Consider the following 57,539-nt stretch of genomic DNA (forward strand, 5'->3'; position numbering starts at 1 on the left):
CACCGGCCAGGAGCTGGAAGATCTCCGCCATCGGCATCTGCCCGTACATCCGCATCACGACGACCAGGACGAGCACCACGCAGACGACCGCCGCCTGCGGCAGCGTCATCCCGCCCGCTTGCCCCGACCGGGCACCCGCCTCACTCCGACGGTCCTGGCCCTGCGTACGGCTCAGCTGTTCCTGCATACGAAACCCCTAGTCCGGGAGCAGGGCGCAGCCCGGCTCCCATCGATACTGCGAGGGGGCGCGGGCACACCGCGCCCCCTCGTGCTGGTGACTTCGCGCCAAGTGGCGCCTCCCGGGGGGCGATTGCCGTCGCCGTCCCCAGAACTCACATCATGTCAGGACTACCCCTTCCGGCCTAAGAACTACCATCCGCCACAGGCCCGAAATGCCCCATATGTCAGTTCGTTGGTTCACTGGCGTCCACGAGATATTTTTTGTTATCTGGGGCTCAGGCCAGGTGCTGAACAGCACATATGCCTGCTGAGGGCGAGCACTTCCCTCCGGCAGGCCCCAGGAGACCTCGGCAACTGCACCGTGCCAAGGGCCAACTGACCCACCAGCGGGACCGTTGGTCCGCTCCTGTCCCAACGCCGCTTGCCTCCTGCGACGACCTAGGCCACGGTGGGGGACACCACCCGCTGGGAGACCGGCGGAACCCCTCGAATGCTGGTGACTTCGCAGACAGGGACAAGAGCAGCACCGCGTTGCCGCGCGAGTGCCGCACGCGACAGGGCCGACCCGCACACGCCGGGCCGGCCCTGTCCGCGTTCCCGGCCGTGCACCCTGCGCGGCTCCGTAAAACGATTTACGGACCCCTACCCCCGCTTCCGGGGCGCTCCGCGTTCCCGGGCGCGGGTAACCGCGGCCCGGCGGCGGGTACTCACGGCCTCGAGCCCGGCGACACCGCGGAGGACGCTCCGCTCGAACTCCAGCCACTCCCCCGGCAGGCCGAACCCGTCGTCGACGGCGGCTGCGAGGCACCAGGGCCACGGGCCCGGTTCCCGGCGCTCAGAGGGCGGCCGGAAGCCGGGGGCCTCGCCCCGTCGGCACACGGGCCGCTGCCGGCGCGTACGGGGTGGGCCCGCGGGCTGAGGGGGTCAGTCGTCTTCGTCGAGGAGCCACCCCCTGCGTCCGGGATTCCGGGGAGCGTGGGCCGTTGTGCTGCCGGGGAACGGGTTCCCGAGCGGGGTGCCCGGCTGGGCGGGAGTCGGGGTGGGGTTGGGGGCTTGGGCCAGGAGGGCCAGGGCGAGGGCCGTGACGTCGTCGGCGGAGCGGGTGCCGGCGGCCTCCTGCACGATGCGGGCGGCGAGCCCGGGCTCCCCGCCGGCCTTCAGGCCCGTGACCAGAGCGGCTATCTCGGCCGGGGGCCGGGTCGCGGCGGCCTGCACCAGGATGTCCATCAGCGAGGCCTGCGCCAGCCACGCCCCGGTTCCGGGCCCGCGCGCCGGAGGAACCCGGGTGGAGGACGGGGCGGCGGAAGGAGGCGGGGCCGGGCCGGGATCCGGCATGGCGCCGGGCGGCGGGGTGGTGGGCGCCGGCTCCTGCCGTGCGGCTGCCGTACTCGCCGCGGAGGCCTCTTCGGCCCGGGCGCGGTCCTGGTCGGCCCGGCGCAGCGCCTGCAGCAGCGGCTCCGGACTCACCTCGCAGAGCCGGGCGATGCCCTGCACCATGGCCAGGCTCGGCGGCCGGGTGGGGTGGTTGAGGGCCTCGGAGAGCGCGCTCCTGGACCAGGACAGGTGATGGGAGATCTCCCTCAGGGTCAGTCCGTGAGAGCGGATCAGCTCCCACAGCTCGTGCTGCAGATCCTCCAGACTGCTGCCCGGCTGCCCGGCCTCCCTGGGCCGGGGCACCCTGCGGTGCGACCGCGCGCGCTGCGCGCGCCTGGCCTTCCCGTACAGCTCCGCGACGTGCTTCGTGGCCCGGGCCCTTTCCGGGGGCGGGACGCGGCCGATCCGCAGCAGGGCGTCGGCCGCTGCTGTCGCGGTCTCCTCGTGGGGCAGTATCCGGCCGGAGAAGAGGCGCGAGAGGGTGGCCGCGGAGATCCGGCCCTGCGCGAACTCGCTGATCATCCTCAGGCTCGGGTTCCCGTTGGCAGCCCGGAGGCGGCGGAGCTCGTTGACGAGTTCCGCCGCCTCGGACGTGACGGTCTGCGTGGCCTGCATCCCCGCCACCGCACCTACCGTGCGGTGGCGGCTGCGGGGGCCGGGCCCCTGGCGGTCAGCCGGCGTACGGCCTCGACCGTGGCGAGGACCGCCGCGACCGCCTGGACCGCGGTGGTCGCCGGCACACCGCACACCACCAGCACCAGCTCGGCGAGCATCGCCAGGACGATCACGATCACGAACGCCTTCGACGGCCGAAAACGCCGGACCCGGCTGTCCGGGGGCGTCACGCACCACGCGGATCCCCGGCCGGAAAGACCCAGCAACCAGCGGCTCATAGCCCGCTCCTTCACCCATTCGCTTTTCTTTTGACGGTCCAGAACTTGCACACAGAACAGCCGCGGAGAGTTGGCAGACCCTCACCGGCTTCTTCGATTACTGCATACGAATAGGCACTCTGACAAGTTTCCCCGGAAACACAAAATTCCTCTCGCACACATATGCGAGAGGTTCGAAAGTGGAGCTATTGATTCCGCCCCTACTTCGTCTGCCAACGAAGGGGCGGTGCGCTCACCCGACTGTCTGGACCGTCAGACATTCATGCGGCTGGCGGAGGCGATTCCTGTCCGATCATCCGCGCGGGAAGGTGTTTTCCACCGTGGCCCCCGCCGTGCATGTCCGTCAAGCCCCCCTCCCGGCGTTACGAACCCGTCCTACACACTCTGACCTGCACAGATGCCTAGCTGTTTCATCTTTGTCCGGAAGTGAGTACCAGCCGCCCGGCGCAACAATTAGGATCTCCCCCTCGTTGCCGAAGACGTTGCCGAAGGCCGGGTTCAGCGTTACCGCACACGCCCACCGGCTCGCGGCCGAAGACCGTACCGGTGTTGCCGCACACGCCCCCCGGCCCCGCCCCTGCGTTTCCACCGGACCGCCGGTACCCGCCACCGCGCCGGGGAAAACAGGACCAGAAAAACCACGCCCGCACACCAACACACCCGACCGGCCACAAATACCACACCTCAAAACACCTCCACGAAATAGAAGCAGATTCCCACCCCGATATCGCACCCATTCGACAAGCAGCACCAATTCCAGGCGAAAGAAAGACCGAACGCAGCCGGAGAACAGACCCGCGCTCCGCGGGGCGGGCAAGGACACCGCGGGCAGGCCGGCAGCCGGACGCGACCCCAGAAACACCATGCGGAGGTAGTCCCGGTGGCGGGTACTGCCGACGGGGGGTTCGGCGACGCCGAAGAGGACGATCCGCTCGAACTCCGACAACTCCCCCGGCAAGCCGGACCCGTCGTCGGCGGCCTCGTCGATCGCCTTCAGCAGGCGCATCGAGCGCTCCTGGTCCGCCTTCGCCCGCGCCGAGGACGGCCGCACCGGCGCGGGCGGCGCGGGCGGCGCGGGCGGCGCGGGCGGATGAGGATCGGCGGGCTGCGGGAGGTACAGGACACCCGAGCGCCACGCACCGCCCAGGACCACGATCCCGGCCAGCACGCTGCCACCGGCCCGCCGCTACCTGCCCGTCATCACCATCCGCCTCCCCTCTTCCCCACGGTTCTCCCCGGGCAGGCGCCGGGGGCCCGCCCCCGGTCGGTCCGCGCCCGCAGGCCCCGCCGTCCGGGAGTCTTCGCCGTCACCGCGTACGCCCCGCGCCCCTGGCCGGTGCGGCCTGCTGCCGGTGGGCGGGGACCGCGGCCTCCGCCGGGGCCGGCCGGCCGGGGGCCGCGGCGGCCGGGGTGGTGGTGGAGCGGGAGCGGGCGGCGGCCGCGGAGACCCTGGGCCGGGAGGCGGCCGGCGTCCCGGGCGGGGTGGTCAGGGAGGTGAGGGTGGCGTCGACGAGGCGGCCGACCAGGGCGCTGCCGGTGGCTTCCTGCCAGGAGGTGGCGGTGGTGAGGCGGTTCAGGTGCTGGGCGACGGTGTCGGTGCCGTGGTGTTCGCCGAGCTGCTGCATGCGGGCGGCGAGCAGCGGCCACGGGCGTGAGCCGATCAGGAGGCCCGCTTCCCGCTCCGGCAGGACCTCCTTGACCATCGCGACCATCTGGGAGTGCGCGGCCGGCTGCACCTTGAGCTGTTTCAGGGCGCGGGGCCGGTTGCCGAGGTCGAGGTCGCGGGGAACGGTCAGGCCCTCGGTCAGCGGGCCCCATACCCGCTTCGCATCCGAACTCGCAGGCACGGACACGGGAACGGGCGCAGGGGTGGGTGCCGGAGCGGGGACCGGGCGGGCGGGCGCAGCCCACGGGTCACCGGCCGCGCCCATGCGCTCGGCCAGCACATCCCTCGCGGCGCCGACCGCCGCCCCGCGAGCAGGAACGGGCGCTGCGGGAGCGGGGGCGGGGGCGGGGATCGGTCGGGTGGGCGGTGCCCACGGGTCATCGGCCGGTACGCGGGCGCCGGCCGCGGGTGCGGGAGCCGGAGCGGCGGCCGCCGGGGCCCCGGTAGGGGCGGCCGGAGTCGAGGCCGGGACCGTCGTGGGGGTGGGGGTGGGGGTGTTGGCGGCGGCCGCGGTGACCGCGGCGACGGCCTGGTCGACGCCTGCTCCGGCGCGGTGGGCGTCGGTGAGGATCCGGGCGACGTCGATGCCTGCGGCGTCGAGGCGGCCCATGTCGGCGGCGATGTCGGGCCAGGCCGGGGAGGAGAGGATCGCGTCGCGGACCAGACCTGAAGGCATCGTCGTCTGGAGGAGGTCGGCCCAGCGGTCGGTGCCTTCGGCCTTGATACGGGCGGCGTTCGCGGTGACGGCCTGGTGGACCCCGACGGTCATCCGGCCCATCTGCGGCAGGAACACCCCGAGGTCGACGCCGGCCTGCTGCAGGCCGACGAGCTGGCGGGCCATCTGCGGCCAGTCGGTGTCCTGCATCAGCACGGCCAGGATGTCGTCGCCGAGGTGGCCGCGCAGCTGGTCGGCCGCCCAGCCCGGCGCCATCTTCTCGGCGTCCTCGCCGAGTTCCTCCTCCCGTCCGGTCAGGCGTTTCTGGGCGGCGCGGCGGACCGCGTCGGAGATGGCCAGCACCAGGCGGTAGGCCATCGCCGCAGTGTGCGCGGCCTCCCCGAGGGCTTCGGCAAACGGCTCGGGCAGCGGCGGGTATCCGGACGTCATCGGCAGCTTCCTCGGATCGGGTTCAGCGCGTACGGGACGGGCCCGGCCGGTCCGGCGGACCCTGCCCCGGGCGCGGGCGGACCGGTACACCGGTAACGGGCGTAGCGGCGGGCAGGCCACGGCCCGGCGTGCGCACCACCCGACCGGTGCGCAGCCTCATCGTCGGGGGCGGGGTGCCGGTCAGGGCGGCGGCGTCGCGCAGCAGGACGGCGGCCTCCGCGGCGGCTTTCGCCTGCGCCCGGTGCTCCTGCGCGCGGTGCCAGTCGGCCGCGGCCTCCACCGCCTCCACGAGCGCGATCAGCAGGGTGAGGACGACCGCGGCGCCTCCCCCGCGGCCGGCACGCGGGGCGTGCTCCAACGCCCGCGCGGCCGAGCGCCATCCGGCGCGGGCGCGGCCCTCCAGCGAGCGGGCGCCGGGGGCGCGGGCGGCCTGCTCGAACGCGTCGGCCGCCGCGCGGACACGGTCACGGACCAGGGCCGGAGAGTACTCGGCAGCGACGGCCAGGAGGTCACCGAGCGCGGCGACATCACCCGCGCCTTCGGCTTGTCCGGCGCGGCCCAGAACGGCGGAGGCCTCCCGGATCCGTGCCTCGGCGAGCGCCCAGTCCGCGGGCGCGGCGTGCGGGGTGAAGCGTTCGCGGACGCGGGGCAGGGACAGGTCGTAGGCGAGCGTCGAACCGGCAAACCACACCGGCCGGCTGCCGCGGTCGGCACGGTCGCCGGGGAGCGCGACCGCGTAGCCGACCAGGGTGCCGTCGTCACCGTGGCGCTCGCGCACGCGCAGGCCGGCGTCGCGGAGCCGGTCGAGGAAGTCGGCATCGTCGTGCGCGAGCCCGGCCGCGATGCGGACGGTGCGCTGCAGGGATTCGCGGGCGGTCTCGGCCAGGCCCCGGCGGGCGGCCTTCTCGGCCTCGCCGGTGGCGGGGCGGCGGCGCGCGGTCCGGTCCAGGGGTGACATCGGCGTGAGGCCCCGGCGGGCTTCGAAGACGCGGACGGCAGTGTGCATCGCGGGGATGTCCCCGCGCAGCCGGGGGTGGCGGCCGTCCTGGCGGGCGAGGGTCGCCGCGATGTGGATGTGGTCGCCTGCGTGCCGTACCGCGACCCACCGGCAGGCGTGCTCATCACCGCGGGCGGCGATACCCGCGGCGTGCACCATCGCGGTAGCGACGGGTGCGGTCGCCGGCGTGGTTGCGGACCGAGACATGCCACACGTGCTCGGCCGGGCGCGGGCCCCGCAAAGCTTCGACGGGGGCGTCCAGGAGCAGGACCAGGCCGGCGAGCGACATCCGGCCGGGGTCGCGGGCCGGGCAGGGCAGGTCCAGGTCCAGGTCCCAGGCGGCGATCAGGTGGGGGCCGGTGTGCTCGTCGCGCTCCCCGGAACCGAAGAGGTACTCCAGGAGCTCCACCGTCTCCGACCCGCCCGGCGCCTTCTTCGGCATCACGACCGCGGACGCCTCTCCCGCATCACCGCCACCGTCGCCTCATCCACCCGCGCCACCGCCTCCAGGGCGCGTGCCACCACATCGGCGGCCGCGGCCGAACCGCCGGCGGCGGGCGGGCAGGCGGCGGGCGGGCCGGCGACGGCGGGGAGTTCGGCGGCGGCCAGGGCGCGGAGCGCGGTGACGGTCTCCCGCAGATGCACCCGGGCCGCGACCAGCTCCCGCAACACATCACCGGCATCCCGGGAAACCGGCACCAGCACGTGCTGCGCAACCGCCATCACCTGACGACCCGCCCACGACGCGGGCGAGGAAGACCACGACACGGGAACGGTCCTCCCCGGCCGCGACGTCCTTGGCCGCGGGGACAGACGCACCGCTTTGATGGTCCACAGCGGTGTGGGGCGGAAACGGTCAGACGTCTTCCGCCCGTGCACGCAGCTCCGCCAGGCCCACGGGCCCCTCGGTGTCGCCCAGCGCTCGTCCCGTCAGCTCCGTGAGGGCCTGGCACTGTGACAGCCCCCGATCGGAGGCGGAGCGCAGGCGGTCCAGCCACGTGAGCGCGGTCCGGTAACTCTCGTCGTCGTCGAGATCGAGGGGCTCGAAGCTCGCCGCGGGCTCGGTCTCAGAGGCCCAGAGGTATCCGAGCACCCCGCGGTCGTCGGTCACCGGCACGTACCGGACCTCGCCCGGCACCGAGCGTCGGTATCCAATGTGCCCGAAGCCGGGGGCGTGGGTGAAGACGCCGTACCGCCGGGCAACTTCGTACCGGGACCAGGAGTCGGACGGAGTTCCGTCCTGGTCGACATGGGGAACGACGCCCGTCTCCGTCGGCGTGCCGAAGTAGGTGGGGTCCTCGGGGTCCAGGTCGGATCCCAGCACATCTGTGAGCTCTGCGAGCACGGACGCCAGACGGGGCGCGTTCGCCTCGTAGACGGCGGACTGGGCACGGCCTCGGAGGTCGTACTGCATCCAGGCATCGGAATATGTGACCAGATCCACTGTGGCGAAGCTGGGGTCCACGAAGACGGTCAGATCGAAGATGCCTTCCGTCCGGATCTCCTCCGCACCGGTGGACAGCGAGCCGGCCACGGTGCACCGGGCATCCACCGATCCGATGCGACCGGGGCGCATGGCAGACCTGATCGCGCCGGCCAGTTCCTCAGCGGATCCGGCAGCGGTGAGTTCGCTCTGGAACAGCATGCCGGCCGGTGTGCCGGCCTCGGAGACGGAGAGACGGAAGGCCGGCTCGCCGAGCGCGAGCCGGTACGAGGCCAGCACGGACCGAGCCGCCATCAGGTCTCCGAGGCACCGGACCAGCGGGTCCACATCCACGATGAAGTCGCCCCACGTCCATCGGGCGACCGACGTACTGGCGATCACGGTGCCACCTCCGGCAAAGGCATGCTCGCTACCCGCCTTCTCCGAAATTCAGCCTCGGGGACGGATCAGCGTGGAGAAGGCCCGGCCCAGGACAGGCACTTGCGCAGAACCACGGACCCACAGTCCGGAAATCCGGGCGCCCATCACTGCGCACACGTGAATCAGGCCCTGGAATCACGCCTTGTCCCGATCCCAGGTTCGCGTAGGAGCACCGTTTTCGTCCCATTCGAACGCCTGGAGGGAAAACCGGCCGTCCTCGCTCTGAACCAGTCTTTGCGCAAGGACCCCGTTCTCATGCCATCGCCGGGCCTCCCCGGCCAAACGCCCCGTGCGCATCACGCCCTCGGCCTGCAGGACCCCGCTCGCGTACCACTGCCGATAGGGGCCGTCCTTGATGCCTTCCCTGTACGTCGTGAGGCTCACGCGGCGCCCGGCGACGAACTCTTCGGCCTCGCCCGTGAACAGCTCTCCGCGGTAGAGCAGCCGGTGAGCGTAGTCGCCGTCCACTTCCGGGTCGTCAATGTCAATGCGATGCATGCCCTCACCAAGCCTGGAAGTTCGTGTTCATATCCGGCGGGAATCCTGTGAACCTACCGAAGCCCCCCTCGACGTCCTGAAGCATATGGGCACAGTTGGCACAGAAGGGAGCCCGCCTCGGCGGCACCTTGGCTCCGGCGTCGTTCGCCTCCTTCATGAAGGGGAAGTAGACAGAGGCGTGCATTTCACGCAACGCCGCCAGGTCGTCGATTTCTCCCGCCTTCGTGCGTTCCCACAGAAGCCTGTTCGTCGCCTTGACCTCGGCGTGTTCAAGGATCTGAGCAGGATGCGGAGGGTTGCCTTCGATTTCGTCGAAGCGCGGACGGAGCGTGGGGTGCAGGTCCTCCAGGGGGATCAGGGCATCGCCAGGACCGTTGATTCCCTCGTACACCTTCCCCGTACGCATGTCCATCACGACGCCCACGCACTGCCCGGTCTGTGTCTTCGGGAAGGCGCCCGTGGTCTTCGCATCGATGTAGGCGAGCGTCCTCTCCCGCGAGAGGGCCTGCGTGAAGGTGGCTACGGAATGGCCGTCCACATGGGTGATCAGCCCGCCTTCCCTGCGAATACGGCTGGGGTCTATCGTGCCCAGGAACTTGTCCCCGTACCCGGGGCTGGGCAGTGGCCCCTCCCGGTTCAACAGGCTCGAAGCCTGGAAGTCGTCCGGGACCCCGGCCAGGTAGTCCGGCACCTCGGGGGTCCCTCCGCCCGCATCCTGGCCTCCCGCCCCGCTGCCGGGGCCTTCGCCCGTCACGTCGTCGCCCGAGCGGGCGATGTCGTCCCCGGCGAAGCCGGCGTCTCCCCCGCCTCCATGGCCCGGGACGCTGTCGGCTGCGGAACCGCCGGGCAGATCGTGGTCCCCGTGGCCACGGCCGCCGCCGCCCGGGCCGTCCGTGTGGCCCGCCGTGGACGGGGGCTCCGGGTGACCTCCCGTACCCGGGGAGTGGTTGTCCGCACTGTTGCGCGGCATGCCGCCCGGGGTGTGGTCGCCCGCGCGGCCCGTGGGGGTGTTGTCGAGGCTGTGCGCGCCGTTGTCCACCGCGCGGACCGGGTCGGAGATGTCGCTGCCGACGCGGACCATGTCGTCACCGCGGCCGCCGACTCCCGTCAGGACCGGGGTCTCCCGGTGGACCGGGACCTCCGTCCTGGGGGTGTTCGCGCCGGTGTCGATCTTCGGGGACGGCTCCGGCGTGGCGTCGCTGGCCTTCTGGTAGAGGCTGCCGTCCTGCTTGTACAGGTTGCCTGCCTCGTCGGCGTACTTCGCGGGGCCGTCGAAGGGCCACTTGACCGTGCCCGGGGGCAGGGAGGCAGTGCCTTCGGGGAGCTTGATGATGTCGTCGGAGACCTTCATGGCCCCCTCGGGTGTCGGGGTGCCCTTGGGAAGCTGAATCGTTCCGTCAGGCAGTTCCACGGCGCCGTGGGGCAGGCTGAACGCCCCTTCGTCGATCTTGGGGACTTCGACCTTCCCCATGTCTTTCAGACCGGCCATCACGTCACCGATCTTCGAGACACCGGCTCCGGCGCCCTTGAACACGTACGTCATCGGATCGATCGCTCGACCTGCCTTGCCCGCCAGCGAAAGTGTCTTCGCCGCAAGGCCCGCCTTGCCCGCACCCGCTGCTGCGCCACCGGTGCCGCCGGTGAACACCGTCGTCACCACGTTGAACGTGACCGCTCCGGCCGCGCGGGAAGGGTTGGAACCCCACTGGTCCCACGCCAGGAGCGCCTTGCCGGTTTCCTTCATCGCCGTCCGTGAATCACGGATCCACGGCGGCAGGTCCTTGTCGTCTGCGAGCCAGAACACGGCCGCCGCCGGCGTCGCGGTGATGACCACCCCCGTCGCGAGCTTCCCCAGCCCCGTCCACGCCTGGCCCGCCGCGTCCCAGCCGTCGAACCCGACCAGCGTCCCCAGGCCCTTGATCGTGCCCCACACGCCGTCTACGAAGACGCCCTTGCCGAAGTCGTACAGGTGCTCCCACACCTGCCACGCCGGAACGGACTCCTCCACCGCGTCACCCCACGGCAAGGACTTCGACTGTTTGAGAGCATCGGCGTCGTAGCCGTACATGCCCTCACCGTTGGAGCCGTCGTTCACCTTCAGCGGCGCACCGCACACCAATGCCACGATCTTGTCGTGCGCATGCCGCTCCGCCGTCTGGAACTGCGCCCACACCTCTGCGATCTCGTTCCGGCGGGCGAGGTTCTCGTCGATGAGATCCTCGTCCTCGATCCAGTCCTCGTCGCGGGAGACCTTCGACTGGAACGACGCCGCCTCCGCCTTCAGTTCCTCCAGCTTCTTCACCAGAGGCCGGATCTCCTGCGCGTAGGTGCCCAGGGCCCCCGCAATGGTGCACATGTCGCTGCTGAACGACAGCGTGATGTCCACGACCGGCTTTGTCACCGCGAACAGCTGCTCGGCCTCGGGAGCCTGGTAGTACGCCGACATCCCGCCGAACGTCGTATGGACCGACGAGCCGGCGTCCGCCAATGCGCCCCCGTCCGCCGACAACGCCTTCACCTTCTCGTCCAACACCGAAAGCTGACCCGTGAATACGGGCACATTGGCGGCGTCGACCGGTGCGTTGCTCACTTCGCGCCTCCCGCAAGGTCCTTGAGCTGATCCAGGCGCACGCTCTTCGCAGCGTCCTGGGCCTGCTTGGCGGCCTCCAAATCACCTTGGATGTACTCGTTCGTCGCCTTGCCCGCGCCCAGGATCGCGGCCTGGATGCGCTCCGCCACGGACTTGAGGTCCGTCTGCCGCTTCTCCAGGTACTGACTGAGCGCGGCGCCCACCGGTCCAGTGCTGCCTCGGTGCGACAAGGGAACCTGCCCGGTCGCCACCGGCCCCTGCATGGCGGCTGACGGCACCTTGGCCGCCGAACCCGGAATCGCCGTACCCGCCGCGTACGCGGCCTCCGCCATGTCCGACATCAGCTTGTTCAGTGCATGCTCCACATCACCTGCCCGCTCACCGGTGAGCTTGAGCTGACTCTGCACACCTTGCGGCTTGATGTCCCACGACGTCATGGCTCCCCCGAAGCTCCGACATGCCCGCCTCGCGCGAGGCGCACTCCCAACCCAGTTCCCCGGCGTGGCGGCCGCCCACCGTAGGGCCGGCACCGGGCCCGCCGGACACTGCGCCCCTACGACGACGTCGCTCTCCCCCGGCACTCGAACGATCGCAAGTATGATCGTTTCTATCAATCTACATAACTAATGCAACCAGCAACCGACGAGCTGTGACACAAGCCTGACAAACCCGCAGGCCCGTCACTCACCCTTCAGATGGCGCACCAACCGCTCGAAATCGCTCCACCCCGAAAGGTCCGAAGGATCCCCCGGGAAGGGGTAGTAGAGCGCCGGGCGCGCCTTCGGCCCCAGCATGACCGGCTGCACTGACAGCGGCGTCCGCCGTGCGCGGTCGTCCGGCATCGCCCGAACCTCCTCGGATCCCAGAACGAACGCCAACGGCACACCGGGTCCCTCGAAACGGGCCGGTACCGCCAGATCACGGCGCGCTTTGCGGAGCTGTACGAGCATGGAGCACAAGTGGTGGCGGGTGGCGAGCGTCTCCGCCAGCTGCGGCAGCACATCCAACGGCGCTTCCTCTTCGGCCCCGTAGCCGAACGCCAGCGTGACGTCCTCCTCCACACCCGCCTTCGTACGGGTCACCCGAACCCCGGCGAGTCCCGGCCGCGACGGAGCTCCCACGACTGCGAACCAGCTCGGCTCGGGCGACCGCGCGTGGGCGACCTCGGTCAGCCTCTCGGGGGACCAGGGCAGATTGGCCGGTTCGGCGGTGGACCAGCCGGCCGGCCCCCCGCCGGTGAGCTCGCGCCAGACCGCCTCCAGGGCGCCTCCGAGCACCAGCCGATCGTCGGCGGGGTGAATCGTCCGGAACGAGATGGTGAGTTGGCGCTCGCCCCTGTCATCGAACTCCTGGAACGAGGCCGCCACCGGAGTGCGCAGATCGCCCTCGGCCCCGTCCGGCTGCACGACCGGCGCGAACATGCCTTCTTGCCAGCGCAGCACCGCGCCCGTACGACCGTCGTAGTACCCGTCCCGCGCGTCCCGGACGACCCAGCGCGATGGCACGCCGGGCAGGGCGTCACGTACGGCCGGAGTGAGAGTGCTGCCCGCCGGGCTGACGATCTGGAGTCCGCGCTCCGAGGCTGCGGCAGCCCGGAAGGCATCCGAGAGCCAGGCCGTCATCGCGACGACCGACCGGTCCGTGATCACCACGGCAACCTTGTCAGTCAGGACGTCCACGGCAGGTTGTGCGGCGGCAGGCACCGGAGCCACGCCCACGCCTTCGGACGGGACCACCGCCACGGAGAGCGCGGATTCCGGCGGCCAGGCCGTGCCGCCGGTCAGCGCGGCAACCCGGGCCGCGAAGGTACCTGCCAGCCGCTCCGCCTCCGCGACGCCGGTGGTGGCGCGGGCCTCGGTCCACCAGAACGGCACCGGCGGCTCCACGGCCCCGAACAACCGGGCTGCCTCGCCCGGGACTTGTATGAGCATCGGCGCCTCGACTGCCACCAGCGGCCTGCCCTGGGCATCACAGAGCTGCACGATGGCGCCCTCACCGGTGGTGTCCACGAGCTTGTCGGGGCCGCCGGAAAGGAGCCCGGCCAGCACGCTCCAGGCGTCCGGCATCCGCGGGGAGAGGGCTATGACGTCCGTGGTCATGTGGTCGTACGGTCCTTAGGTCTGGCGGTTTCGGCACTCGGTCTCATACACCGTGTGGTTCAGGCGGTAAGTCTGCCCCTCGGGCGCGTGCACATCTAACCGAGCCAGACGATGCCCAGCACGGAGAGCCGTCGGGAGAGGCGGCTCGCCACGGACGCGGCGCGGACGTCCTCACCCTCGGAATAGCCGACATTCCACTGCGGCCAGCCCCACGCGGACATCTTTCAAGATCGGAAAGACAACAGCCTCTGAGAGGTCGAAGTAGTCGATGTCGGTGAACTCGACCCGGAGCTCGTCGGCGCGGGTTCCACCGTCCTTGAAGTAGGTCTCCTGCAGCCCCTCGGCGACGATCGCACGCAGTTCGCGGTCGTCGGCGCCCTGGGCACGGGCGTCGAAGAGACGCTGCGCGTACGCGGGCGGGAGGTGGACGGTCAGTCGGCGCATTCGGCCGTCGTCGGTCGTGCCGACGGGTGCGGTGTAGCCGAACCGGGCCCGGGTCTCCACCGTGATGCCGGTGCTGGCGGCGGCCTGTCTGCGGCGGCGGCCGCGGACCACGGGCTGCCAGCGGGCGCGTACGGCCGTATCGATGCGGTGCGCGACCCGCTGGGGCGGGGTCTTCCGGTCGCCCTTGCGGTAACGCTCCACCGACCGCTGACTGACCCCCAGCTCCGCCGCGACGGCCCTGGTCGACTTCAGCTGCCTGACCAGAAAGTTGATCCGGCCCTTCAACGTCTTGGGCGGATCCTTGGTGAACGCCTCCTGGTCGGCGCGGTCCAGGGCGTCATCGATGTCCCCCACCAGCTACGTGTCCTTCCTCTCGTCCCCGCTGCCCGGGCGCAGCGCCGGGGCGAGGCTGCCCGGCGAGGTCCCGGTCGCTGGGGCGGCCGCCGCGTGTGCGGGGCGGTTTCTCGTCGTCGGTCGTGGTGGCAGTCTGCCCGACCGCAGAGCGCCCGGTGGCCGCACGGCGGGGACAAGCAGGACGCCTCGGATCTCTCATCTCAAGACAATGGCACCCCACGCCGAAGCAGCCGCTGACCAGCCACGAGCCGCTGGCACGCGCTGTCTCTCACCGCTGTCGCGAAACCGAGAGCCGCTGCGGTACAGCTATCGCGGGCCCCAGGCCTGCGTCCCGTTCCGGGCGTTGTACTGCGCGACCCACCCGGCGACGTCCGGGCAGTCCGCAGGCGGGTAGGCGACGTCGGACACGAGCCGGAGCGCCTTGGGGACGTTCGCGCCTGGGTGCATCTCGAAGACGTGGTCCCTGGCCCGGGCCAGCGCCAGGTACGCCGGCCCCGGCTCGCTGCCGTCCTCCAGCAGCACTCCCACCGAGCCGGCGTGCGCTGCACCCAGGTCCCTCAGCGTCTGGTCCACCATGCCCCGCCCCTTTCCCGCGCCACGACGGCCTGTGCCCGCCGGATCGGTGTCGGCGCCTGGCCGGGTCCAGCGTGCCGCACCCACCCGGCCGCGCGCCCCGCATCCGCTAAGGCTGAACACGAGTGGGGCCGCTGGCCCCGGGGGCGCAGCGCGCGCCCGCCACGGGGCATGCGGCCGGCGGTCCGTTTTGCCCAGGCCGGCTGTGTCCTGCCGCGGTGACACGATCCGGCAGGCTGTCCCCTACGCGCGGGGTGCGTAGGGGCGCTCGGTGCCGTGAGCCTTCAACGCGCTCTCGTAGCGGCCCCCGAGGGGGCGATCGCGGCCCTTCCGGACCGAGGGGGCAACGGCTCAGACGCTCTCGACCGCAGTGGTCACCCGCGTCGTCCTACGCACGAGGCGGTAGGACACCGCGGGGGGGCATGCACCCGGCACCACCGAAGTCGGTCCAGTGCCGTGTCCCGCTCGTCGCAGAGCTCGGAGACCGAGCGCCACTGCCCATCGGCACCGGCCTCGACCCACCAGACGACCTGGCAGTCCGCCTCGGTCTCTCCCCCGCCATCGTCATACACGCCGCAAGACGACGACCGCTCGGCCACGCCCAGTTCGGCACGCACGTCCTCTCCGCCCACTCGCCGGGCGGCCTCGCATACAGCTCACTCGGGCGGTCGCGCCACCGCGGGGAACAAGCGGCCTGCGGTCCTGCCGGATACGGCCGTTGCCCTGCGCCGGACGACTGCGAACGACAGGCTCGAAAACCGCTACGGGGGTCCTGGAGAGAGCGCATAGGGTGCGCGTACCGCGGCGGGGGAGTCGTAGCGCAGAGGTCGACGCGCCCTCTTGCTCAGAGGGAGGACGCCGGTTCGATTCCGGCCTGCTCCCCCACCGCGCACACCGGCGGCGGGTTGAGGCCGCCAGGCCGGGCGCAGCACCCGCTCCGGCACGGTCGTGCGGCGGCCGGTGCGGGCGCGCGCCGGAAGTCCGGCCCCGGTCGCGGGGCGCCGTCCGGTCGCCTCGTACGCTCCTTCCCACCATCCGCCCCTCCTCGCTGAAGAGAGTCTCCGTGCACACCGCTCACCGCCTGCTCGCCGTCGCCCTAACCGGTGCCGGGGCCCTCGGGCTCACCGGCTGCCTGTCGGCCGAAGCCTTCCCCGGCCAGCAAGGCTCCCGCGTGCTGAACGACTCCGCGACCGCGCTGCGCGGCGCGTCCACGTTCACCATGAGCGGGACAACGTCCAGCCAGGGGCAGGTGAACCTGTCGGTCAGCGAGACCGGCGAGTGCAAGGGCACCATCGAAGCCCGGGGCGGCGGCACCATCGACGTGGTCCGCACCCGGAATCACACCTTCCTCCGGGGCGACGAGGCCCACATCCTCGCCCTGACCAAGGACATGCCCGAGGAGCAGGCGAGCCGGGCCCGCAAGGAGATGTCGGGTCGCTGGACGCGGACGGAGAACTCGGACCTTTCCATGAAGGGACTGACCCTTCTGTGCGACCGCGACGGCCTCCTCAAGGAGATCTACGGCATCCAGGGCGCGGAAAAGGGCGCACTGACCAAGACCGACGGCCAGGAGGCGGTCACGATCAACACGACCGAGGGGGTCTTCCTCGTGGCCACCAAGGGCGAACCGTTTCTCCTCAAGATGACCACCGGCGGCCCGAACCCGATCGATCTCGCCTTCACCGGCATCAACCAGCCCGTCCAGGTGGACGCCCCGGCCGACAAGGACGTCTACGACGCGGACGCCAACGGCTGACCTCCACCCCGGCGCGCCCGTGATCGAACGGACGATCCTTGCGGGCGCGGGCGCCGGGGCGACAGCACGGTCACCCCGGGGACCAGCCCGGAGATCAGCCCGGTGTGCGGACGAACGCCGACAGGGGCAGTTGCAGTCGGCGGGACGCCAGGCGGACACCCGGGTGGTCAGCTCGCGGGGCGGTCGGCGATGTGGCGCTCGCACACCGCCCGGTGCTCCGGGAAGCGCAGAGCGATCTCAGAGAGCCTGGCGACCATCTCGGCGCGCGTGGGCAGGGGGTAGCACTCGTGGTGCAGCGCGATGCCCAGGCGAACGGCATCGTCCGCCTTGCGCACCCACCCGTCCAAGGTGGTTTTCATGGAGGCACCGTTGTCCGTCGCCGACCACGCTGCCACGTTCAGGAAAACGATCGCCTGCTCCACCGACGCCTGGCCAGCGTCCACCGCCCCGGCAACGATTTCGGCGATGTCATCGGCACCGTGGGCGTCGAGCAGATCGTCCACACGGTCGTACAGCTCGTCGGGGAAGTCACCCTCGTCCTGTTCCGACACCTGCACGGAACACAGCCGGGCCAGCGCAACGCCCACTGCTGACACCGTCATCGGGGCCGCCTGCTGGTAGCCACACGGACGGCTGGCAGCCGGGCCGGTCGCAGGTCCGCGACGGCCGCATCACTCACCACGGCCCGCCCATACCCGGTGAGGTGCGAGGAGGTTGAAGGGCGCAGGGGGCCACTCCAGGCGGGGGCCGGCGTCCTCCCCGCGGTACTGGCCGCCGCAGGAACAGAAGCTGCCCTCGTAGGTGTAGCAGGAATCGTCTCCACGGGCCACTTCCCTTCCAGTAGTTCGTCATCACGACGTCGAACACGGGGGTGAGCCGTCACCCTCGCGCCGGCCCGGCTCAGCGCCTGTCCCGGGAGCCTGCGGCCGCCGACGGGGACGGCAGCTGTCGGGAGGCGGGGGCGGCCCCGGCCGTACTGCGTCCCATGGATGGGGACCGGGGCCTGTCCCGCACACTCCATACCGGCACGGGCCGGGATGGAGCCTAGTCCGTGACGTCATTGCAGTTCAGCAGGTTTTCGGACTGCCGAACATCAGGCACTGGCCAGGGTCTGCGAGCACTCGCTTCAGGGGTGGCGGTAGCTGTTCACGTAGCGGCGGGCGGCGGCCTCGCTCGTGCCGAGCGCGGTTGCAACCATCTCGACCGGGATCCGGCCGACCTGCACCGCCAGCGCAGCCTCCGCGCCCACCTCGGCGATGAGGTGCCTGAGGTCCGCGAGGGCTTTCAGCGCCACGAGCGGATCCTTCACCCCCGCGGTCTCCAGGTTCTCCGTCAAGGCGGTCAGCAGGGCGGTGAGCGGTTCGGGGAGGGGCACGGCGGCGTCGCGGACCACGGTGAGGTGGGCCTGGTAGTCCGCGATCGGCCCAGCCAGATCAACGTCCGCCTCGTACAGGGGCGTCCGGTCGTCGAGGACGGTCCAGTCGAGCGGGTACTCGGCCGCGCCGCGCCACCCGCACGCGTAGGCGCCGCGCAGGAGCGCGGCCTTCGGGCGGCCGAACCGGCCGTCGTAGGCGTGCCACTCCGTCGACGACGGCACGTTGGCGCCGCTGCCGACGTCGAAGTACACCGGACCCGGCTCGCTCCCGTCCTCCAGCAGCACCCCACCGAGCCGGCGTGCGCCGCACCCAGGTCCCTCAGCGTCCGGTCCACCGCTCCCTGCCCCTCTCGCCATCTGTCGCCTGCGCGGGAAGTTCCAGCCCCCCGCTCCGTACAGCGCCCTTGCCCGCCACGGTGCGTACCGTCGTGCGGGAGACTCCAGCGGCGCGGGCGGTCTCGGTCTCCGACAGCCCGAGCCTGCCCGCGCGGCGCAGCAGTTCATCGCGTCCGCCCACTGTCCGGGCGAACTCCTGCAGGTCCGCGCGGACCTGGTCCTGCGCCTGAGCGTGGAGGTCGTCGACACTGCCGCGCTCGAGGAGTGTGCGCACCAGGGCGAGCGGGTGACCGGCCGCTTCGAGGAGGGCAGCGAGACGCTCGGATGCCGGGAGAGCCTGGTCCTGGCCGGAGGGCAGGAGCGCGTCGAGCCGGGCAAGCACCTCACCCAGGTCGGCGACCGCGTGGCGGGCCTCTGGCCACCTGCCCTCCTGCAGCGCGGCCGCGAGAGCGGCCACCTCGCGCAGGACCTCACCCGCCGCCGCGGCCAGCTGCCACTCCAACCCCGTCGCAGTGGTCATGGCGGTCGCACGGCTGTCCAACATGCTGCTCCCCTCCCCGTCGGCGTGTTCAACGAACCCGCCGCCCAAAGAACCCTGTCCAGTTCTGTACACACCGCGTGGGACAGGGCGGGACAGTCCCGCAAGGGCGGGCGTCGGCTCGCGGTGCCGGCACAGGCCGGGACGTGGCCGACATCGGCGCGTTGATCGGGTAGAGGCCGCAGCCACGGCGTGGTGGATGCTGTCGACCGGGGCGGTACCGGCGACGTGTGACGGCAGCCGGGCCTGCCCGCGGTCGACAGCGCCACGGGGGCCGGGAGCAGTCCGTCCGAAGGGCGGCTCCACAGCAGTCGCCATTGCACCCCTCGCCGGCGTGTGGCCGGGTGTTGCCACGCTGGGGCGAGGGGTGAGCGCCACCCGGGCAGAGTGCTCTCCCCCGGCCGATCGGGGCGACGGTCCGCCGATGACCGGAGGTCCTCGAGCACGTGCGCGTTCCCCGCCTGCAGGGCGGCCGCTCTCGTGCACAGGCCCGGCGGGCGCCGGCACGGTCAGCCTGCCGGTGTGTCGATGTCCTCGCACTCGCTGCCGGCGGCCGTCTCGGGCGGAGTGGCGATCGCCTTCTGCCAGTGCTCCCGCTCCCCCACCAGGCCCCGCTCGGCCGGCTCGGCGTACCAGGCCCACGCTTCACTGCCCACGGCGCCCGTGGTCGATCCGGACTGAACCGCGATCACGTACTAACGGCCGGGCTCCAGGACCGCGTAGCGGTCCGGGTCCTCCGTGACGTACCGGCCCGGGGCCCCGCCGTTCTTCACCCCTTGCGTGACGTCGAGAACAGCGCCGAACTCGCCCTTGAGGGCTTCCAGGGTCTTCACTCGGGTCGTCAGGTAGGCGCTTCCGCCGTCCTCCCGGTAGCGGGTGTTCTCGACCGCCTCCACGACAGCCACGGCCTGGGACCGCGCGGCGACGACGTCGTCCCGGCCCAGGTCGGGTCCGCAGACCGCGTGCGTAGCAGTAGCGGGCTCCTGGGCGGCGATGGTGAACCAGGCCGCGCCCGCCGCGGCGACAGCGGCCGCGAGGCAGCCGCCGACCCACACCTTCACGTGCATGTTCATCCCATAGCTTCTTGAGGTTGGCCTTGTCGACGTCGGTGGGGGCGTCGGGGTACCGGGCGACGTCCGGCCACATCACCGACGACACCGCGTTCGGGCCGCTGCCCGACTTGTGGCACAGACCGAGCGCATGCCCGAGCTCGTGCGCGGCGACCATCCGGCGGGTCGCCGGGTCGTAGGTGTCCATGCGCGCCTGTTGAAGCGGATCAGGTCCGTCGCCGCCGGCCCGGGACGGCGGGACCACACCCCGGCCGCAGAGCTGCGGGGGTCGGAGAAGTCCCCGTAGTTCAGGTCGTTGACGGTCGTCGCCGAATCCGGTGCGATCCTGATCCTCGCGCCCGGGTACGACCAGGCCCGGTTGGCGTGGGCGTACTCCGCCTTGTACTTCGTGCTCGCCGTCACCTGGTGTTTAAGGTGCGGGCATGGCTGTCCCCGAGATCATCCCTGTCGCCCATGAGCCGGATTACCGAACGAGTACCATCGGCCGGTTCAGCGGCGGCCAGTTTCTGGCTTCGATCACCTACGCATCCCCCCGACGGGTTTGCGATGGGCGACGGCTGGGAGGAGCAGCAGCGGCTCTTCGTCGTGCTGCACAGGTTCGACCACGACGGGCGCCACCAGGAGTCCGACATCTGGTGCGCCGGTACGTGGGCGGAGCAGATGAAACGTCCGTATGACGAGCGCTCCGTGGTTGCCCGCGCGGAAGCCCGGCTGGCCGACCTCCTCTCCGGCCTCGCAGAGCGTGAGTACTGCGACATCGCGATCCGGCCGTTCCGGCTCACCGTTGACGGTGTGGTCTTCGGCCTCATCACGGAGTGCCATACCGAGGACGAGAACGGCGAGCACGACTGGGCCGAGCTCTATCCGGACCAGTTGGGCTTCTCGGCTCCGTGGAACGGCGAGTACGACACCTGACAGACCGAGCGGTCAGCCGAGTCGCGAGGTCAGATGCACGCGGCCGCCCTCGCAGCATGCGCCGGGGCAGGCACGAAGAGCAGCACCGCGGTGAAAACAGCCGGACCTGCCCAGGGGTTGCGCATCCGATCAACGGTGGGGCAGCCCCCGCCGAAGGTTGATCGTTTCGGCCGGCGGCCGCTGCGGCGCCTTCGGGTTGTGGGCCGGCACTTGGCGCAGGCGGCACACCGGGCCGGCGGCCCCGCAGCGTCGGCTCTGTCGTATGCTCCGCGAAGGTTTGGCCTCGTACGGACGGTGAACCACGACCGGGAAGGGCACAGCCTCAAAGGCCCGGAGATGAACGAGAACCGGGATCAGGGGTGTGGGTGCATGGGAGACGCGCGCGGCAAATGGGGAGTTGTAGGCGCGGTCGTTCTCGTCCTGTGGGGGGCCACAGGCTGTGGCCCTGCCATGACAGCAGGGCGGGGCAGCCCGGCGTCCGTTGAAACGCGCATCGTGGTGCACGACGACGCCACCGCTGAGAGCCAACGCTTCGCCGCTGAGGAACGTTGGGTGGGAGGCGGCATAGCAGCCGTGGCCCGCAACGACGCCAAGGATGACCTGGTCCAGCCCGCCTGGACCGCCGGCGGGTCGATCGCCCGTACGGTCGGCCGGTTGTACGCCGCGGGCTCGAACGGCAACTCCGGTGCCTGCACCGCGACCGTCGTCGGCAGCCGCACCGTGATCACTGCGGCGCACTGCGTCAGGACGTCGGTCGAATGGCGTTAACGGTTTGGTATGGCCCCCCACTTTTCCGGTCTGAACTGGGCCCAGGTTGCCGCGACGAGCGCTTGTGCTCCGGCCCGGAGTGGCCCCGCTTCCGGTCTGTAGTGGCCCCGCTTTGATGGGCGGCGGTGTCAGCCGTTGCTGCGCGTCAAGTCGTATTCGCCGACATCCAGATCTGCGCCGGTTGCGGTGAGGAAGTCCAACACCACGCGGTCCAGGCGCCAGCCGAGGAGATTCGTGTCGTCCGGCGAGCCGGAGGGCTGCTCGTCATGCAGGTTGAACCAGCGGTTGACCTGAAGAATCGCGCTCCCGGGACCCAGACGGGTTGTCAGATCGGTGAGCGCCTCCATACGGGGCCGGAGCCTGCCGATGACCTGATCTATCTGCTCATCGACTGGCAGACCGGGCTCGCGGCAGACAACCTTCCAGACGTGACAGAACGGGATGATGTGAGGCGAGGTGGCTATGCTCCCCCGCACCGTGACCTCGTCCGGTTCCACGCCGAGCAACTGGGTGATCTCATCGGCGGTGGTCCCGACGCTGGAGATCGCAAAGTAGACGCACTGGGTCAACGACACCCGCGGAGACTACCGACGCAGCCGCACGGCCGCTCGACTATTTCCTCGCCTGCTGCCTGGCATTGGTCTGTGCGAGGCGGTACGACTCGGTGCCGGTCTCGATGATGGTGCCGTTGAAGGTGAGCCGGTCGACGATCGCCGCGCAGAGCCGGGGATCGGTGAAGGTCCTGGTCCAGCCTCCGAACGATTCGTTCGAGGCGATCGCAACACTGTTCTTCTCCTCCCTTTCCGTCAGAACCTGGAACAGCATCTCGGCGCCGCGGCGGTCCAGTTCGAGGTAACCCAGCTCGTCGATGCAGAGTAGATCGACGCGGCCGTAGCGGGCGATGGTCTTGGTCAGCTGCTTCTCGTCGGCTGCTTCGACGAGCTCGTTGACCAGGCGGGCGGCGAGCGCGTAGCGGACCCGGAAGCCGGCCATCGCGGCGGCGGATCCGAGGGCGATCAGCAGGTGGGTCTTGCCGGTGCCGGAGTCGCCGATCAGGCAGAGCGGCTCGCCCTTCTTGACCCACTCGCAGGTGGCGAGGTTGTTGACCAGGGCGGGTGTGACGTTCGGGTTGGCGGAGTAGTCGAAGTCAGACAGCCACTTCGAGCGCGGGAAGCCGGCCGCGCGGATGCGCCGCTCGGAGCGGCGTCGGTCGCGGTCCTCGCACTCGGCCATCAGCAGTTCGGCGAGGAAGCCGCGGTAGGAAAGGTGCTCTCGTTCGGCGCGGTTGACGGTGTCGGCGAACTGGGCCCGCATAGTCGGCAGCCGCAGGACGCGGCAGGCGGTGTCGATGGCGGCGTCGGAGGCGGGCTCGGTCAGGGTGTGGTGTGGGCCGGTCATCGCGGGTCCCTTCCGGGTCGGTGGTGCAGGAGCTGGTCCCAGCGCTCAAGCGCTGGCAGGGCACGCTGGTCGGGTGGCAGGCGGGCGGTGCGGCGTTCGGTCAGGCTCGGCAGCGGCAACTCGGGCGGGGCGACCGGTTCGGGCAGCGGGACGGTGACCGTGACCGTCGGGGACCGCCCCTCGCTCTCGGCGGCCTTGCGCGCCTCCAGCGCGACGACGTCAGCGGTGCAGGCCCCGGCTGCCAGGGCGGCCTGGATGCCGGCGACGACGTCGCGGTGCTGCAGGTGCCGGTGCAGCAGCAGGACGTGGACCAGGGCCTTCGTGCCGTCGCTCTCGCCGAGGGTGCGCTTGGCCGCGGACCAGAACGCCTCGTGAGCTGGGGTGAAGGTGCCCGCGCGACGGGCCTGGTCGAGTGCCTCGGAGCCGGCCAAGGCTCCCGGCTTGGCCAGCAGGACCTCCAGGAAGTGGTCCAGCACCAGCCGCTCGGCGCCCTTCGTAGTCAGTCGCGCGTGGCGGGCGATCTCGGTGCGGCCGTGGAAGACGACGACCTCGTTCGAGCGGAGCAGGACGTGGACGGTGCGGCCGATGTAGCGGACCGGGACCGAGTAGCGGCAGACCCGGACGGCGACCATGCCGTAGCGGTCGACGCGCGGGTTGAACGCCAGCCCGGTTTCGAACGGCTCGCCGGGCAGGGGCAGCAGGAGCGGGGCTTCGTGAGTGAAGTCCTGGCCGATGGTGCGGATCCGCATGCCGATCCGCCGGTTCTTCTCGGCTTGTTCGAACGCGATGAACGCGTCGTTGAGCTCGTCGAGGGAGTCGACGCGAGGGACGGGGGTGAGGTAGTTCCGGCGCCAGTAGCCGACCTGGCCCTCGACTCCGCCCTTCTCGTGGGCGCCGCGAAGTCCCGGCTCGCAGTAGAAGGGGGTGATCGAGTAGTGCAGGCGGAAGTCGTGCCAGCGCGGGTGCTCGTCCCGTGAGCGGCTCTTGCGGATCACCCTGGTCACGGCGGGTGAGAGGTTGTCATACCGTATCTGGCCTGCGGGTATGCCGCCCAGGGTGCGGAAGGCGTGGACGTGGCCGTCGAGGAAGGCCTCCTGTGCGCACGAGGTTGTGATCCGGTGGACGGCCTTGCCGGAGTAGGCGAGCCGGAACGCGAACAGGTAGCACTTGGTGCGCTCGCCAGCCAGGTCGACCCAGGCCTCCCCGAAGTCGACCTCCGCGTCCATGCCGGGCTGGTTGTGCCGGATCACGAACCCCGCCGCGGGTGCCGCCCCGGCGGCCTCCGAGATCTCCTGCCGTCGCCGGTGGACGTAGTCCCACACGGTCGAGTAGGCGATCTCCGCCCCGAGCTCCTGCCTTAGCCGGGCCAGGATCCGCTGCACGGTGTGCCGCTGCTTCGGCGGAGCCTCCAGGTCGTCCAGCAGCCATTGGTCGATCGTCTTCTTGAACGGCTCCAGCCGCGGCGAGTGCCTCCGCGGTGTCCGACGGGGCGGTGGCACCGCCGAGCACAGGGCCTCGCGGACCAGCCGCCGGTGAACGCCGTACTTCCGCGCGAGCGCGCGGACCGACAACCCATCCCGCCACGAGTCCCGGCGGATCAACAGGAACAGCTCTTCCTTCGAGGACACCACCCGGCATCGCCCCCTCCACGGAGACCTACGCCGAGCGTCCCAGCCCCACGTCGAGGGTGGGGCCAACGCAAGCCGGAACAACCCCCGAACGCTCCCGCACGCCCCGCCGGTGGGGCCAACTCGGGCCGGAAAGGCGGGGCCGAATCAGACCGTTAACGCCAGTCGAAGGAGCTCCGGCGCGTGCGGCCACCTGGGACAACGGCCTCTACTTCGTTCCGGGCTATCAGAACGGAACGGCACCTTACGGTGGCTTCACCGTGCGCCGGGTGAGGATGGCCGAGAACTGGCAGAAGGACGGCCTGGATGTCGCGATGCTGGAGATGAACCCCGGCCGCGACGGGCGGAACATATCGGAGGTGACCGGTGCCCAGCCCATCTCGTTCCTTGCGGAACCGAGCGGGCCGGCGCACTTCTTCGGATACCCGTACACGGACCGGGTGCTGCACTGCTCGGGTGTCACCACATGGGCGTCCGGCAAGACACTCTTGCGCGTCCCCTGCCTGATGGGGATGGGCTCGAGCGGCGGCCCCTACCTCTCGGGCGATGCCGCGGCGGAGGGAACCGTCGTCGCGGTGAACATCAGCGGCGACGGAAAAGCGAGCTACGGAACAGCGCTCGGCGCCTTCGCCCAGCGCCTCTACCAGCAATCCGAGTCCGGCTGACGAAGCCATGGGGACGGTCTGCACCCCCACGTCGGGCGGGGTTGACGCTGCCGTCCCATTCCATGACGCCGCCACCGGCCGTCCGTCCGTGCCAAGGCGTTCGGCCCGGCGGCGCGAGGCCCGGCCCATCACTCCCCCGTAGGGAAGCAGAAACCGGTGCCGGGCATGTCGGTGGCGGCCGTCGGGAGAGCCGTTCCTCGCCGTCGACGACCTCGCACGGCCCGGCCGCTGACCTGGCGGGCCGCCGGATGCCCGGGTGCGCCCCACCGGCCGTGCCGGACCGGAGGACCTGCGCCGAGCTGCGCGGCCCGCGGCTCACAATTCGATTGCCCGGCCCGGGTGATCGCCCCTAGGACTTGTCCGGTCGATCATGTGCGGAGCCAGATGGCGAGGGCTGCGGCGGTCGCGGTTCCGAGGAAGACGTAGCCGCGCTTGTCGTAGCGGGTGGCCACGGCTCTGGCGTGTTTGAGCCGGTTGATCGCCCGTTCGACGGTGTTGCGTTTCTTGTAGCGCTCTTCGTCGAAGCCGGGTGGCCGTCCGCCGCGTGAGCCTTTGCGTAGGCGGGCGGCCTGGCTGTCGGTCTTCTCCGGGATCGTGTGCCGGATGCCCCGGCGCCGCAGATATTCGCGGCACGGGCCGTTGCTGTAGGCCTTGTCCGCCGCGAGGCTGTCCGGCTTCTTCCGGGGCCTGCCCGGACCGGTCCGCGGGACGCGGATCTTCTCCAGCACGGGCGTGAACTGTGTGCAGTCCGCCCGCTGTCCGGGTGTGACGATCAGGGACAGCGGGCGGCAGCGGCCGTCCGCGCTCAGGTGGAGCTTGGTGGTGAACCCGCCGCGCGAGCGGCCCAGGCCCTCACCTCCTGCACCACCTCCACCAGGCGGGCGACCAGGCTCTGCCACGGCGTTTCGCCCTGGTGTTCTGCCGCTGCTTCCCCCTTTGAGGCGGGCGCCGGCGGTGGTTCGGTGCGAGCGCCCGCGGCGTGCTGATGTGCCCGCACGATGGTGGAGTCGACCGAGATGTCCCAGTCGATCTCCCCGGCCGCGTCGGCCTCGGCCTGGACCTGCTGGAGCAGGCGTTCCCAGGTTCCGTCGGCCGACCACAGGCGGTGGCGTTCGTAGACCGTCTTCCACGGGCCGAACCGTTCGGGCAGGTCACGCCACTGAACCCCGGTCCGCACCCGGTGCAGGATCCCGTCGATCACCTGCCGGTGATCCCGCCACCTGCCGCAACGCCTGTTACTGACCGGCAGGAACGGCCGCAGCCGTTCCCACTCGGCATCACTCAGATCTCCCCGCCCCATGTCCACATCAACGACACGACGGCGAAGTAGTCACATGATCGACCGGACACCCCCTAGATGAATGAGTCCGATGTCTTCAGTGGTCATAGGCGATCAGGGATCGTTTGACCGCGGCGCCGGTGGTCCAGTTGTGCCAGATGCCGGCGGCGAGGGCGAGGAGTCGTTGTCCGGTGCGGGCGAAGACGCCAGCCGGGGTTCTGCCGCCGTGGTGTTCCAGGCTGAGCTGGCCTTTGAGGGTGTCGATGACGGCCTCGATCCACTGGCGGACCCGGGCGATCTTCCCGTGCCGGACCGGCTCGTCCTTCCGGTCCGGCCGCACCAGATGAACCCCCAGCCGCTCGGTGCAGAAGGCTTCGAACTCCTTCCCGGCGAAGCCCTTGTCCGCGAGGATCACCTGCCCTGCGCGGACAAGGTGATGGTCGCGTTCCAGCAACGCGGCCATCACCTCCCGCTCGCCGATCTCGGGGTTGGCCAGGCACCAGGTGACGGGCATGCCCTCGGCAGTGGTGACCAGGTAGAGCCGGAAGCCCCAGAAGAAGCGGGAGTGGCTGCGGCAGTAGCCGTATCCGCAGTGTCCGGCCAGGTCGGAGCGCTTGACGGTCTCGCGGGAGGCCGCGCAGGGCAGCGGGGTGGAGTCGATCAGCCGCAGGTCGTCGTTCCAGGTCGGCACCTGCCGGGCCAGGGCCTCGATCGCGCGGCTGATCAGTGGCCCGGCAGCATTCAGGCGCTTGTTGTAGGCGGACTGCTGGGGCAGGTAGCGGAAGAGGTGGCCGAGGCGTGTGTGGGCGAAGCGGATCCAGTGCCGGGCCGAGGGGAAGCCGAGCAGGACCTGGGCAACGGCCAGGCACAGCAGTTCGGCGTCCGTCAGTTTCGGGGGTCGCCCGATCCGGCGATGGGGGGCCACATGGTCGTCGATGAACACGTACAGTGCCGCCAGAAGGGCGTCCAGGCCAGAAGTCACACTCAGGCCAACGGGCGCCCTTCGCCATGGTCGCGGCCAGCACAAACATCGGACTCATTCATCTAGGGTCGGGGCATCGAACGGCGTGTAGCTCAGTCAGCCAGAGCACCGGGCTTCCTACCCGGGGGGCGCAGGGGCAGATCCTGCCACGTCGGCTTATGAACGAGAACGCTGACCAACAGCACCCGACCGAGCCCGGCCGTCCGGCCGGTGCGCCCGCCGCGACGACCGGTCCGGCCACCGCCTCGTCGGCGTACGCCGCAGGCCAGTTGGCACGCGCGCTGCACACCTCCCTCTCGCACGCCGAGACGGCCACCCGCGACCGCGCCCTTGACCGGGTGCGGAAATGGCGTGCAGTGCTCGCGGGCATGGCGGACGGCAGCCTCACCGTCGGTTCGCGCACTCCGGTCGCCGGGCTGCCCGCCTGGGTCACCCCTGAGGTCGTCCGCGGCGGATTCGCGACCGGAACGCCCGCCGCGGGAGGGCCCCTCACACCGTACGAGGCGGACGCCGCCCGCCGGGCCGGCATACCGGCCGACCGTGCGGCGCTCTTCGCCCATGCGCTGACGGAACAGGGCCTCGAGGAACTGTGGCAGCTGCTGGACACCGGTCGCTACGAGGTGTCCCTGCCCGAGGAGGCGGCCCTCCTGACCGTCGCTTGGCTGGTACGGGCCGACGACTTCGGCACGGCAGCAGCTTTGGTGACGGAACTTCAGCCGTTCGCCGACCGGCTGCGTTTCCTGCCCCGCCCGGCCGACCGGCCCGCCCCCGACGCGAGCGCGGTGCACCGCCGCAGCGTCGGCGAGGTCTCGGGCGCGCTGCGGGCCCGCGGGCCCAAGACCGCCATCGAGGTGCAGCGCGAGGCCCTGGGCGTCTGGCGGCCCTTCGACGACGAGCTCCTCGGCTACTGGCTGCAGCACGGCGAGGCGGCCATCCCGGTCTGGGACACGGCCGATCGGCTTGGAGCGGAGGGCGTGCCCGGCCCCGGCCCGGCCACTGCCCGGCCCGGCCGCGGTGGCGGCGACGCGCGCGTGCAGGCGGGTGCCCTGCTGGAGCGCTACCACGCCCTGGCGGCGGCCCACACGCTGTGCCGTGGGCACCGCGACCAGAAGTCCAACACGGGCATCATGCTGCGGGCCCTGGAGGAGGCCGCCGCCGGTCGCCGGCTCACGCCCCGGCTCGCCGGGCTGCTGCGCCACGCGGTGACGGCCGTTGCCAAACGGGGCCTGCCCGGATCGGACCGGCACTCCCGGCTGCGCGCCGAGCAGGCGCGCCAGGCGGCCCTGCCGGCTCACCACGAGATCGCCGCCGCCGTGGCGGACCGCCTCGCACCGCTGGACCAGCGGGCCGGCACGCCCGACGTCGACGGGATGCTCGCGCCGGTCACGGAGGCGGAGGCAGCCGGGACCGGCCTGCCCGTCGGAACCGTTGTCCCGCCGCGTCTGCGGGAGGTGGTCCGCACCGCACTCAGCGCCCCGCCGGAGGACCTCGTCGCGCGCGGTCTGGTGCCCTCCGCGGAGGTGCTGGCCGAACTCGTTCCGCAGCTGGTGGCCAACGCCACCGCGGAGCGCCACGCCGACCCCGCCCTGCGGACCCTCGCGGCGGCCACGTACCGGGCGTTCCGCAACCGGCGTTCGCTGCTGCTGCTCAACCTGGCGCACCAGGTACGGGTGGACGAGCTGCCCTGGGTGCGCGCGGTCGCCGGCCACGGCAGCGACGCCGATACGGAGGCACGGGCGCGGGCGGCGGCAGAGGCCGCGCTGCGCCGCCTCGGAGACCTGGCCGTCGGCGCGTTCCCGGGGACGCTGCTGCCGAACCCGCTGGTACGGGAGATGTCCCACCTGGCGCGCCAGGCCGACCTCTCCGCGCCGTTCACCGAGGAGCTCGCGGCCGACATCTTCATGGGGACCTTCAGCCCGAAGTTCCTGACCGCCGCGCGCACGGCGGCCGACCTTCTGGAGGACAGCCTCTACACCCGCTACTACAGCATCGACTGCGCGGCGGTACGCAACATGGCGGTGGTGCACGCCGCCGACGGCATCGGCCGGACGCGTCCCGCCACGACAGCGCCCGCGTTCGACCGGCTGTGCGGGGAGCGGGCCGGTACGGACACCGCCCGCGCCTGGTCGCCGGCCGGCAACGGCACGGTCATCGAGCAGGCGCAGATCCTGACCACCCACAACCTGGCCGTCCTGGTGCGGCACGCGGGCGTCGCCCCGGAGGCGGGCTGGGAGGCCCTGGCCGAGGCGGGCTTCGCCGCGGTGTGCCGCCTCGTCGCCCGTGTCCACGGTCACCCGCGCCCGCTCGGCACCATCAAGGACGCGGCGTACGCCTGGCGGCAGATGCTGTTCTTCCTGTCGCTGTGCCCGCCCGCCCGGCAGGCCGCGCTCGTCCAGCGGATGGCGGCGGAGGCCGCCGGGCAGCCGTGGCACGCGGCTGCCCGCCTCGCCCCGGCGATCGCCGGGCTACGCCTGGTCGCGGGCGGCGGCGCCTTCGACGCGGACGGCACCGCACTGGGCGGCCTGGCCCGCCGGTTCCAGGGCTGGACCACGACCGGCCACTGGATGCGCGCGGCCGTCCGCTGACCGGTCGGGGCCGACCGTTCGCCGGATTCGGGCGTCGGGGAGCGCAGCCCCGTAGCAGTACAGGCCGTCGCCCGGTGGGGCGACGGCCCGTGCGCGTCCCGGTCAGCGGCGGGGGCCGCGTGGTCCGGCTACGGCAGGACGACCTACCCAGCCTCCAGGCCCTCGACGCTGGCATCGACCGCGACCTCGACGCCGTCATCGCCGGCCTGACGCTGCGCTGGAACTCCGGAGTCGTCGAAGGCCCACGTGAACCGGATCAAGATGCTCAAGCGCCAGGTGTTCGGCCGCGCTGGCTTCAACCTCCTGCGCAAACGGGTCCTGCTCGCCCCGTAGTCGTGTTGTCAGTGCTTGATGCGAGGATCCGGGCGACCATACGCAAGGAGATCAGCATGGGCACCTGGGATACCGGTCCCTTCGACAACGACACAGCCGCGGACTTCGCCAACGCCCTCGACGAAGCCGAGCCCGAGGCTCGCGAAGCCTTGGTCCGAGGCGTCCTTGTCCGGACAATCGACGCCACCGGCTATCTCACAGAAGCAGAAGAGGCGGTGGCGGCCGCCGCCTTGATCTCGGCGCAATGCCCGGGAGGCGAACCCGTCGACATGTCCTACGGTCCGGAAAAGCCAATGCCCGTGTTCCCTTCCGACCTTCGGGTACTCGCCGACGAAGCCCTCGCCCGCATCGTCGGCGACGAGGATGGGCCGGCCTTAAACTGGGTCGACCCGGAGGACTGGAAGCAGTGGCGAGCCATACTGACGCACCTTCGCGCAGTGCTTGCCCCGCCACCCCCTTCCATTGCACTCTTCGACGTTCAGCCGTAACGGAGCGTCATACAGCACGGAAGCTGAGCCAGAACCCGAGTTTTGAAGTCACCGGGGTGCTTGCCACGGGAGCCTCGGGATGCTCCTCGGGACGACGCGCCACGCCCCCTTACCCCCAGCGTGGGCCGCTGTGCCTTACGCCACGAGCTCCTACGACGCATGGGACTACGAGGGGTCCGCTGCCGGCTCTTTTCTGGCCCCCGCGGGCGAGGAACAGCACGACTCGGGAGCGGTACTCCTCGGCCGCGACGTCCCGCCGCTACATCATCCGGCGGAACAAGCATGTCCAGGACGAGCGCCTACGCAAGGTCGTGAACAGGGCGAACGTCGCCTGAGGCAGCCGCACTCCGACGGAACAAGGCAGTCCACAGGAACGTCACGCCGAACAGCTCTGACTCAGGCGGTTCCTCACGCATGCGGCGCAATTCGACCTCTGCCAGATCAGAGAAGATCCAGCGCAGCGCTTCGGGTGTGTAGGCGAGGCCGCCCTGCAAGTCGCGTTCTCGGTAGAGGTCAGCGTCGGTGAGTTCCGACCCCGTCCCCGCCTCGCCGGCGGCGAAGCAGGTGAGTGCGAGATGGCCGCCAGGTGCGAGGACGCGGTCGAGGAGGGCCAGGTAGCTGACGCGGCGGTGAGGCGGTAGGTGGTGGAAGCACCCTGAGTAGACGACCAGGTCGTACGGGCCGCTCAACTCGGTGGCGGGGAGGGCGAAAGCGTCACCGCGCAGGAAGCGGACGTCGACTCCAGCCTCGTGGGCTCGTTCCTCGCCCCAGGCGACGGCAACGGGCGAGAGGTCGACGGCGTCCACCTCGAAGCCGCGCGTTGCGAGGTACACGGCATTACGGCCCGGCCCGCACCCCAGGTCCAGGACCCGACCGGGAGCAATCAGGCCCTGGTCGAGATAGGCGGCCAGGTTCTCGTCCGGCTTGGACACAAAGAACGGGACCTGCCTCGACCGGTCGGCATAGAAGCGGTCCCAGAAGCCCTTTCCGTCGCCTGTCACCAAGCGGTCGGCCTCGGATTCAGATGCGAAGAGTCCGTCCAACAGTGCGAGAACGTCCTCGACGGTGCGTACGGTCCGGTCCATCCGGCCCCCCTTTCGACCGAGACCGATGATAGGAACGACGGGCATGAAGGGCCAGGTCAGACGGCATATAGCGAGGGCTGGAGTGGGCTGTTACGACCCCCTGAGAAGGCAGAGACGGAACCCCTCCAGGCCCCGGCCCCCTGCCCGCCCAAGCACCCCTCAGAGGCCCGAAAGGGGCCATCCTCGGCCGCGTCGAGGAGACTATTTCAGGGAGTTTTCCAGCGGTACCAACAGGGCGAACGTTGTCTGATGCGGCGTGAGTGACCTGAGCCGGAGAGCGCCCGCGATTGCGTCCTGGACGTGGCTCAGCTCAGCGTTGCCGCCTTGCGCCTATCGGTGGGTGGACGGTGCGGCCAGCGGCCGGCTCGTCACAGCGACCTGGCCTTTGCGCAGATGTCGCTCGACCGCGGCACCGTACGTTCGCCGCTCGACATGCAGGGGTTCAGGGGGCGGCCGGGGGCGCATCCGGGCGGAGGGTTCTGCGTGCGGCGGGGACAACTTGGGCGGTCGCGTGATGGATGACACAAACGGCCGGGGAACGGGGGGCCAAGGGACCTTTACGCGGTCGCGCCGCCGCAAAACTCCCTCTGTGCCGGGTGGAGCGGCTCTGTACTGTGAACGCTTCTTCGAGATCAACTCGACCGTTCGACAACACCAGGGGGGCCGGTGCGTAGTCGCCGACTCGTTTTTTCCGCCGCCGTGATCGCGGCAGGCATCGGGTTCGTGCCGGGGGGCATGGCCCAGGCCGCGGGACCGTCCGCCGACGGGGCCCACGGCGTCACCTCGTTCAAGGAGCTGCTCAAGAGCGCCGCGAACGCGTTCACCTTCAGCAGCCCCGCCGACCGGTCGGTGCTGAAGACCGGCCCGCCGGCCGCGGGAAGCAAGACTGCGGCCGCTGCGCAGGGGGCGGGTGCCGCTGTGGATGGTGACATCAAGATCGGTCTCAGCGGCACCGCCAGCACCGCGCGGACGATCGCCCTGAAGACCGATATCACCACCAACCTGAACGTGCTCTCGGTCGTGATCGACTGGGGCGACGGCACAAACAGCGGCGAGGCCGCCAGCGGCAGCACGACCATCACCACCCACCACAAGTACGCCGAGGTCGGCAGCTACACGGTCAGGGTCACCGTGTACGGGCCCGACGGTGCCGCGGGCGTCTCGGCGATCAACGAGATGCCGTTCATCACGCCGGGCTCGGAGTTCACCCCGCACAGCCCCACCCGTCTGCTCGACACCCGGGACGGCACGGGCGCCGTGCAGGCCGCGCCGGTGCCGGCGTGGGGCGAGACCCGTGTGAAGGTCGCCGGGAACCACGGCATCCCGGCCGACGTCGCCGCCGTGGTCCTCAACGTCACGGTCACCAACACCAGGGCCGCCGGTCACGTCCGCGCGTACGCCGACGGCACCGAGCGCCCGACGACGTCGAACGTGAACTACGCGGCCGGGGACTCGGTACCGAACCTGGTGATCGTGCCGGTCGGCAAGAACGGCTACGTGAACCTGTACAACAGCGGCGAGCAGGGCGTCGACCTGATCGCGGATGTGACCGGCTACTTCACCCGGTCCTCGGCCAGCGGCTACACCCCGACGGACCCGACGCGTTTCGTCGACACCCGCGAGGGCCTCGGCACCTCCCGGGGCCCGGTCCCCGGACAGAGCCAGTTCGGTGTCCAGATCGCCGGCACCCGCGGCATCCCGGCCGGCACGAAGGCCGTGGCGCTCAACGTGACCGTCACGGGCCCGCGGGCGGCCGGTCATCTGACCGTCTTCCCCAGCGGCCAGGCCGCGCCCAACACGTCCAACCTGAACTTCACCGGCGGCCAGACCATCGCCAACGCGGTCATCGTCCCCGTCGGCGCGGACGGCAGGATCAACGTCCGCAACGGCGGCTGGGACCCGGCCGACGTCATCGTCGACGTCGTCGGCCACTACAGCCCCGACGGCGTGAGCGCCTACATTCCCATCCGCCCCAAGAGGGACCTCGACACCCGCGACCCCGCACAGTGGCCCTCCGGGCCCCTGAAGCCCTACCGCTACATCTTCTCGACGTTCGGGGAGGAGGACCCGACGGCTACCGCCATGGTGCTGAACACCACGGTCACCAACACCGGCGGCGCCGGGCACCTCACGGTCGCTCCCGACCCCAACGCCCTGTGGCAGTACGAGAACAAGACGCATACCCCGCCGGTCGCACCGAACTACTCGACCCTGAACTGGACGGCCGGCAAGACCGTGCCGAACCTGGTCCAGGCGAGCACCGGCAACCACGGCATCGTCGACTTCTTCAACCGCAGCGGTAACAACACCGACCTCATCATCGACATCTACGACCGGCACTGAGCAGTCCCCGCACCGCATGTCATGAGGCTTTGAAAACCCGGCGGCCGCCGCCGTCGGATCTTGGCGAAGGCCTGCCGGGGCACAGGTGGTTGGCCTAGCCTGGGCGTGACGCGTGGGCCCTCAACTTGCGTTGTCACAGGCGCCGCCAGGGGCTTCACCCCTCTGGCGGCGCGCGCCCCGACCGGAGCGGTACCGCGCCCGGCCGGGCCGGGGTGGAGGAGCCGGGGCTAGCCGCGCTCCTCACCCCCGGGCGCGCCCGGTGACACCTTCCCGAAGAGCGACGGCGCCCCGGCCTGATCGCGGGGGCGTGCAGTGGGATGGCGGTACAAGGGTCATCCGAGCCAGACGATCTCCAGGACAGACATGCGCCGGGTGAACCGGTTGACCGTGTAGACGACGGACAGCTGCCCCACCGACGCAGCGCGGACGTCCTCACCCTCCGGGTCGCCGGTATTCCACTGAGGCCAGCCCCACGGGGAACGGACCGCGATGTCCAGGACGTCGCGGACCATCTCCCGGGCAGGCGCGGGAAGCCCGGCCAGAGTCTTTGCGGTGTGCGGGGACAGGCGCACCGCCCACGGCTGTTCTTCGGTCACGGGCGGCCGCCGAGGACGTCGTCGAGGTCGATGAAGTCGGAGTCGTCCTGGCCGGAGTCCATGAACGCATCCACGGCCGGGGCCGCGGCAACGCGGAGCTGCCAGGTGCGTACGACGTCGTGCAGGGGGGTGAGGCTGAAGGTGTGGCGGGCGTCGTCCAGGGCCTTGGTCCAGTCCCGTTCGAACGCCGGCACCCACGTCTCCGCGCGGCGGTCCGCGCGCAACTGCGCGCGGAGTTCGGCCGCAGCGCCGGGGGCGGGAGCGTACGGGGTGACGGGGGTGTGGTCGGGCTGGGCGCTCATCGAGGGTTCCTCCCGGCGGCGGGTCGTACCGCAACGGTACGCGCGCCGGGACAGTGCGGAAGCCTGCATGGTCAGATCCCTCCCCGCCGGGTGAGGGTGCGCGCGGGGGACCGGACGTCTGGCGCAGTGGCTCGTCCTGTGTGTTCCTGGTGGCGGCCGTGTGGTGGAGGTCGGTTTGTCGCGCGGTCGGTGTCGCTCGGGGCGCCGGTCAGGAGCCGGTCACGGTTGTGCACGGGCTGCTCCTAGACGTCGGGGGTGGTCGGGGCCTGTTCGATGATGTGGCCGAACCGGGAGTCCGGGCGGCTGCGGGTGGCGTAGCGGAAGCCGGCCAGGATGGTGCCCAAGGCGGTGTCCATGGCCCTGCGGACCGCCAGTAGCGGACGCCGTCCGTCCCGTGCGTGCCGTCAGCGCCGGCGACGGCCGTGGCGAGTGCGGCGCGGTTGAGGCGGGCGTGGGGCAGCCAGTCGACCACGACCTGTCCGTCGTCGATGTAGGCCGCGACGCCGCCCTGTTCCTCGTCCGTCAGCGGCTGGGGCGGCGCCACGTGGAAGCCGGCCGTGGCCAGCCCGAGACCCACCAGCACGCTGCCACCAGCCCGCCGCTGCCTACCCGTCACCACCATCCGTCTCCCCCTCTTCCCCGCGGTTCCCCGGTCAGGCGCCGGGGGCCGTGCCCGCCTCGCGGGCGGCAGGCCGCTGGACTTCCTCCGACGGCGCGACCAGCGGCCCGGCCTGAGACGGAGCGGACCGCGGCCGGTGGACGGCGCCCCGGTACAGGGCGGCGACGCCCGCCGTGCCGGCCAGGACCGACAGGACCGGACCGCGCGCCGCCGCCCCGCCACCGGCGAGGCGGCGAAAGCCGCTCGCCGGTGCCTGGCCGAGACCGCTCGGAAGGAACCTTCCTCCACTTGCTGCGTTCAGGACCTGAGCGAAACGTTGGCCGGGCCCTCGCGCGGATGGAGGAAGTCGCCGGCGACGCAGACGGACCCGACACCACGGCTGAGGACCGCGCACACTTCATGGCGCTCACGTCAGCGCAGCGGCAGCGACTCGTGACCGCCATGGGCGCTGCCTGCCCTCGGCCCGGCCCCACTCCCCCGGGCCGAAAGCCCCGGCACGTACCGACCCTGCCCCGCAGGCGAGGACCCGCCCGGGTGACCGGCGCACAGCCGCCGCCGCGTCCCGCCCCGGCCCGCACGCCGCGCAGGCGACGATCCACAGGCTTACCCGACATCTCAGGGTTGGAGATCACCCGTGCTCGAACGCAAGCAGCTCAAGGGCAGGACCCAGGTCACCTTCGTCCTGCCGGAGGACCGTCCCGCAGGGCCGGTCAGCGTGGTCGGGGACGCCAACCACTGGAACCCGGCCGCCCACCCCCTGCAGCCCCGCGGTGACGGTACCCGCGCAGCCCGGGTCTCCCTGCCCGCGCACAGCAGCCACTCCTTCCGCTACCTCGCCGCCGGCGACTACTGGTTCGACGACGAAACCGCCGACCACCACGACGGCACCAACAGCCGCGTCCACACCTGAGCCCATCCCGTCTGCGCCCGCAGCGACCCCGGTTTACCTCGGCCACGGCCGGACGGACGCCCACCAGGGAGCCGTACAGCACCCGCCACGGCTCCCGGAACAAGGGCCCGGCCACCCACCTCCTCCCGGCAACACCGGCGGGGCCGGGCCCGCCCCACGGAATCCCACAGCACACGCCCGCTCCAGCCGCCTGAGCGGCCGACGGCGGCGCCAGCCGGCGCAGCTATCGCGGGCCAGGGGCCGGCAGCGTGTTCCGGGCGTTGTACTGCGCGACCCACTCGACAACGTCGCGGCAGCCGTCCGGCGGGAAGGCGACATCGGGCACGAGCCGGAGCGCCTCGGGGATGTCCGCGCCCGGATGCGTCTCGCGGACGTGATCTCGGGCGCGGGCCAGCGCCTCGTCCAGCCGTCCGCTGTCCAGGACCAGCTCACCGAACGCGCCGCACAGGGCGCACCGGACGTACGTCACGTCGACCGCGGTCCGCATCCCGAACGACAACCGCGCCACCATCTCCATGCCCTGCCCAACGCGGCCGGGTCACGCCGGACACCGGCAGGACTGGCGGTAGTAGGGGTGGGGGCGGCCCGGGGTACTGCTTGCCCCCAGAGCGCTCTGGGCCCCGGGCCGCAGCCGAGCACGCCATATCGGCACGGGCTACCCGGACCCTAGCTTGACCGGCAGCGTTCATGCGGGGTTGCCAATCCTGTCCGGTCGCCTGGCGCGAGGACGGCATGGAGGGCTTGCGGTCGGCGGGTCCGGCGAACGCCCCGACCATCACCGACGAACAGTTCGCCGTGCTCGAGGAGGAACTCGGCAAGGGCCCGTCGGCGCACGGCACAGCTATGAAGACGAACGCTGGACCCTGCCTCGGGTCCAGACGTTGATCTGCCGGCATCTTCGGGTGAGCCTGTCGGTGGCGACGGTGTGGCGGCTGCTGAAGCGGCACGGCTGGTCCTGGCAGGTTCGTACCCGACGACGAGACAGGCCGCGGCCACCGGTCCCCCAGAGAGCTCCATGAGCCGGGCCAGGGCCGCCGCCTCGGATGGCAGGCCGGCCGGGTCGAGACCGAGGGCCCGGGCCGCGCGGTCGCGTCGCCGGTCGAGGTCGGGCAGGTCCTCCCGGTACTCGTCGGCGACCGCTAGAAGTTCTTCGGCCGTCCGCCCGGGAGCGTCCCGCCACCACGGCGCCACGAGGCACAGCCGCACCAGCTCCGGCAGCCCGCGTGCGAGCGGGCCAGCATCGTCGTGTACGGCGCGAAGGGCTTGTCGTTCACGACGAAGTCGGCCCAGGTCACGAGGCTGCCCCCGGACCCTGCTCGATGCGGTCCAGCAGGGGCTCCGCCCACTTCGGGAGGGCGGACGCCGCCGGGCGGGGCGGGCGGGGGTCGGAGGTGATGCCGAGGCCTCCCGCCGGGTCGCCGTACACGAACCGCTGGGACCACCCCAGCCAGGAGCGGACAAACAGGTTCGCGCTCCACGCCAGGGCCAGCGCGCCGCGCAGCCCGGGGACCTCGTACCAGTAGCTGGTGAGCACCACGGCGCGGGAGACCGCCTCGTCCGGGTTCCCCGGCCGGGAATCGGCGGTGAGCCCGGCGGCCAGCACCGATGCCGCGAACCGATTGTCGGCGAGCAGCCCGCCGCTGTCGCAGACGACCGCGTCCAGCAGGTCCGCCGGGAGGCCGGCGGCGGCATGCTCCAGCCTCGCCAGCAGCGCGGGCAGGCCCGGATCGCCGACCGCCTCCGGGTCGGGAACCACCCTCAGGTCGGCCGGCAGCCGCTCGTCCCCCGTGCGGGCGGCCAGCAGGTGCACGTACGCCAGCGCGCGCAGGGTCTGCCAGCGGCAGAGCGTGTCGAGCAGCTCGGTCCGGGAGTTGCGGAAGGCGAGCCGCACCGGCCAGTCGGCCGCCCGGACGTCGTTGCCGAGCGCCCGCAGCTCCGCCGGCAGCGGGGCCGGGAAGACCCGGCTCTGGCCGGGGTCGTAGGACGGCTCGGCGTGGTAGCCCGGCCAGGCGGGTGCAGGATCACGGGGGATACCGCTGCGGCTACTCATTCACTTCGTCCCCCTTCGGGGTCCGCCACTTCGCGGTGTCCTTGCCGTCCCGCGGAGTGATGTAGTTGGAGAGGTCCTCCGGCTCGATGTGGTACGCGTGGATCATATGGTCCTGGCGGATGATGGCCACCGGCCTGGACGGGTCCAGGGTCTTGTCGATGATGATCCGCGCCCCCGTGTCGCTGTCGACGTAGTTGGCCGGCGATTGCAGATGGCCCCGCAGGTACTTCTCCAGTTTCACCTCGTCTTTCCCGATGCCCTGCAGGTAGTGGTTGTCCTTGCCGCTCTCCGCCTCGTTGAGCTGGTGGTCGACGCCCTGCGCCGCCCGGGTGCTGTCCGAGTACGGGGCCAGCCCGAAGGGGTCGCACCACCCGTGGGGGTTGGCGACGTACGCCACCGGGTTGGGGGCCGCCGCCAGGCCCAGCGGGTCCGGGCTCAGGTAGCGGGCGGTCTCGGGGTCGTACGTGCGGAAGTAGTTGTGGTGCAGGCCTGATTCGGCGTCGAAGTACTGGCCGGGGAAGCGCAGCGGCGTGTAGGCCGTGGCGTCCCGGTTCCAGGCCGTGGATCCCCACAGTGTGGAGCGGCTGCGCCAGGCCAGTCCGCCGCGCTCGTCGACAAGTTCGGCGGGTGCGCCCACCAGGTCGGTGACGATGGCGTAGAACCGCTCGTCCACCACCTCCTGGCTGGCGCCCAGGATCCGCTCCGTCTGCGCGAGCGGCTGCAGGCCGCGGTGGTCCCAAGTCACGGCGATCCCGCCGGCCTCCTGCGCCGCGGCGGCGGTCCGCTGCTCGCACAGCACGGTGCCGTCCCAGGTGAAGACCGTGCGCTCGGCCACCTCCAGGCCGTCGGGCGTCATCCGTTCCTTCGCCGTCCGCCGTCCCAGCGGGTCGTACGTGTACCGCCAGCGCGTCCCGTCCGGGGTGGTGACGGCCGTAATTCGGTCCTCGGCGTCCCACTCGTAGCGCCAGGTGTCGGGCTTGCGCGAGAGCCGGGCCTTCTGGCGGAGCACGACCCGGCCGAGGACGTCGTACTCGTGGCGGACCCGGCCCGCGCCGATCAGCCGGGTGCCCTCGTAGGTGCGCGGTCCGGTGGCTTCCCCGCCTCCGGGATGGGCGCCGGGCCAGTACGCGGAGGTCTGGTTGCCCACGTCGTCGTAGGCGTAGCGCTCGGTCCAGTTACCGGCGTGCACCGCCGTCACCCGGCCGCGCGGGTCGAGGTCGAAGCTGCGCGGGCCGGCCAACAGATCGTCGACGCCGGTCAGGACCCCGTCGGACCGGTAGGTGTAGCCGCGGCGCTGCACCACCCCCTGTCCTGCGCCCGTGAGCCGCTGCTCCACCAGCCGGCCGGTCTCGTCCCACGCCTGGTCGAGGGTGACGGCGTCGCCGTAGGTACGGCTGAGCTCCTGGCCCGCCGCGTCGTGCGTGAAGCCGATCCGGCGGCCGGACGTGGTCAGGGCGTCGTAGCGGCCTGCGGCGTCGTACGCCCAGGCGGCGACGGCGCCCGTGGGGGTGGTTCGGCCGGTGCGGCGCCCCATGGCGTCGTAGGTGTAGGTGAGGGTGCGGCCGTCGACCGTCTCCTGGAGGATGCGGCCCGCCCGGTCCCGCAGCCAGGTCAGCACGCTGTCCCCGCACACCGCGACGGCGAGCCGGTCGAAGACGTCGTACTCGTACGTCGTCACCGTGCCGCCCGCGTCCTTGCGGACGGTGTGCCCCAAGGCGTCGCGCTCGTACGTGATCCGCTGCCCGAGGGCGTCGGTGCGGGTGACGAGCCGGCCCGCCGGGTCGTAGGCGTAGTCGAGCACACGGCCGTCGAAGTCGGTCTCCCGGATGAGCCGGCCCGCCGGGTCGTAGGTGTACTCCCAGGTCATGCCCTGCGGGTTGCGGACCTCGGTCAGCCGCAGCTCGGCGTCGTATGTGTATGCGTGGCGCGTGCCGTCCGCGTCGGTCCGGGCGGCGAGCAGGTCGAAGTGGGTGTACTCGAAGTGCACCCCGCCGCCGTCGGGGCCGTCCGTACGGGTCAGGCAGTTCCCCTCGCCGTCATACGTCCACGAGCGGCGCCGGCCGTCCGGGTCCGTCCGGTGCAGCGGCTTGCCCTCCGCCGTCCATTCCATGCGGGTCACCGCTCCCAGGGGGTCGGTGACCGCCGTGACCCGCCCGAAGGCGTCCCGCTCGTACGTGGTGGTGGCGCCGAGCCGGTCGGTGACGGCGAGCGGCAGCCCGGCCCGGTCGGTGCGGATCCGCGTGACCGCCCCGCGGGGGTCGGTGACGGTGGTGAGGTGGCCGCTCTCGTCGTAGCCGAAGTGGGTGACCGTCCCGTCGGGGCGGCTGACCGCGGTGCGGTTTCCGCGCTCGTCGTAGGTCTGGTGGACGACCGATCCGTCCACGGACGACCTTGACCGGCCGGCCGAGGTCGTTGTACTCGGCGCGGGCCTCCCGGCCGTCGGGCCGGACGTAGGAGACCATGCGGCCCGTGTCGTCGAAGGTGCTGCGGGTGGTGTGGCCGAGCGGATCGGTGAGCGCGGTCCGCCGGCCGCCGCTGTCGTACTGGTACCGGGTGACCGCGCCGAGCGGGTCGGTCTCGGCCACCACCCGGTACCGGTCGTCGATCAGGTACTGGCGGGTATGACCTGCGGCGGTGGTCACACGCGTCACCCGGTGGCGGGTCTGCGGGTCCACGTCGTCGTAGCGGAAGGTGAGGGCGATGTGGCCCGCCTCGCCGGCCTCGGCGACACACCGGTCGAGGTCGTCGTAGGCGTACTCATAGCGGCGCTCGTTCGTATCCGTCCAGGAGGTGATGCGGGCGCGGTCGTCGTAGGTGAACCGCAGAGGCAGACCGGAGGAGTTGGTGACCTCGGTCAGGTTCCCGTCGGTGTAGCCGTACGCGAGGACGCGGCCGCCGCCGGACAGGTGCAGGGCAGTAATCCGGCCACCTTCGGTCTCGAAGTGCAGCCGGTAGCCGCCCGAGTGGGTGAGACCCAGCGGCGTGCCGTGCTCGTCGTACTCGAAGACGACGTGGTTGCCGTTCGGATCCTCGAACTGGGTGATCGGCGCGATGCCGTTCTCGGCGCCGTCGGCCGGCGGGACGAAGCGGCGGACGGCACCCGTCAGCGGGTCCGTCAGCGTCCAGTCGCCGTCAGGGGTGCGTGCCAGCGGGTGGCGCGGGCCCGACGCCGACACCGGCAGTACGGGCACACCGGGCGCGGGATGCGGATAGCCGACGAGGAGGCCGTCCTCGGAGACCAGGACGACGCCCTTGGCGTCGATCTCCAAGTGCTGGTCGATCGTGGAGGACCAGGTGGGGCCGAACCAGCGGCCCACCCGGTAGCCGGACTCCGCACGGCGCGTGAACGCGAACGGGAACGTGCCGGGCAGGACCACGTCCGTCTGCGGGAGGTACATCCGGCCGGTGGCGAGGTCGACGGGGTCGGTGCCCTCACTGGCCTTGTCCGGGTCGGGCCGCTCGCCGTGGTGCGGTCCTTTCCCGTCCGTCTCCTTGCGGCCCGGGCCGTCCGTCTCCTTGCCGCCCGCGCCGTCCAGGTCGTCCAGGTGCTTCGCGGCCGTGCCGGCCTTCTTCCCGGCGCCGAGGCCCTTGGTGCCGGCGAGTTCCGGGAGGAATTTGCCGACGCCTTCGGTGGGGTCCTTCATGAAGTCGTCGAGCATCTGCTTGCCCGTGCCTATGGGGTCGTTGACCGCCACGAGCAGGCCGGCGACCGTCGAGTTGAGGTTGGTCCGGTACTCGGCGGGGTGGGTGAGGTTGTACGGGTCGAACGGGGTGACTGCGCGGACGAAGTTGGCGAGGCCCGCCGTTCCCTTGAGGACGCCCCCGGCCAGGTGGGTTTCCGCGATCTCCACGTAGTCCATGCCGTCTTTGAGCTGTTCGGCGTACGAGGGCTTGGGCGGGGCGGCGTCGCGGGCCGCGCGGACCGCCGTACGGGCCGTCTTCGCGACCTCGTTGCGCTGGGTGCGCGCGGTCTGAAGCTTGTCGTCGGCCGCCTTGAACAGCGGATCGGCGGGGTCGGTGAAGTCGTCGGCCGGCCGCGGCGGCAGCGTGTCCTTCTCGGCCTTCACCGCCGCCTTGTAGTCGATGATCGACTTGTTGTAGGCGGTGCGCGCGTCCTGAGAGACCTTCTTGGCCCTGTTGTACTCCTCCAGGGCCTCCTTGGCCTGGCCCTGTGCCCACTCCACGGTGTCCGCGAACCGGTTGATCGCGTCGGCGGCCTTGCCGAAGGCCTCGGCCGCCTTGAACCAGCGCGGCGGCTCCTTGGCTATCGCGTCCCGGAACGCGTTCGCCGACGCGCCCTTCAGGCCGTCGCCTTCCAGAGCCTTCAGGCCATTGCCAACGAGTGTGAACGAGAGCTCGAAGTCACTGAGGTGCGAGACCTGCGCGCGGATCTTCGACACGCTGCCGTAGACCAGCTTGTTCGGGTCCTCGGTCTGTCCGAGCTCCAGCTCGGAGACGTCCGCGCCGAGCTGGTTGGCGGCCGATCGGCTCTTGTCACGGACCCAGTCGCCCGCCTCGTCCAGGCCCACCTTCTCTGCCGCGCCGGCGACCTTGTCACCGCCCCACTCGACCGCGTCGCCGAGGTCCTCGGCCCGGTCCTCGACCCAGTCTTCCGCCGAGTCCGGTACGAAGTCCCTCCAGCCCATCAGTTGCCGCCCCCGCCGGCCTGGTCCAGCAGATCCTTCAGCGATCCGATCTTCCCGCTGGAAGTCAGCTTGTCGCCCGTGTCCGACCAGGTCTGCTTGATGTCCGCGTCGCTCTTCTCGAAGGACTCATCGCTGTAGTCCGGCTTGTAGACATCCGCACGCCAAATGTCGTCCCAGCTCTTCTGCTCGATCTCGTCCTCACTCGCATGCGGATTGCCGTACGCGGCATTGGCGACCACCTTGAACGCCCCCTGCATGTAGTGCTCTTCCTCCCACACCGTGCCCGCCGCGATCCCCAGGTTCCCGGCCAGAGCGCTCGCGTTCTGCACCAGACTGCGCACGCCCCACTCCCAGCGCTCACAGAAGTCCTCGAAGTCGGTGGCCAGACCCGCGTGTCCGGCCTCCATCCCCGTCATCGACAGATCACTGAAACCGGCGCCCATCGAGGCGCCGGCCGCATCCCCGGACTCGCGCAGCTCGGCGATGGCCTTGCGCAGACCGTCCTGGATGTTCTTGACCGCAGCCGGCGAGACCTCAAGGTCCGCATCGCCCGCCATCAGACGGCTTCCGCACGGTCTGGCTCGGCATCCACCGCGCACGCGTCGGGAACGATGCCCACGACCGGCGGGAACAGCATTGAACCGTCCTCGTCCGCCACATCTACGGCCACACCCGTCGGACCTTCAACCGAGGGGATCACCGCGTCGACGAGACGGGCACCCAGGATCGAGAGGTACTCCCACTCACGGGCACCGGCACCGCGCGCTTCCGCGAAACGGGCCAGGGCCGCCTCATCCGTGAACGCGTAGATCCAGCGGACACCGCCCTGCCAGCCCGTCATCAGCCCGCCGCCATCACCCTCCGAGAGCGGCACCAGCAGTGCCGTGCGGCGAAATTCGCCCAGCAAGCGGCCCGAATGCCCCGATACGCTGCGCACGGCGGATATCTCCTCGGCCAGCCCCATGAAGTGCCCCCGTTCTCCGAGGGCGCCCGACTCGACAGCCCCCAGTTCGCACACGCTACCCAATCGGTCAGCCCCCACCGAGCATCGGCCCCTCCTCTGTCCGATCGTCCGTTCGACGCCGGGGGGAGTATCACGAAAGCGGCTCTGGCTCACTTCCGGTGGTAACGGGGCGTGGTGATCGTTACTAGCGGCGATTAACGCAGGCCAAGTGGAAGGTCAATGCCTTGGCTATGTGCCCGCCGAAGACACGGACAGGGGTCTGACACGGGCGCCTGCCCGGCTCAACAGGCCTTCTTACCATGCCTTTCCGTCACCACCGGAAGTGAGACAGAGCCACGAAAGCGGTGTTCACCACTCGGTTGGCGTAGAGGTCTCTCGTTGGTCTGGTTGGCTCACACTCGTTCGGCGGAGAGGCGGCCGCCGCGACGATCGAGTACGGCCAGCCGGGCACCATCTGGTGCTTGCCCAGGCCCCGGCCCAAGGTGTGACAGAACGAGCGGTCCGAGCACGTGTCGGCATCCGGCCGAAGCCACGGCGAGACGTCCACGGCCAGCACCAGACGGCCGTTCGCCCGCAGCAGCGGCACACCCGCCAGCGCCCGACGAAGGCGGGTGACGTCGATCCGGCCCCGGTTCACCCCGGAGTACAAGGCGCCGTGCCCGCGCCAGTGTTCCGGCGCGAGCGCCAGATCCACCAGGGTCCGGACCGGACCGTCCGTACACAACAGCGCGTCGCACAGCTCGAATAGAGCGTCCGCCCGCGACGTCAGGCACGCGTACAACTCCGACCGGAACTCCGTCACGGCCGTGAACGCGTCTCGTTGAACCCCGTGCTCGACCAGTTCCACGATCCCGGCCTCCGTGCCGCAGCCACCCTGCCCACAGGATCAGGCCCACGCACGTACAACGTCACGTGAACTGGGGAATCCCCGAACAAGTTCGATCGTCGTTCGACACCGCAGGATAAACGGCAAGCTTATGGCGGGTTCAGAGGCGCGGGCTCCTCAGCGGTGGCTCCGCCCCGCCCCAGGAGAAGGCGTAGGGGTCCGCGCCACCCGTGTACGAGCAGGTGATGCCGATATCGGGCAGGTCGAACTCCTCGCGCAGCCACCCGTCCACGGCGAGGGCGGCGACCTCCGGCCGGTAGTCGGCCAACGGGAAGTCGAGGGAGACGATCTGCAGGTGGACACCGTCCGGATGCCGGATGCGCAGCTCGTCGGCGCGGAGCGCGACGACGAAGGAGAGCCACGCCAGGTCCTCCCAGTAGATGCCCGACGCCGGCAACAGGAGCCGCACTCCTCGGTGGATCCCCACGGAGGGAGCCGCCGTCTCACCGGGTGACACGGCCTCGGCCGAAAGATCCGCCGCCAGTCCGCCGATCGGACTCCTGAGCCGGTACTTGAATTCTCGAATCATTTCACTCAATCCACGAACTTGAGAAGGTGGAAAACGCCTCGGCTGAAGTAGTTCGTGTGGCCGTGGCTGCATCGGCTGCGGGCCTGCAGCAGTCCGTCGGCGAATTGCAGGTCGGTGGTGTCGTCGAGGGTTCACCCGCCGTGGCGCAGAGTACTGGAGTGACTCGCTCCGGATCGGTGCCTCAGAGGCCACCTCCATGGCTTCTGCCAAGGTTCGCCGGAGCCACAACAGCCCCCCGCTGCAGTCGGACCCGTACGAGCCCAGGTGTCCAAGCGTTCTCCCGCCAGCCCTGCGGCTCAAGCCTCCGGAGTGGCTGAGGGCAGGGGCTGAATGCTCCCGGTGAGCTCCTGGAAGCCATCCATCACGTCACCCACGTGCAGTGTGGTGACCTCGTCCTGCGACGGAACTCCTGAGCTGCCATGCCGGTCGAAGACGCGCAGGTCCCGTGCCGCGGCGGTCTTCCGGGCGAGTTCACGCGCGAAGCGGCCGTTGCCAAGCCGGTCGATCAGGCCCTGGGTGACGACGAGGTCGCATGACGTGCGCAGCGCGACCGCCGCCTCCTCAGTGAGCGAGTCCCCCTGGGCTGCCAGGAACGACTCCGCGATCAATACCAGCTCCTCGGCCTTGTAGGCGGGGAAGTCCACCCGAGTGCTGAAGCGGGAAGCGAGACCCGGATTGGTGGCCAGGAGCTCGGCGATCTCGTCCGGATAGCCGGCCAGAACCACGACTAGGCGGTGCCTGTCGTCCTCGGCCCGTTTGAGCAGTACCTGCAGCGCTTCCTTCCCGAAGGCGTCACCGCCCGAGTAGCCGGTGTTGGACAGTGCGTACGCCTCGTCAATGAAGAGGACGCCGTCCAGCGCCCGGTCGATGGCCTGGGATGTCTTGATCGCTGTCTCTCCGAGGTGCTGTCCCACCAGGTCGGCGCGCTGGGCCTCGACGACATGCCCCCGCTCCAGCAGGCCGAGGCCGGCGAAGACCTTGCCGACGACGCGGGCGACGGTGGTCTTGCCCGTACCGGGCGGCCCGGCGAAGACCAGGTGCTGGGGCGCCGGCGCCGCGGCCAGGCCCTGACTCCTGCGCACCGCCGCCATCCGCAGCTGTGCCGACAGGCTTCGCACCTGGCGTTTCACTGGAGCCAGACCAACCATCTCGTCCAGTTCGACCATCGCCTTGTCCAGCAACGCCGAACGCTCCTCGTCGCTCAAAGCGGCGCCGGAGGAGTCCCCACCCTGTTCCCGCGCAACCGCAGCGGCCTGGGAGGGCACGCGTGCGGCGGACGGGGGCATCACCTTCGCGCGCTGGGCCACATCGCCCACGCTCGGGATGTACCGGAACGCCGTCTGGTAGTGCTTCAGCGCCTCCTCAGCCCGGCCGAGCTGCTCGTAGGCACGACCGCGCAGGTAGGCGACCTCCCCGACGAAGCCAGCGTTGTCGCCGAGCGCTAGCGGCAGTGGCTTCAGCACGTTGAGCCCCTCGTGGGAAACGCCCTGGCCGATGAGACTGGCCGCGACGCAGAGCTGCGACTCGTCCCGCATGAAGGAGTCCCGGATCCCTTCAGCGAACGTCAGCAGGAGAGGCCAGTCCTTCTTCAGGACCGCGTACCGTGCGCAGACGAACCGGGTCTCGTCGCAGTCGAGCACGGCGTGGGAGAGCATGCCCCACGCCTGGTCGAGCAGACCGTCGTCCAGGAGTTTCACCGCCCGCGCGAGCCACAGATCGCGAGGGGTCTCCAGGCGGAAGGTCACGTAGCCGCCGATCTGGAACCGGGAGGACAACGGGGTCTGGAGCTTCGTTCGCATGGCACCGAAGTCCTGGGCCTGACCGTACATGGCCTCGACCGCCCGGCCCTGGAGCTGCCCAACGGCATGGAGCCCCAACCAGGCATCGGCCGCGAGCGGATTGTGCTCAACTGCGGCGCTGAAGGACTCGGCCGCAGCGCCCCGATTGCCCAGCCTCAGCTGCGTGACCCCTCGGAGCCATGCCTCTTCGCATTTCTTGATCGAACGCCGTGATACTGGCCCCTGCACTGGAGGTCTCCCCTGCTGTCGTCTGGTGATCCAGGATTCGCCCGTACGAAATGCGCAAGCTGGTCACACCGTCAAGTCATACCTGACAGCTGACGTTCGAAGAGGAGCGGGCTCCTGCCCGTCCACACCAACGGAAGGATCTGCCGGCGAACTGCCGGCGCCTATATGCCGGCCTCATTCCGCGACCTCAAGGCCGGTGCCCTCTTCGGCCGTCGCCTTGGGGCGCTTGGTGCCCCGGCGCTGATCCCTCAGGGCCGCGAGCAGCTCCTCCGGGTCGGGCTTCAGCCCGGTGCCCAGGTAGCGGATTCCTTCCCCTTCGGGTGCCGTGTCCGTGTGCTTCCCGATCGGGTGGCGTCGGCTGGTCGCGGTGCGCCATCCGTAGCGGGAGTCCCACACCGCGGCTGCGGCCGGCTGGTCGATGTCGAGCAGCAGCGCGGCGGCCAGGGCTCCTCCGTGGAGCTGGCGCATCTCCACCTGGGCCTGCTGGGCGATGCCGGCCGCGGCCAGGACGTCGGCGGTGTGCTGCAGGTAGGGCTGGGCACTGCGGGCGCTGAGCTCCCGCTCGGCGAACGCGACGGCGGCGCGGTGGGTGATGGGCGGGTAGCCCAGCTGGAGGGCGGCGTCCTTCAGGTCGAGGCCGGACTGCTTCTCGGCGAGGTCGGCGATCCTGCGGCCGCGGAGGGTGGCCAGGCCGGACTGCGCGGTGGGGAATTTGGTGATGCCGAGGGTGCCGGAGACGGCCTCGACGGTGACGGCGGGGTTGGCGTCCAGGAGCTCGGCGATCCGCGGGAGAATCTGGTCACGGGGGATCATGTCGCCGCTGCCCTCGCGTCGGCCGCCGCCTGCGCCGCGGCCGGGTCGGCTGTCCTTGTAGGCGAGGACCAGGCGGCGGGGCCAGTGCTCGGTGCCCTTGGGGCCTGCGGGCACGAGGACGACGCCGGCGGCCAGGGCCGGGTCCTTCTTGTAGGTGTTCCAGGTCACGGGGGCGATGCCGAGCAGTTCGGCGGCCTCGTGGCGGTCCAGGAGGTCCTCGTCGTCGTCGGCCTGGGGCAGCTCGGGAATGGGCTGGCCGGCGTAGTAGGCCGCGGTCTGCTCCGCGTCCCAGAGCTGGTTGCGGGCGTCGGGCGAGCTGATCGGCGCCGGGTGGCCTTCTGCGGCGTAGGGCTTCTGGTTGCGGATCGTGGTGAGCTTCTTGCCGAGGGCGTCGGCCAGGTCGGACATGGTCTGGACGTGCTGCAGGCGTCCGGCGCGGATCACGTTCTTCTCCTTGGTCACGGGGCGGGGCGCTCGTCGCCCCCCCTGTCGGCGGGGGGCAGTCGGTCGTGGGGTCGGGCAGGCAGCCGGGGTTGCACGGCTTGCCGGCCTCGGCGCCGCATCCGTTCGCAGGGGCGGGCGGAGGTGGGCGAAGGCGCTGCTGGCGGTGGTGTGCGGGGTGAGGCGGCTGGCGGCGATGAGGTACAGGTATGGGGCGGGTTGCTGGTGGTGCGCACCCGGATGGCGGCGGGTGTCGCCCGGGCCGGCGGCGAGGCCGGGAGCCGCGAGGACGCCCGCGGCGAGGGTGGCGGTGACGCTGGCCTCGGCCAGGAGGTCGGCGAGTTCGGCTTCGGCGGCCGCGGCGGTGGCTGGCCACGCCGATACGGCGGCGGTCTGCGTCGCGTTCCAACGGGGTGGGTGAGGGAGAGGGACATGGGCCTGGATGGGGGTGTTTCGGCGTCGTGGGCTGCCACCACCCGCGAACAAGACAACATTACCTAGCTTACGTCATTGCCGACAAGTGGACGGGATCCTCAACGCCGCCTCGCACCAAATACACTCGGAGGCGAGATACGCCTCTCGGGTCTCCCGCGGGTGTGTGTTTTCGGTTGGCCGGCGCCCTTGCCACCCGCCTCGGCGGAAGTGGGCGCCAGCCGCTCTCGTCTCCGCCGGCCGCGGTGTGCCCCCTCGCCGCGGGTGGTCTCCGCATCCTCTTCGCCTTCCGGGTTCCGGTGGGGCTCGCCTGCGCTAGCCTCGTGGCAGCATCTACGACTTGGAGGCCGCGATGCGGATCGTCTTCGACCCGGCCGAGCAGGAGGCCCTGCGGGCTGACGCGCGGGAGATGGCTGACGGCGACCCGCGGATCGCCTACGTCCTGGAGCGCCTGGCCGGTGAGGGTGTCGATCTGGACGCCGTCACCTCCTGGGAGGATCTGCGCGAGAACCTCGGGCAGCCTCCGCTCGACGACGCCGCTCCCACTTCGCACGTCGCCTGATGGGGCGCCACGCGCCCCGGCGCGCCCGCATCGTCTTCTACGACGTGGCGCAGGACCAGGTCGAGAAGATGACGGAGGCCGAACGCCTCCGGCTCGACCCCGTACTGGTGGCCATCTCCAGGAATCCCGAGGTCGGCGTGCTGTCGAAGCACGGTGCGATCCGTGAGCACCGCGAGGGCGGCGTCCGGATCCTGTACGTTCCTACTGCCCTGGGCACGCTCGTACTGGTCGCCTACGTCGAAGCGGACTGACCCCACTCTTTGGACCGGTCCATCGGTGCACAGCAGGGCGTCGCACAGCTCGAACAGCGCGTCGCTTCTGGAGACCAAGCACGCGTACAGTTCCGACCTGAACTCCGTCACCGTCGTGAACGCGTCTTGTTGGACCTCGTGCTCGACCAATTCCACGATCCCGGCCTCCGTGCCGCAGCGAACCTGATCACAGGATCAGGCCCCGGCCCTGGCACGTCCGGTGAACAGGGGAAGCGCCGCACAAGTTCGAGCCCCGTTCGACGCCGAACCTCAATACCACGCCAGCCACTAAGCAGGGAACCAAGCCAGGACGCATCACGGCTTGGAGACTCGCCGCTTAACTCCTTCGATCGGCACGTAGGGTCCGAACATGGACATAGTCAGCGGTGTCGTCGGTATCGCGTACTCGCACTTCTACATTGCCGAGCACGTCGAGGAGGGGGTCGAGAGTGTCGACAATCTGCCGGACTTTCATGCCGACGAGCCCGTGATCGTCACACCTGGCATGCTCACCATCGTCAGTTGCGTCCAGGAACACGATGCCTGGGTGACTCTCATGGTCGCCGAGGCCGAGCCTGTGCAGCAGACGGAACGATGGCAATCGCTCGGTTCCTGGCCGTACCGGCCCGTCCACACAGGCCGGATGGGAATCTCCGGCCCCACCACCGGCCCTGCCGTGCCGGCGTTGGGCTGGCTTCCGGGTAGCCAGGGGTATGCCCCAACCTTGACGCTTCACCCAGCGACGATCTACACGGTCCACGTCTACGTCAGGGGCCGAGAGGACTCCCGAGCCCGGTACGAAGCCGCAATGGTCCGCGAGGAGTGGGGTCTCCGCGAGGGGTTCGAGGACTACGTAGCCATCTTCATCCCTGCTGGAGAGCAGGCCGCCCGGGCCGCAGGTTAAACAGCAAGTTAAGGCCTTGTCTTGAAAGGAGCAGGGCAACCCAGGCGCCCACCCGACGCGGCAACGTGCCCACCACCTACTCGCGAACCGAAACGGCCCGCCGGAGAAACCGACGGACCGTCACAAAAATTGAGACTAAGGCGAATTCCACTCAACGAGAAACATCAGCAGAGAGAGAGCGCATGTGAGAAATAGGGCGCCTGACGCAAGAAGGCAGCCGACGCGAGATTCCTTCGGTCTAAAGTATGCGATGGCTATGCACACTGCCAGAATGAGTAGTACGAAAATTGTGAGCAATACGACAATACCGAGTGCCAATTTTGTCTCCGAAAGCGAATGTGAGAGGTGCACCCATGGGTACACCTCTCACACCTATGCGTGCAGTCGATTACGGGGTGTAGGTTTCCGTGAAGAACGTGGCCGGCTGGTCGCAGTGTACCATTCGGTTCGGGCGGTAATCAGTGGTGTCACCCGCGACAGGGAACGGAATTCCCACGTTCCACGGATTTCCTCCGTTCCCGCGAGTGGCGGCATCGCACTTGCCGTAGGCATTGCCCTTGTCGCTGTTCACTCCGGGGATGTTGGAGAAGTTGACCCAATTGCCCGCTTGAACGCGTGAGCTGGACGGCCGCCCGAGATTGTCAGTCATCTTGCCATCGACGTAGACGTATAGGTCCGGCATGTAGCTCTGGTAAACGATCCCGTTGGCCGGGTTCGCGTCACCGTTGCCGCCACCCAAGTGCATGGGCTTCACGCTTCCGTCGGTGCAGAAAGCCACGGCGATGTCCTGCCAGATGGGCGGGGCGTTGCCGATCGAGCTGCCGAAGGTGTTGTAGTCATCGCCGGGGTACAGTCCTTCGTTCTTGAAGAACATGCTGTAAATGTCACCTGCCCACCGCTTCACACCGATGTGCATGTGGCTGTTCGCGTTGACTTTGTCCAGCCAGGATTTTACGTTCTGGTCGACGTGTTTGTTGGCGACCATCGGCCTGTAGCCGTGTGCACCACCCCCCACGAGCCGTGTGTCGATGCACTTGCCGTCGGCACTGATCCGGCCGCCGCGCAGGTGCGGCTTGTACGCCTGGCCAGGAACGTCACCTTGGCCGAGCGGGTCCACCCGGAGGTTGTCGCCCCAATGCAGCGCATCGACACCTGTGTAGGAGATGTCGGGCAGTGGGATTCCATAGTCCGCCTGGATGCCCTTCATGATCTCGACGACGAATTGCGGCAGGTGCGCATTGCCGATCAGGACATCGCCGTCAACGTACTCCGTGTCCGGAATGATCTTTCCGGTATCGTCGACGAGGTAGCTCGCGATGATGTCGCTCTTGATCTTGTAGGAGTTGTCGTCCTTGTATGCCTCCGCAGCCATCTTTGCGGGGTCCGGACGATTGTTTGACATGGCCATCCACTGCGGAATGGACTCCGCAGGCACTCCGCCGTCGGCCCTGACCGTGTGGCCGCCGGCGAGGATCCGCTGACGCCAGACCTCTGCCGCGTCGTAGGTCTTCTGCCCTGTGCAAGTGGCGGTGGTCGGGAACTGGCCCGGCTGAGCACACCTCGGGTAATGCGTGACCCCGTACTCCGTGATGCTGTTGTCTTCCCAGCTTGGGCCCCTGTAGCTACGGGAGAGGGCCCAGTCGTACAGAGTCTTCATTGTCCGCAGCGGGGTCTTGACGACTCCAGGCATGTTGGAATTCAGCGATTGGTTCTTATCGAAGATCGCGGCTGCCGTCAAACTGCGCTCCACGTACTTTGCATTTATCGGGACTATCGCTATTGCATCGAATGCGATGTCCTGGTCACCCGTGCCATCAGGCGTGATGCTGCTGAGTTTGACGATCGGTACATTGTTGAACTGGAAGGCGCCAAGACTCACCCAGCGATTGGTGTTTCCCTTCTGCCCAATGGTGCGGGTGCGCACCCCCTTCGCTGTTGTGACTTCGTATTTGGCGTTCAGGGTGTGGGCACCGTGGTCGGGAAGGTGCACCATGACCTTGGCAGCACCGTTGAGCGACTTGTTGAGTGTCCAGGTGCCTGTGGCCTTCATGCGCTGGCCTGTCGCATCGTCTTTGCGGGTGTGGGCGAACCAGAAGTGGCCGCCGTAGCCGGCGCCGAGCTGCTGAAAGTCAATCCTTGCGCTCGGCGAGCCGAAGTCGAGGGAGAAGGTGCCGCTGTTCGCCTTGGGCTGTGAGCAGCCTGGGCGGGCAATGGGTGTGCCGTCGGCGACGTCGTCGATGATGAGTGCGTCGGCGGGAAGACCTGCAGTCGTGCAGTTGGGCGGGTAGGCGGTGCCGTCGGCTTCTTCGGGATAGGTGTCGTTGAAGCGAACGAGCTCGTAGCCGCACTCGGCGTTGGCGCAGTTCTTCCAGGTGACCGGCTGGTTCCACCAGCACTTGAGGTCTTCTCGCTGGCAGGCACCCAGGCCGGGCTTGTTCTGATCGTTCGGGCCGATTTTGGTGGGGTCACAGTTGTTCGCCGCAGTGCAGAAAAGACTCTCGGCTGGCTTGACTGTGCTCTTCAGGTGGTCGCCGGTCCACCAGGCGGGGCGGAAGCCGGCCACCATTGTTCCGGGTGACTCCATCGCCTCGAGGGGGCGAGCGGCCCAGCCGAGGACCTTCTCCTGGTACGGCCAGTCCTGGGGATGCTTGGCATGGGAGTAGTCGTTGCCGCCTGCCGGCCCCTCCAAGAAGGGTGCGCGGTTCGCCTTCCAGAGGGGGTTGGCGGGGTTGTTGGTGAAGCCCACTCCCCACAGGCCGCCGTTGCTGGCGGCTGCTGCCCTCGGGTAGTAGCCGGAGTTGTAGGCCCACAGGGCGAAGAACCAGTTCTCCATGTACTGGGGGTCACCGTTGTTGACGACCATCCCGTCGCGCTTCGTGACGTTCCACTTGTCGGCGAGGACCCTTAGGCCGGCAGCGATGTTCGCGGTGTAGTCGAGCGCCGCTGCCTCCTGTTGCAGCGTGCTGAGCGGCTGCTCGCCGGGCTTCTCCTTGCCGTGCATGCGCATGCCGTCGGTGATCTGTGTGATCCCGTAACCGCAGTCGGCCTCCGCCCAGTTGATACCCCAGGGGTCGGTCTGCTGCCCGTTGGCAGCGTATTTGATGCCGTAGAAGTTGCCGATCAGCGGGTTTCCGGTGACTCCGGGGACGACCACGCGGGAGGCCTGCCACATGTTGGATTCCTGGGCGGTGATGCCCAGCATCACCTGTGCTGGCACGCGACCGCCGCCCTCTAGGGCCAGCCGGGGGAAGAGGGCCTGTGGCTGGTAGGCAGCCATTCCGAGGTTCTTCCAGTTCGCTGGCCGGGAAATGTGCTTGTTCAGGTTTCCCGTGATGGCCTGGTCGACAGCCCATTCGACCTGCCGGGGCTTGGGCTGCATAGCCTGCTTGGCAGGATTGTTACGAGGAACCGAGCAGTACCGTTCCGGCTCGGCCGTGCCACTTGCGGCAGGTGCTGCGGCCTGACTGGCCACGGACACCGACGCAGTCGAGGCTGCAGCCGGTGGCGGCGTGACGGTGAAGGTTACCGCCTTGCCGGTCTTCAGTACCTTCACATCGATGTCTGCAGACTCCGGGATGGCGGCCTGCGAGGTACGGGGATCGGCACCGCCGGCCACGGAGACCCGCGTGATCAGTGCCTCGCCACGAGTGCTGGCTGTCGATTCCTTGGGAACATCCGCTCGGCGGGTGACCGTGGAAGGAAGTTTTCCTGCGGCCTTCGTCTCGCCGGTGATGAAGACCTTGCCGTCGGCGCTGGCCGTCAGGTCCATCTTCGTCAGCGTGCCCTTGGCCAGGACCGGAGGCTTGGCCTTGGCCGCGTCGGGGTGAGAGATGTCCTGCGCGGTGACCCTCTTGACCTCCCCCTTCTCGGCCGAGCTGGCTGAGCGATCCATGAAGACCACGCCGCCAGCGGCGTCCGGAGTCAAACCGAACGGCACCTGGTTGGTGTGGGCGATGGCGGTCGTGCGGCCCTGATCGTCGATCCGGGTGATCCGGGCTGCGTCGGCTGCGACGATGTCCTTCCCCACAGGGATCGCGGAAGTGACCTGACCGGGCAGTTCGATGGTCTTGCCGACCTGTGCTGCCGAAGCGTCCACCTTGAGCAGCCTGGTCTTGTTGTGGGTCTCGCCACCGGCCTGCGTCAACACGGCCGTTTCGTCCTTGCCACAGCCGGGGCTGAAGTAGGCCAGTGAAGCCTGCCGGTTGAGCTTGGTGACCTGTCCGGACTCCAGGTCGACCACGGCGGTGAAGGCTCCGCGAGCCATCAGCTCGGCCTTATTGGTGAAGGTACGGGGGGCATAGGCGACCACCGCTCGCTTGCCGGAGCCTGTGACGCAGGCATTGCCGATCCACATGTCGGTGTCGAGCCCGGCCTCGGCCAGGGTCGCTGCTGTCCGCCAGGCGTAGCCGGCCTTCTTGTCGGCGACGAGGAGGTGGAATCCGGTGGCGTCGCCGCTCGTGGTCCAGGCGCGGTCCGCCGACTCTTTCCACTCCTTGCCCAGGACCTCGTCGCGGTCGGGCGGCACGATGTGTGAGGGGTTCGAACGCTTCGCGCCAGCGGGTGTGCCCGTGCTGGCGGGCACTGGATCCGCCCACGCCTGGCTCTGCACCAGGCCGCATAAGAGCGCGGTGCTCACGATGACGGCCGCAGGTGCGCGGCGTCGTTTTGCACGTTGTTTCAAGAGTTTCCCCTTGCATCTGGGATATGGAGAATCGCTGCCAGGGCTGACCCGTGACGGGCTGGCGGTGAGCTGGCCACGGCTCGGAGCCGTTCAGCGAGCGAAGGGCGTCGGCCCTACTGCGGTCCGGTGCTCCCATTAGCGGCGCGGGGCTTCTGCTGGGGTTCTGGAGGCTCACCAGGCACGGTAAAGGCCAGTCCGCTGGGCGGAGAATCGCGGCCGTCGGCTCAGAACTGCCGCCCACTGGCGGGCTGCCGCAACCATCACGACGACCATAGAGCTGGGAGACGTGACGAAGATGAAGCGAGGGCGGTGACTTCGGAAAGGAAGTGCATGGTGATGTGGCCCCGCGTGCGCTGCGCCCCCGAAGCGGAGCAATCTCTCCGGTTTCAGCCCGGCCCGTGGTCAGTCAAACGTCTTTAGCTCCAAGAGAAGGAGGCGTTTTCGTTGTACACATACGCAAACTGATACAGGGCGTCATTGTAGGGCGCGAGTGAATCTTTGGGGCCGCTGTAGCCCCTATTGAAGTGCACGTTCGCCCAATACTTGTAGTGCCAATTGTCCCCTGTTGCGGCATTGTTCTTGATCTTCTGGCCATAGCCGGCAGGTGGCGTTCCCACGCCGCCGCCGCAGAACTTTAAGGCTGCCGAACGGTTGGGCTGATACCTGACCCACTCCATGTCGTACACGTTATAGCCGATCATCCTCCAGGAGCCGGCCTGGCCGGAGTTGAAGTAAATTGCGAACTTGAATGTACTCTCCTGTGGAATGCCGCACGCGAGATTGTTGCTAGAGTTCGCGTACTCCTGCTGCTCCTCGGACAGGTCTGCCCATGCCGCTGGCGCGGATGCCGCCAGGATGATTCCGGCCATCATCGATATCGCCACGCTCTTAGCAGCTCTCATAGCTTCGTCTCCTCAAACTTTCGTTTCACTTGAACCTTTGGTCGGATCCAAGCGTTCTCTTGGAAATCAGCAAAGGCGGCCGCCGCATCAGGCGGTCGCCCGGTCAGTGGAGGATTTTGCCCGGGGCAGCTTGAGGAGGCCCAAACTGCCCCGCGATGAAACTTCTGGCTTTTAGCTTGCGTCAAGCACCGCAGAGGATTTCTTTACGGACTCCTGGTTGACCTTTTTGGCTTCCTCGAATGCGGGCTGGTTTTCTTTGATCGCCTTTTGTTGCAGTCGAGTCTCGACGTCGAACCACACTTTCTGTACCTTGTGTTCGGTTCGGCACTGGACGTCGGCGGTGGCAGTGGCGATCTCGAGCTCCGTCACCACGCTCGGGTCGTGGAAGCGGACGTCTTCGTGCGCGTCCATCGGCTCTGCATAGTTGTAGCCCTTGGCTTTCATGCACGCCGACCACTTCGCGAACACGTCGAGGACAGCAGGGTCCTTCTTCGAGGCGAGGAAGGAATTGGCCTCGGCTTTCGATACGGCCTCGGCTCGCTGCGCCTGTGGGGCCTTGGCATCTGCCTGCCCAGCACATTTCCGTAGCACTTTCGCATCCGAGCCAGACTGGTCCACAGCGCCCACGGCGACAGCGGCGCTGTACTCCTTCTGGGTGGCCTCGTCAGGGTGGTATCCGCGCTTCGCTGCGCGCTGTGCACTGTGAATGCCGTAGCGCGAGTCCATCGGAGAGACACCCGCCAGCGGCGGCAGGTCCGGTGCCGGGTTCCACTGCGGGTAGCCGGCAGCGTCCATGCACTGGTCGATCAGACCGTCCCGCGCAGAGCTGATGGTCCTGTTCTG

49 protein-coding genes, 2 tRNA genes and 6 pseudogenes (1 of these 57 running past the window's edge) are annotated in these 57,539 nt (G+C 69.9%); 15 read left to right on the top strand and 42 right to left on the bottom strand.

Translation table 11 applies throughout. The annotated features are described in order from the left end of the window. The 14 genes from NRK68_RS33760 to NRK68_RS33825 form a co-directional block, all read right to left on the bottom strand. On the bottom strand, positions 1-187 hold a 187-nt coding region (locus tag NRK68_RS33760; protein ID WP_257857995.1), incomplete at its 3' end, for a hypothetical protein. Between the two features lie 917 nt (positions 188-1,104). Continuing rightward, a complete protein-coding gene (locus NRK68_RS33765; protein ID WP_257857996.1) occupies positions 1,105-2,169 on the bottom strand; it encodes a helix-turn-helix domain-containing protein in 1,065 nt (354 codons plus the stop codon). A 14-nt stretch (positions 2,170-2,183) separates the two neighbouring features. Next, a complete protein-coding gene (locus NRK68_RS33770) occupies positions 2,184-2,447 on the bottom strand; it encodes a hypothetical protein (RefSeq protein WP_257857997.1) in 264 nt (87 codons plus the stop codon). A gap of 1,307 nt (positions 2,448-3,754) precedes the next feature. Continuing rightward, complete coding sequence (locus NRK68_RS33775; protein WP_257857998.1) at positions 3,755-5,218, bottom strand: hypothetical protein; 1,464 nt, start codon at positions 5,216-5,218, stop codon at positions 3,755-3,757. 22 nt (positions 5,219-5,240) lie between these two features. Then, positions 5,241-6,374, bottom strand: a complete 1,134-nt coding sequence (locus tag NRK68_RS33780; RefSeq protein WP_257857999.1) for an amino acid adenylation domain-containing protein — start codon at positions 6,372-6,374, stop codon at positions 5,241-5,243. Next, positions 6,340-6,660: a hypothetical protein gene (locus NRK68_RS33785; RefSeq protein ID WP_257858000.1), complete on the bottom strand. Its 321-nt coding sequence runs from the start codon at positions 6,658-6,660 to the stop codon at positions 6,340-6,342. The genes NRK68_RS33780 and NRK68_RS33785 overlap by 35 nt, the downstream gene beginning before the upstream one ends. Further along, complete coding sequence (locus NRK68_RS33790) at positions 6,657-6,938, bottom strand: hypothetical protein (protein WP_257858001.1); 282 nt, start codon at positions 6,936-6,938, stop codon at positions 6,657-6,659. The genes NRK68_RS33785 and NRK68_RS33790 overlap by 4 nt, the downstream gene beginning before the upstream one ends. A gap of 133 nt (positions 6,939-7,071) precedes the next feature. Next, entirely contained in the window at positions 7,072-8,040 is a 969-nt protein-coding gene (locus NRK68_RS33795; protein WP_257858002.1) for a thioredoxin domain-containing protein, read from the bottom strand. 174 nt (positions 8,041-8,214) lie between these two features. Further along, positions 8,215-8,577 (bottom strand): toxin-antitoxin system YwqK family antitoxin, encoded by a 363-nt coding sequence (locus NRK68_RS33800; RefSeq protein WP_257858003.1) that lies wholly within the window; start codon positions 8,575-8,577, stop codon positions 8,215-8,217. Positions 8,578-8,581: 4 nt separating this feature from the next. Then, positions 8,582-11,167, bottom strand: a complete 2,586-nt coding sequence (locus NRK68_RS33805; protein ID WP_257858004.1) for a YwqJ-related putative deaminase — start codon at positions 11,165-11,167, stop codon at positions 8,582-8,584. Next, on the bottom strand, positions 11,164-11,604 hold the full coding sequence (locus NRK68_RS33810) for a DUF6507 family protein (RefSeq protein ID WP_257858005.1): 441 nt from the start codon (positions 11,602-11,604) through the stop codon (positions 11,164-11,166). Before NRK68_RS33810 ends, NRK68_RS33805 begins: the two co-directional genes overlap by 4 nt. Before the next feature lie 243 nt (positions 11,605-11,847). After that, entirely contained in the window at positions 11,848-13,266 is a 1,419-nt protein-coding gene (locus tag NRK68_RS33815) for a DUF6177 family protein (RefSeq protein WP_257858006.1), read from the bottom strand. Between the two features lie 171 nt (positions 13,267-13,437). Next, the gene (tpg, locus tag NRK68_RS33820; RefSeq protein WP_257858007.1) at positions 13,438-14,064 is read right to left on the bottom strand and encodes a telomere-protecting terminal protein Tpg; all 627 of its coding nucleotides are present in this window, start codon (positions 14,062-14,064) and stop codon (positions 13,438-13,440) included. Positions 14,065-14,370: 306 nt separating this feature from the next. After that, a complete protein-coding gene (locus NRK68_RS33825) occupies positions 14,371-14,640 on the bottom strand; it encodes a hypothetical protein (protein ID WP_257858008.1) in 270 nt (89 codons plus the stop codon). Positions 14,641-15,446: 806 nt separating this feature from the next. Between NRK68_RS33825 and NRK68_RS33830 the strand changes: the two genes are divergently transcribed. Next, positions 15,447-15,522, top strand: a tRNA-Ser gene (locus NRK68_RS33830). Between the two features lie 178 nt (positions 15,523-15,700). Continuing rightward, on the top strand, positions 15,701-16,393 hold the full coding sequence (locus tag NRK68_RS33835) for a hypothetical protein (protein ID WP_257858009.1): 693 nt from the start codon (positions 15,701-15,703) through the stop codon (positions 16,391-16,393). Positions 16,394-16,560: 167 nt separating this feature from the next. Here NRK68_RS33835 and NRK68_RS33840 read toward each other — a convergent pair whose 3' ends face one another. From NRK68_RS33840 to NRK68_RS33860, 5 genes are all read right to left on the bottom strand, one after another. Then, positions 16,561-16,980: a hypothetical protein gene (locus NRK68_RS33840; RefSeq protein ID WP_257858010.1), complete on the bottom strand. Its 420-nt coding sequence runs from the start codon at positions 16,978-16,980 to the stop codon at positions 16,561-16,563. Between the two features lie 539 nt (positions 16,981-17,519). Beyond that, a complete protein-coding gene (locus NRK68_RS33845) occupies positions 17,520-18,053 on the bottom strand; it encodes a hypothetical protein (protein WP_257858011.1) in 534 nt (177 codons plus the stop codon). Positions 18,054-18,087: 34 nt separating this feature from the next. Continuing rightward, positions 18,088-18,648: a hypothetical protein gene (locus tag NRK68_RS33850; RefSeq protein WP_257858012.1), complete on the bottom strand. Its 561-nt coding sequence runs from the start codon at positions 18,646-18,648 to the stop codon at positions 18,088-18,090. Positions 18,649-19,151: 503 nt separating this feature from the next. Then, positions 19,152-19,298 (bottom strand): hypothetical protein, encoded by a 147-nt coding sequence (locus NRK68_RS33855; protein ID WP_257858013.1) that lies wholly within the window; start codon positions 19,296-19,298, stop codon positions 19,152-19,154. Between the two features lie 39 nt (positions 19,299-19,337). Beyond that, the gene (locus NRK68_RS33860) at positions 19,338-19,715 is read right to left on the bottom strand and encodes a hypothetical protein (protein WP_257858014.1); all 378 of its coding nucleotides are present in this window, start codon (positions 19,713-19,715) and stop codon (positions 19,338-19,340) included. A gap of 419 nt (positions 19,716-20,134) precedes the next feature. Here NRK68_RS33860 and NRK68_RS33865 point away from each other — a divergent pair. After that, a pseudogene (locus NRK68_RS33865) lies at positions 20,135-20,627 on the top strand (hypothetical protein). A 552-nt stretch (positions 20,628-21,179) separates the two neighbouring features. Next, positions 21,180-21,395, top strand: coding sequence for a trypsin-like serine protease (locus tag NRK68_RS33870; RefSeq protein ID WP_257858015.1), 216 nt, complete (start codon positions 21,180-21,182; stop codon positions 21,393-21,395). Between the two features lie 128 nt (positions 21,396-21,523). Here NRK68_RS33870 and NRK68_RS33875 read toward each other — a convergent pair whose 3' ends face one another. The 3 genes from NRK68_RS33875 to istA are packed head-to-tail and all read right to left on the bottom strand — an operon-like array spanning position 21,524 to position 24,421. After that, positions 21,524-21,970, bottom strand: a complete 447-nt coding sequence (locus NRK68_RS33875) for a DUF4279 domain-containing protein (RefSeq protein WP_257858016.1) — start codon at positions 21,968-21,970, stop codon at positions 21,524-21,526. A 37-nt stretch (positions 21,971-22,007) separates the two neighbouring features. Next, positions 22,008-22,793: an IS21-like element helper ATPase IstB gene (gene istB, locus NRK68_RS33880; protein WP_257858017.1), complete on the bottom strand. Its 786-nt coding sequence runs from the start codon at positions 22,791-22,793 to the stop codon at positions 22,008-22,010. Continuing rightward, positions 22,790-24,421: an IS21 family transposase gene (gene istA, locus NRK68_RS33885; RefSeq protein ID WP_257858018.1), complete on the bottom strand. Its 1,632-nt coding sequence runs from the start codon at positions 24,419-24,421 to the stop codon at positions 22,790-22,792. Before istA ends, istB begins: the two co-directional genes overlap by 4 nt. Before the next feature lie 275 nt (positions 24,422-24,696). On the opposite strand from istA, the gene NRK68_RS33890 reads away from it, so the two are divergent. Then, positions 24,697-25,086, top strand: a complete 390-nt coding sequence (locus tag NRK68_RS33890; protein ID WP_257858019.1) for a trypsin-like serine peptidase — start codon at positions 24,697-24,699, stop codon at positions 25,084-25,086. Positions 25,087-25,454: 368 nt separating this feature from the next. On the opposite strand, the gene NRK68_RS33895 is transcribed toward NRK68_RS33890, so the two are convergent. Together NRK68_RS33895 and NRK68_RS33900 are read right to left on the bottom strand one after the other, a co-directional pair. Beyond that, positions 25,455-26,386, bottom strand: a protein-coding gene (locus NRK68_RS33895) for an IS5 family transposase (RefSeq protein WP_373024640.1) whose coding sequence is annotated in 2 segments (ribosomal slippage) — positions 25,455-26,051 and positions 26,054-26,386 — 930 coding nt in all. Because the reading frame shifts where the segments join, the coding sequence is not laid out codon by codon here. 76 nt (positions 26,387-26,462) lie between these two features. Then, positions 26,463-27,347 (bottom strand): IS982 family transposase, encoded by an 885-nt coding sequence (locus tag NRK68_RS33900; RefSeq protein ID WP_257858020.1) that lies wholly within the window; start codon positions 27,345-27,347, stop codon positions 26,463-26,465. Between the two features lie 81 nt (positions 27,348-27,428). Here NRK68_RS33900 and NRK68_RS33905 point away from each other — a divergent pair. Together NRK68_RS33905 and NRK68_RS33910 are read left to right on the top strand one after the other, a co-directional pair. Beyond that, positions 27,429-27,502 (top strand) — tRNA-Gly (locus NRK68_RS33905). A 3-nt stretch (positions 27,503-27,505) separates the two neighbouring features. Next, a complete protein-coding gene (locus NRK68_RS33910; RefSeq protein ID WP_257858021.1) occupies positions 27,506-29,932 on the top strand; it encodes a hypothetical protein in 2,427 nt (808 codons plus the stop codon). Positions 29,933-30,075: 143 nt separating this feature from the next. Here the strand turns inward: NRK68_RS33910 and NRK68_RS36990 are convergent, their stop codons facing one another. Then, positions 30,076-30,201 (bottom strand): hypothetical protein, encoded by a 126-nt coding sequence (locus NRK68_RS36990; protein WP_373024753.1) that lies wholly within the window; start codon positions 30,199-30,201, stop codon positions 30,076-30,078. 120 nt (positions 30,202-30,321) lie between these two features. Between NRK68_RS36990 and NRK68_RS33920 the strand changes: the two genes are divergently transcribed. Both NRK68_RS33920 and NRK68_RS36840 read left to right on the top strand, forming a co-directional pair. Further along, positions 30,322-30,753, top strand: coding sequence for a DUF4259 domain-containing protein (locus NRK68_RS33920; protein ID WP_257858022.1), 432 nt, complete (start codon positions 30,322-30,324; stop codon positions 30,751-30,753). Positions 30,754-31,007: 254 nt separating this feature from the next. After that, a pseudogene (locus NRK68_RS36840) lies at positions 31,008-31,088 on the top strand (transposase); the annotation flags it as partial. Here the strand turns inward: NRK68_RS36840 and NRK68_RS33925 are convergent. After that, positions 31,053-31,838 (bottom strand): class I SAM-dependent methyltransferase, encoded by a 786-nt coding sequence (locus tag NRK68_RS33925; RefSeq protein WP_257858023.1) that lies wholly within the window; start codon positions 31,836-31,838, stop codon positions 31,053-31,055. The pseudogene NRK68_RS36840 and the gene NRK68_RS33925 overlap by 36 nt on opposite strands. A gap of 666 nt (positions 31,839-32,504) precedes the next feature. Between NRK68_RS33925 and NRK68_RS33930 the strand changes: the two genes are divergently transcribed. Continuing rightward, on the top strand, positions 32,505-34,181 hold the full coding sequence (locus NRK68_RS33930; RefSeq protein WP_257858024.1) for a hypothetical protein: 1,677 nt from the start codon (positions 32,505-32,507) through the stop codon (positions 34,179-34,181). A 332-nt stretch (positions 34,182-34,513) separates the two neighbouring features. Here the strand turns inward: NRK68_RS33930 and NRK68_RS33935 are convergent, their stop codons facing one another. Both NRK68_RS33935 and NRK68_RS33940 read right to left on the bottom strand, forming a co-directional pair. Further along, positions 34,514-34,777: a hypothetical protein gene (locus tag NRK68_RS33935; RefSeq protein WP_257858025.1), complete on the bottom strand. Its 264-nt coding sequence runs from the start codon at positions 34,775-34,777 to the stop codon at positions 34,514-34,516. Next, positions 34,774-35,079, bottom strand: a complete 306-nt coding sequence (locus tag NRK68_RS33940; protein ID WP_257858026.1) for a DUF6247 family protein — start codon at positions 35,077-35,079, stop codon at positions 34,774-34,776. The genes NRK68_RS33935 and NRK68_RS33940 overlap by 4 nt, the downstream gene beginning before the upstream one ends. Positions 35,080-36,332: 1,253 nt before the next feature. On the opposite strand from NRK68_RS33940, the gene NRK68_RS33945 reads away from it, so the two are divergent. After that, positions 36,333-36,608, top strand: coding sequence for an isoamylase early set domain-containing protein (locus NRK68_RS33945; protein ID WP_257858027.1), 276 nt, complete (start codon positions 36,333-36,335; stop codon positions 36,606-36,608). Between the two features lie 223 nt (positions 36,609-36,831). Here NRK68_RS33945 and NRK68_RS33950 read toward each other — a convergent pair whose 3' ends face one another. Further along, positions 36,832-37,107, bottom strand: a complete 276-nt coding sequence (locus NRK68_RS33950; RefSeq protein ID WP_257858028.1) for a hypothetical protein — start codon at positions 37,105-37,107, stop codon at positions 36,832-36,834. Positions 37,108-37,322: 215 nt separating this feature from the next. Between NRK68_RS33950 and NRK68_RS37070 the strand changes: the two are divergent. Beyond that, a pseudogene (locus NRK68_RS37070) lies at positions 37,323-37,585 on the top strand (winged helix-turn-helix domain-containing protein); the annotation flags it as partial. Here the strand turns inward: NRK68_RS37070 and NRK68_RS33955 are convergent. From NRK68_RS33955 to NRK68_RS34000, 10 genes and pseudogenes are all read right to left on the bottom strand, one after another. Then, positions 37,572-37,850: pseudogene (locus NRK68_RS33955) on the bottom strand (hypothetical protein); the annotation flags it as partial. The pseudogenes NRK68_RS37070 and NRK68_RS33955 overlap by 14 nt on opposite strands. Positions 37,851-37,899: 49 nt before the next feature. Next, positions 37,900-38,658 (bottom strand): hypothetical protein, encoded by a 759-nt coding sequence (locus NRK68_RS33960; protein WP_257858029.1) that lies wholly within the window; start codon positions 38,656-38,658, stop codon positions 37,900-37,902. After that, positions 38,651-40,768: pseudogene (locus NRK68_RS33965) on the bottom strand (RHS repeat-associated core domain-containing protein); the annotation flags it as partial. The gene NRK68_RS33960 and the pseudogene NRK68_RS33965, both read right to left, overlap by 8 nt. Beyond that, complete coding sequence (locus tag NRK68_RS33970; RefSeq protein WP_257858031.1) at positions 40,695-43,304, bottom strand: putative T7SS-secreted protein; 2,610 nt, start codon at positions 43,302-43,304, stop codon at positions 40,695-40,697. The pseudogene NRK68_RS33965 and the gene NRK68_RS33970, both read right to left, overlap by 74 nt. Continuing rightward, positions 43,304-43,861, bottom strand: a complete 558-nt coding sequence (locus NRK68_RS33975) for a hypothetical protein (RefSeq protein ID WP_257858032.1) — start codon at positions 43,859-43,861, stop codon at positions 43,304-43,306. Before NRK68_RS33975 ends, NRK68_RS33970 begins: the two co-directional genes overlap by 1 nt. After that, a complete protein-coding gene (locus NRK68_RS33980) occupies positions 43,861-44,268 on the bottom strand; it encodes a hypothetical protein (RefSeq protein WP_257858033.1) in 408 nt (135 codons plus the stop codon). The genes NRK68_RS33975 and NRK68_RS33980 overlap by 1 nt, the downstream gene beginning before the upstream one ends. A gap of 418 nt (positions 44,269-44,686) precedes the next feature. Further along, a pseudogene (locus tag NRK68_RS33985) lies at positions 44,687-45,115 on the bottom strand (transposase); the annotation flags it as partial. A 139-nt stretch (positions 45,116-45,254) separates the two neighbouring features. Further along, positions 45,255-45,683: a hypothetical protein gene (locus NRK68_RS33990; protein ID WP_257858034.1), complete on the bottom strand. Its 429-nt coding sequence runs from the start codon at positions 45,681-45,683 to the stop codon at positions 45,255-45,257. A gap of 296 nt (positions 45,684-45,979) precedes the next feature. Next, complete coding sequence (locus NRK68_RS33995) at positions 45,980-47,710, bottom strand: AAA family ATPase (protein ID WP_444465705.1); 1,731 nt, start codon at positions 47,708-47,710, stop codon at positions 45,980-45,982. A 174-nt stretch (positions 47,711-47,884) separates the two neighbouring features. Beyond that, entirely contained in the window at positions 47,885-48,985 is a 1,101-nt protein-coding gene (locus NRK68_RS34000) for a DUF6292 family protein (RefSeq protein ID WP_257858036.1), read from the bottom strand. Positions 48,986-49,736: 751 nt separating this feature from the next. Between NRK68_RS34000 and NRK68_RS34005 the strand changes: the two genes are divergently transcribed. From NRK68_RS34005 to NRK68_RS34015, 3 genes are all read left to right on the top strand, one after another. Beyond that, a complete protein-coding gene (locus tag NRK68_RS34005; protein WP_257858037.1) occupies positions 49,737-49,958 on the top strand; it encodes a hypothetical protein in 222 nt (73 codons plus the stop codon). Further along, a complete protein-coding gene (locus tag NRK68_RS34010) occupies positions 49,958-50,209 on the top strand; it encodes a hypothetical protein (RefSeq protein WP_257858038.1) in 252 nt (83 codons plus the stop codon). Before NRK68_RS34005 ends, NRK68_RS34010 begins: the two co-directional genes overlap by 1 nt. A 370-nt stretch (positions 50,210-50,579) precedes the next feature. Further along, entirely contained in the window at positions 50,580-51,113 is a 534-nt protein-coding gene (locus NRK68_RS34015; protein ID WP_257858040.1) for a hypothetical protein, read from the top strand. A gap of 388 nt (positions 51,114-51,501) precedes the next feature. Here NRK68_RS34015 and NRK68_RS34020 read toward each other — a convergent pair whose 3' ends face one another. The 3 genes from NRK68_RS34020 to NRK68_RS34030 form a co-directional block, all read right to left on the bottom strand. Further along, the gene (locus NRK68_RS34020) at positions 51,502-55,794 is read right to left on the bottom strand and encodes a golvesin C-terminal-like domain-containing protein (protein ID WP_257858041.1); all 4,293 of its coding nucleotides are present in this window, start codon (positions 55,792-55,794) and stop codon (positions 51,502-51,504) included. 416 nt (positions 55,795-56,210) lie between these two features. Next, the gene (locus NRK68_RS34025; RefSeq protein ID WP_257858042.1) at positions 56,211-56,696 is read right to left on the bottom strand and encodes a hypothetical protein; all 486 of its coding nucleotides are present in this window, start codon (positions 56,694-56,696) and stop codon (positions 56,211-56,213) included. Between the two features lie 171 nt (positions 56,697-56,867). Continuing rightward, on the bottom strand, positions 56,868-57,539 hold the 3' portion of the coding sequence (locus NRK68_RS34030; RefSeq protein WP_257858043.1) for a hypothetical protein. It continues 222 nt past the right edge of the window; the window shows 672 of its 894 coding nt (coding positions 223-894); its start codon lies off the right edge, out of view; its stop codon occupies positions 56,868-56,870.

Source organism: Streptomyces yangpuensis, assembly GCF_024666385.1.
Classification (GTDB): domain Bacteria; phylum Actinomycetota; class Actinomycetes; order Streptomycetales; family Streptomycetaceae; genus Streptomyces; species Streptomyces yangpuensis.

Bases quoted from the DNA above. Each gene is read 5' to 3' on its own strand.
- NRK68_RS33765 (WP_257857996.1), bottom strand. From the start codon at position 2,169: ATGCAGGCCACGCAGACCGTCACGTCCGAGGCGGCGGAACTCGTCAAC.
- NRK68_RS33770 (WP_257857997.1), bottom strand. From the start codon at position 2,447: ATGAGCCGCTGGTTGCTGGGTCTTTCCGGCCGGGGATCCGCGTGGTGC.
- NRK68_RS33775 (WP_257857998.1), bottom strand. From the start codon at position 5,218: ATGACGTCCGGATACCCGCCGCTGCCCGAGCCGTTTGCCGAAGCCCTC.
- NRK68_RS33780 (WP_257857999.1), bottom strand. From the start codon at position 6,374: ATGGTGCACGCCGCGGGTATCGCCGCCCGCGGTGATGAGCACGCCTGC.
- NRK68_RS33790 (WP_257858001.1), bottom strand. From the start codon at position 6,938: ATGGCGGTTGCGCAGCACGTGCTGGTGCCGGTTTCCCGGGATGCCGGT.
- NRK68_RS33800 (WP_257858003.1), bottom strand. From the start codon at position 8,577: ATGCATCGCATTGACATTGACGACCCGGAAGTGGACGGCGACTACGCT.
- NRK68_RS33810 (WP_257858005.1), bottom strand. From the start codon at position 11,604: ATGACGTCGTGGGACATCAAGCCGCAAGGTGTGCAGAGTCAGCTCAAG.
- NRK68_RS33815 (WP_257858006.1), bottom strand. From the start codon at position 13,266: ATGACCACGGACGTCATAGCCCTCTCCCCGCGGATGCCGGACGCCTGG.
- NRK68_RS33825 (WP_257858008.1), bottom strand. From the start codon at position 14,640: ATGGTGGACCAGACGCTGAGGGACCTGGGTGCAGCGCACGCCGGCTCG.
- NRK68_RS33850 (WP_257858012.1), bottom strand. From the start codon at position 18,648: ATGTTGGACAGCCGTGCGACCGCCATGACCACTGCGACGGGGTTGGAG.
- NRK68_RS33860 (WP_257858014.1), bottom strand. From the start codon at position 19,715: ATGAACATGCACGTGAAGGTGTGGGTCGGCGGCTGCCTCGCGGCCGCT.
- istB (WP_257858017.1), bottom strand. From the start codon at position 22,793: ATGACCGGCCCACACCACACCCTGACCGAGCCCGCCTCCGACGCCGCC.
- NRK68_RS33890 (WP_257858019.1), top strand. From the start codon at position 24,697: ATGGCCGAGAACTGGCAGAAGGACGGCCTGGATGTCGCGATGCTGGAG.
- NRK68_RS33910 (WP_257858021.1), top strand. From the start codon at position 27,506: ATGAACGAGAACGCTGACCAACAGCACCCGACCGAGCCCGGCCGTCCG.
- NRK68_RS33920 (WP_257858022.1), top strand. From the start codon at position 30,322: ATGGGCACCTGGGATACCGGTCCCTTCGACAACGACACAGCCGCGGAC.
- NRK68_RS33925 (WP_257858023.1), bottom strand. From the start codon at position 31,838: ATGGACCGGACCGTACGCACCGTCGAGGACGTTCTCGCACTGTTGGAC.
- NRK68_RS33940 (WP_257858026.1), bottom strand. From the start codon at position 35,079: ATGAGCGCCCAGCCCGACCACACCCCCGTCACCCCGTACGCTCCCGCC.
- NRK68_RS33960 (WP_257858029.1), bottom strand. From the start codon at position 38,658: ATGAGTAGCCGCAGCGGTATCCCCCGTGATCCTGCACCCGCCTGGCCG.
- NRK68_RS33970 (WP_257858031.1), bottom strand. From the start codon at position 43,304: ATGGGCTGGAGGGACTTCGTACCGGACTCGGCGGAAGACTGGGTCGAG.
- NRK68_RS33975 (WP_257858032.1), bottom strand. From the start codon at position 43,861: ATGGCGGGCGATGCGGACCTTGAGGTCTCGCCGGCTGCGGTCAAGAAC.
- NRK68_RS33980 (WP_257858033.1), bottom strand. From the start codon at position 44,268: ATGGGGCTGGCCGAGGAGATATCCGCCGTGCGCAGCGTATCGGGGCAT.
- NRK68_RS33990 (WP_257858034.1), bottom strand. From the start codon at position 45,683: ATGATTCGAGAATTCAAGTACCGGCTCAGGAGTCCGATCGGCGGACTG.
- NRK68_RS34010 (WP_257858038.1), top strand. From the start codon at position 49,958: ATGGGGCGCCACGCGCCCCGGCGCGCCCGCATCGTCTTCTACGACGTG.
- NRK68_RS34015 (WP_257858040.1), top strand. From the start codon at position 50,580: ATGGACATAGTCAGCGGTGTCGTCGGTATCGCGTACTCGCACTTCTAC.
- NRK68_RS34025 (WP_257858042.1), bottom strand. From the start codon at position 56,696: ATGAGAGCTGCTAAGAGCGTGGCGATATCGATGATGGCCGGAATCATC.